The 54,130-nt window shown below is 61.6% G+C and carries 63 protein-coding genes and 1 pseudogene (1 of these 64 cut by a window edge); 23 read left to right on the forward strand and 41 right to left on the reverse strand.

From position 1 onward, the window contains the following. A pseudogene (locus CHB99_RS30730) lies at positions 1-113 on the forward strand (IS110 family transposase); the annotation flags it as partial. 641 nt (positions 114-754) lie between these two features. Here the strand turns inward: CHB99_RS30730 and CHB99_RS26255 are convergent. From CHB99_RS26255 to CHB99_RS26300, 10 genes are read right to left on the reverse strand one after another with little or no spacing between them, the layout of a single operon-like run. Beyond that, positions 755-1,192, reverse strand: a complete 438-nt coding sequence (locus CHB99_RS26255; protein ID WP_052419503.1) for a tail fiber assembly protein — start codon at positions 1,190-1,192, stop codon at positions 755-757. A 12-nt stretch (positions 1,193-1,204) separates the two neighbouring features. Next, positions 1,205-2,434 carry a glycine-rich domain-containing protein gene (locus tag CHB99_RS29990; protein WP_141137344.1) on the reverse strand — a complete coding sequence of 410 codons (1,230 nt, stop codon included), beginning with the start codon at positions 2,432-2,434 and terminating at the stop codon, positions 1,205-1,207. Then, positions 2,434-3,015 carry a phage tail protein gene (locus tag CHB99_RS26265; protein ID WP_042127298.1) on the reverse strand — a complete coding sequence of 194 codons (582 nt, stop codon included), beginning with the start codon at positions 3,013-3,015 and terminating at the stop codon, positions 2,434-2,436. Before CHB99_RS26265 ends, CHB99_RS29990 begins: the two co-directional genes overlap by 1 nt. After that, complete coding sequence (locus CHB99_RS26270; RefSeq protein WP_042127300.1) at positions 3,008-4,129, reverse strand: baseplate assembly protein; 1,122 nt, start codon at positions 4,127-4,129, stop codon at positions 3,008-3,010. Before CHB99_RS26270 ends, CHB99_RS26265 begins: the two co-directional genes overlap by 8 nt. Continuing rightward, on the reverse strand, positions 4,113-4,490 hold the full coding sequence (locus CHB99_RS26275; RefSeq protein ID WP_042127302.1) for a GPW/gp25 family protein: 378 nt from the start codon (positions 4,488-4,490) through the stop codon (positions 4,113-4,115). Before CHB99_RS26275 ends, CHB99_RS26270 begins: the two co-directional genes overlap by 17 nt. A gap of 60 nt (positions 4,491-4,550) precedes the next feature. Beyond that, positions 4,551-5,084 carry a phage baseplate assembly protein V gene (locus CHB99_RS26280; protein ID WP_042127304.1) on the reverse strand — a complete coding sequence of 178 codons (534 nt, stop codon included), beginning with the start codon at positions 5,082-5,084 and terminating at the stop codon, positions 4,551-4,553. Next, on the reverse strand, positions 5,084-6,196 hold the full coding sequence (locus tag CHB99_RS26285; protein ID WP_042127306.1) for a phage late control D family protein: 1,113 nt from the start codon (positions 6,194-6,196) through the stop codon (positions 5,084-5,086). Before CHB99_RS26285 ends, CHB99_RS26280 begins: the two co-directional genes overlap by 1 nt. Continuing rightward, on the reverse strand, positions 6,184-6,390 hold the full coding sequence (locus CHB99_RS26290; protein ID WP_042127308.1) for a tail protein X: 207 nt from the start codon (positions 6,388-6,390) through the stop codon (positions 6,184-6,186). The genes CHB99_RS26285 and CHB99_RS26290 overlap by 13 nt, the downstream gene beginning before the upstream one ends. 2 nt (positions 6,391-6,392) lie before the next feature. Then, complete coding sequence (locus CHB99_RS26295; RefSeq protein ID WP_042127310.1) at positions 6,393-7,277, reverse strand: phage tail protein; 885 nt, start codon at positions 7,275-7,277, stop codon at positions 6,393-6,395. After that, positions 7,277-10,294, reverse strand: coding sequence for a phage tail tape measure protein (locus tag CHB99_RS26300; protein WP_245655637.1), 3,018 nt, complete (start codon positions 10,292-10,294; stop codon positions 7,277-7,279). Before CHB99_RS26300 ends, CHB99_RS26295 begins: the two co-directional genes overlap by 1 nt. Before the next feature lie 19 nt (positions 10,295-10,313). Between CHB99_RS26300 and CHB99_RS26305 the strand changes: the two genes are divergently transcribed. Then, entirely contained in the window at positions 10,314-10,574 is a 261-nt protein-coding gene (locus CHB99_RS26305; protein WP_042127312.1) for a hypothetical protein, read from the forward strand. A 35-nt stretch (positions 10,575-10,609) separates the two neighbouring features. Here CHB99_RS26305 and CHB99_RS26310 read toward each other — a convergent pair whose 3' ends face one another. Then, complete coding sequence (locus CHB99_RS26310; RefSeq protein ID WP_084702843.1) at positions 10,610-10,948, reverse strand: phage tail assembly protein; 339 nt, start codon at positions 10,946-10,948, stop codon at positions 10,610-10,612. A gap of 346 nt (positions 10,949-11,294) precedes the next feature. Between CHB99_RS26310 and CHB99_RS26320 the strand changes: the two genes are divergently transcribed. Next, entirely contained in the window at positions 11,295-11,738 is a 444-nt protein-coding gene (locus CHB99_RS26320; protein WP_042127318.1) for a hypothetical protein, read from the forward strand. Here CHB99_RS26320 and CHB99_RS26325 read toward each other — a convergent pair whose 3' ends face one another. The 23 genes from CHB99_RS26325 to CHB99_RS26435 all read right to left on the reverse strand — a co-directional run bounded on the left by CHB99_RS26325 (position 11,739) and on the right by CHB99_RS26435 (position 26,613). Continuing rightward, entirely contained in the window at positions 11,739-12,263 is a 525-nt protein-coding gene (locus tag CHB99_RS26325) for a phage major tail tube protein (RefSeq protein ID WP_042127320.1), read from the reverse strand. Then, positions 12,263-13,684 (reverse strand): phage tail sheath subtilisin-like domain-containing protein, encoded by a 1,422-nt coding sequence (locus tag CHB99_RS26330; RefSeq protein WP_042127322.1) that lies wholly within the window; start codon positions 13,682-13,684, stop codon positions 12,263-12,265. Before CHB99_RS26330 ends, CHB99_RS26325 begins: the two co-directional genes overlap by 1 nt. Further along, complete coding sequence (locus tag CHB99_RS26335; RefSeq protein ID WP_042127324.1) at positions 13,674-13,907, reverse strand: hypothetical protein; 234 nt, start codon at positions 13,905-13,907, stop codon at positions 13,674-13,676. Before CHB99_RS26335 ends, CHB99_RS26330 begins: the two co-directional genes overlap by 11 nt. After that, on the reverse strand, positions 13,904-14,389 hold the full coding sequence (locus CHB99_RS26340; protein ID WP_042127326.1) for a Gp37 family protein: 486 nt from the start codon (positions 14,387-14,389) through the stop codon (positions 13,904-13,906). Before CHB99_RS26340 ends, CHB99_RS26335 begins: the two co-directional genes overlap by 4 nt. Continuing rightward, positions 14,389-14,820 (reverse strand): gp436 family protein, encoded by a 432-nt coding sequence (locus CHB99_RS26345; protein WP_042127328.1) that lies wholly within the window; start codon positions 14,818-14,820, stop codon positions 14,389-14,391. Before CHB99_RS26345 ends, CHB99_RS26340 begins: the two co-directional genes overlap by 1 nt. 2 nt (positions 14,821-14,822) lie before the next feature. Further along, on the reverse strand, positions 14,823-15,155 hold the full coding sequence (locus CHB99_RS26350; RefSeq protein WP_042127330.1) for a DUF2190 family protein: 333 nt from the start codon (positions 15,153-15,155) through the stop codon (positions 14,823-14,825). Continuing rightward, positions 15,152-15,475 carry a hypothetical protein gene (locus tag CHB99_RS26355; RefSeq protein ID WP_042127332.1) on the reverse strand — a complete coding sequence of 108 codons (324 nt, stop codon included), beginning with the start codon at positions 15,473-15,475 and terminating at the stop codon, positions 15,152-15,154. The genes CHB99_RS26350 and CHB99_RS26355 overlap by 4 nt, the downstream gene beginning before the upstream one ends. An 8-nt stretch (positions 15,476-15,483) precedes the next feature. Further along, positions 15,484-16,407, reverse strand: a complete 924-nt coding sequence (locus CHB99_RS26360) for a major capsid protein (RefSeq protein ID WP_042127334.1) — start codon at positions 16,405-16,407, stop codon at positions 15,484-15,486. Positions 16,408-16,422: 15 nt separating this feature from the next. Further along, the gene (locus CHB99_RS26365; RefSeq protein ID WP_245655638.1) at positions 16,423-17,550 is read right to left on the reverse strand and encodes a peptidase; all 1,128 of its coding nucleotides are present in this window, start codon (positions 17,548-17,550) and stop codon (positions 16,423-16,425) included. Between the two features lie 200 nt (positions 17,551-17,750). Continuing rightward, positions 17,751-18,233: a phage virion morphogenesis protein gene (locus CHB99_RS26370; RefSeq protein WP_042127336.1), complete on the reverse strand. Its 483-nt coding sequence runs from the start codon at positions 18,231-18,233 to the stop codon at positions 17,751-17,753. Continuing rightward, positions 18,230-19,048: a phage head morphogenesis protein gene (locus tag CHB99_RS26375; RefSeq protein ID WP_042127338.1), complete on the reverse strand. Its 819-nt coding sequence runs from the start codon at positions 19,046-19,048 to the stop codon at positions 18,230-18,232. Before CHB99_RS26375 ends, CHB99_RS26370 begins: the two co-directional genes overlap by 4 nt. Positions 19,049-19,050: 2 nt before the next feature. Next, the gene (locus CHB99_RS26380; protein ID WP_042127340.1) at positions 19,051-20,547 is read right to left on the reverse strand and encodes a phage portal protein family protein; all 1,497 of its coding nucleotides are present in this window, start codon (positions 20,545-20,547) and stop codon (positions 19,051-19,053) included. Continuing rightward, on the reverse strand, positions 20,544-22,163 hold the full coding sequence (locus CHB99_RS26385; RefSeq protein ID WP_042127342.1) for a phage protein: 1,620 nt from the start codon (positions 22,161-22,163) through the stop codon (positions 20,544-20,546). Before CHB99_RS26385 ends, CHB99_RS26380 begins: the two co-directional genes overlap by 4 nt. Continuing rightward, positions 22,160-22,711 carry a phage protein Gp27 family protein gene (locus CHB99_RS26390; RefSeq protein ID WP_042127344.1) on the reverse strand — a complete coding sequence of 184 codons (552 nt, stop codon included), beginning with the start codon at positions 22,709-22,711 and terminating at the stop codon, positions 22,160-22,162. Before CHB99_RS26390 ends, CHB99_RS26385 begins: the two co-directional genes overlap by 4 nt. A gap of 1 nt (position 22,712) precedes the next feature. Beyond that, positions 22,713-23,006 carry a VpaChn25_0724 family phage protein gene (locus tag CHB99_RS26395; RefSeq protein WP_042127345.1) on the reverse strand — a complete coding sequence of 98 codons (294 nt, stop codon included), beginning with the start codon at positions 23,004-23,006 and terminating at the stop codon, positions 22,713-22,715. Further along, on the reverse strand, positions 23,003-23,296 hold the full coding sequence (locus CHB99_RS26400) for a DUF2730 family protein (RefSeq protein WP_042127347.1): 294 nt from the start codon (positions 23,294-23,296) through the stop codon (positions 23,003-23,005). Before CHB99_RS26400 ends, CHB99_RS26395 begins: the two co-directional genes overlap by 4 nt. Then, positions 23,293-23,511 (reverse strand): TraR/DksA C4-type zinc finger protein, encoded by a 219-nt coding sequence (locus CHB99_RS26405; RefSeq protein ID WP_042127349.1) that lies wholly within the window; start codon positions 23,509-23,511, stop codon positions 23,293-23,295. The genes CHB99_RS26400 and CHB99_RS26405 overlap by 4 nt, the downstream gene beginning before the upstream one ends. A gap of 6 nt (positions 23,512-23,517) precedes the next feature. Beyond that, positions 23,518-24,129: a hypothetical protein gene (locus CHB99_RS26410; protein WP_042127351.1), complete on the reverse strand. Its 612-nt coding sequence runs from the start codon at positions 24,127-24,129 to the stop codon at positions 23,518-23,520. Positions 24,130-24,252: 123 nt separating this feature from the next. Beyond that, complete coding sequence (locus CHB99_RS26415; protein ID WP_042127353.1) at positions 24,253-24,471, reverse strand: DUF7940 domain-containing protein; 219 nt, start codon at positions 24,469-24,471, stop codon at positions 24,253-24,255. Next, the gene (locus tag CHB99_RS26420; protein WP_042127355.1) at positions 24,462-24,938 is read right to left on the reverse strand and encodes a structural protein; all 477 of its coding nucleotides are present in this window, start codon (positions 24,936-24,938) and stop codon (positions 24,462-24,464) included. Before CHB99_RS26420 ends, CHB99_RS26415 begins: the two co-directional genes overlap by 10 nt. 88 nt (positions 24,939-25,026) lie before the next feature. Beyond that, a complete protein-coding gene (locus CHB99_RS26425; protein WP_042127357.1) occupies positions 25,027-25,554 on the reverse strand; it encodes a hypothetical protein in 528 nt (175 codons plus the stop codon). 16 nt (positions 25,555-25,570) lie between these two features. Further along, positions 25,571-26,191, reverse strand: coding sequence for a hypothetical protein (locus tag CHB99_RS26430; protein ID WP_042127359.1), 621 nt, complete (start codon positions 26,189-26,191; stop codon positions 25,571-25,573). A gap of 2 nt (positions 26,192-26,193) precedes the next feature. Continuing rightward, positions 26,194-26,613 (reverse strand): helix-turn-helix domain-containing protein, encoded by a 420-nt coding sequence (locus CHB99_RS26435; protein WP_084702845.1) that lies wholly within the window; start codon positions 26,611-26,613, stop codon positions 26,194-26,196. Positions 26,614-26,724: 111 nt separating this feature from the next. Between CHB99_RS26435 and CHB99_RS26440 the strand changes: the two genes are divergently transcribed. The 13 genes from CHB99_RS26440 to CHB99_RS26500 all read left to right on the forward strand — a co-directional run bounded on the left by CHB99_RS26440 (position 26,725) and on the right by CHB99_RS26500 (position 35,391). Further along, complete coding sequence (locus CHB99_RS26440) at positions 26,725-26,955, forward strand: DNA-binding protein (protein ID WP_042127361.1); 231 nt, start codon at positions 26,725-26,727, stop codon at positions 26,953-26,955. 373 nt (positions 26,956-27,328) lie between these two features. Continuing rightward, the gene (locus CHB99_RS26445) at positions 27,329-27,808 is read left to right on the forward strand and encodes a hypothetical protein (protein ID WP_042127363.1); all 480 of its coding nucleotides are present in this window, start codon (positions 27,329-27,331) and stop codon (positions 27,806-27,808) included. Beyond that, complete coding sequence (locus tag CHB99_RS26450) at positions 27,805-28,107, forward strand: helix-turn-helix domain-containing protein (RefSeq protein ID WP_042127365.1); 303 nt, start codon at positions 27,805-27,807, stop codon at positions 28,105-28,107. Before CHB99_RS26445 ends, CHB99_RS26450 begins: the two co-directional genes overlap by 4 nt. 10 nt (positions 28,108-28,117) lie before the next feature. After that, positions 28,118-29,041 carry a hypothetical protein gene (locus tag CHB99_RS26455; RefSeq protein WP_042127367.1) on the forward strand — a complete coding sequence of 308 codons (924 nt, stop codon included), beginning with the start codon at positions 28,118-28,120 and terminating at the stop codon, positions 29,039-29,041. A gap of 3 nt (positions 29,042-29,044) precedes the next feature. Next, on the forward strand, positions 29,045-30,826 hold the full coding sequence (locus tag CHB99_RS26460) for a DDE-type integrase/transposase/recombinase (protein WP_042127369.1): 1,782 nt from the start codon (positions 29,045-29,047) through the stop codon (positions 30,824-30,826). After that, complete coding sequence (locus CHB99_RS26465; protein ID WP_042127371.1) at positions 30,826-32,016, forward strand: ExeA family protein; 1,191 nt, start codon at positions 30,826-30,828, stop codon at positions 32,014-32,016. The genes CHB99_RS26460 and CHB99_RS26465 overlap by 1 nt, the downstream gene beginning before the upstream one ends. A 1-nt stretch (position 32,017) precedes the next feature. Continuing rightward, complete coding sequence (locus tag CHB99_RS26470; protein ID WP_170946417.1) at positions 32,018-32,374, forward strand: hypothetical protein; 357 nt, start codon at positions 32,018-32,020, stop codon at positions 32,372-32,374. Then, positions 32,371-32,886, forward strand: coding sequence for a hypothetical protein (locus CHB99_RS26475; protein ID WP_141137345.1), 516 nt, complete (start codon positions 32,371-32,373; stop codon positions 32,884-32,886). Before CHB99_RS26470 ends, CHB99_RS26475 begins: the two co-directional genes overlap by 4 nt. A gap of 153 nt (positions 32,887-33,039) precedes the next feature. Continuing rightward, a complete protein-coding gene (locus CHB99_RS26480; RefSeq protein ID WP_042127374.1) occupies positions 33,040-33,675 on the forward strand; it encodes a DUF3164 family protein in 636 nt (211 codons plus the stop codon). Position 33,676: 1 nt separating this feature from the next. Continuing rightward, positions 33,677-34,366, forward strand: a complete 690-nt coding sequence (locus CHB99_RS26485) for a DUF2786 domain-containing protein (RefSeq protein ID WP_042127376.1) — start codon at positions 33,677-33,679, stop codon at positions 34,364-34,366. Position 34,367: 1 nt separating this feature from the next. Continuing rightward, the gene (locus CHB99_RS26490; RefSeq protein ID WP_042127377.1) at positions 34,368-34,589 is read left to right on the forward strand and encodes a hypothetical protein; all 222 of its coding nucleotides are present in this window, start codon (positions 34,368-34,370) and stop codon (positions 34,587-34,589) included. Next, on the forward strand, positions 34,586-35,035 hold the full coding sequence (locus CHB99_RS26495; RefSeq protein WP_042127379.1) for a gp16 family protein: 450 nt from the start codon (positions 34,586-34,588) through the stop codon (positions 35,033-35,035). Before CHB99_RS26490 ends, CHB99_RS26495 begins: the two co-directional genes overlap by 4 nt. Then, positions 35,032-35,391: a Mor transcription activator family protein gene (locus CHB99_RS26500; RefSeq protein WP_042127380.1), complete on the forward strand. Its 360-nt coding sequence runs from the start codon at positions 35,032-35,034 to the stop codon at positions 35,389-35,391. The genes CHB99_RS26495 and CHB99_RS26500 overlap by 4 nt, the downstream gene beginning before the upstream one ends. A 232-nt stretch (positions 35,392-35,623) precedes the next feature. Here CHB99_RS26500 and CHB99_RS29895 read toward each other — a convergent pair whose 3' ends face one another. Then, on the reverse strand, positions 35,624-35,893 hold the full coding sequence (locus CHB99_RS29895) for a hypothetical protein (protein WP_042127383.1): 270 nt from the start codon (positions 35,891-35,893) through the stop codon (positions 35,624-35,626). A gap of 389 nt (positions 35,894-36,282) precedes the next feature. On the opposite strand from CHB99_RS29895, the gene CHB99_RS26510 reads away from it, so the two are divergent. Next, positions 36,283-37,716, forward strand: coding sequence for a PAAR domain-containing protein (locus CHB99_RS26510; protein ID WP_042127386.1), 1,434 nt, complete (start codon positions 36,283-36,285; stop codon positions 37,714-37,716). A 738-nt stretch (positions 37,717-38,454) separates the two neighbouring features. Here the strand turns inward: CHB99_RS26510 and CHB99_RS26515 are convergent. The 4 genes from CHB99_RS26515 to CHB99_RS26530 all read right to left on the reverse strand — a co-directional run bounded on the left by CHB99_RS26515 (position 38,455) and on the right by CHB99_RS26530 (position 43,871). Then, positions 38,455-39,231, reverse strand: coding sequence for a glucose 1-dehydrogenase (locus CHB99_RS26515; protein WP_042127387.1), 777 nt, complete (start codon positions 39,229-39,231; stop codon positions 38,455-38,457). Beyond that, positions 39,228-40,922 (reverse strand): FAD-binding protein, encoded by a 1,695-nt coding sequence (locus tag CHB99_RS26520; RefSeq protein WP_042127389.1) that lies wholly within the window; start codon positions 40,920-40,922, stop codon positions 39,228-39,230. Before CHB99_RS26520 ends, CHB99_RS26515 begins: the two co-directional genes overlap by 4 nt. Beyond that, a complete protein-coding gene (locus CHB99_RS26525; RefSeq protein ID WP_042127392.1) occupies positions 40,919-42,631 on the reverse strand; it encodes an FAD-binding protein in 1,713 nt (570 codons plus the stop codon). Before CHB99_RS26525 ends, CHB99_RS26520 begins: the two co-directional genes overlap by 4 nt. 568 nt (positions 42,632-43,199) lie before the next feature. Beyond that, positions 43,200-43,871: a DUF3313 domain-containing protein gene (locus CHB99_RS26530; protein ID WP_042129453.1), complete on the reverse strand. Its 672-nt coding sequence runs from the start codon at positions 43,869-43,871 to the stop codon at positions 43,200-43,202. 252 nt (positions 43,872-44,123) lie between these two features. On the opposite strand from CHB99_RS26530, the gene CHB99_RS26535 reads away from it, so the two are divergent. Continuing rightward, the gene (locus CHB99_RS26535; RefSeq protein WP_245655662.1) at positions 44,124-46,763 is read left to right on the forward strand and encodes a patatin-like phospholipase family protein; all 2,640 of its coding nucleotides are present in this window, start codon (positions 44,124-44,126) and stop codon (positions 46,761-46,763) included. Positions 46,764-46,845: 82 nt separating this feature from the next. On the opposite strand, the gene CHB99_RS26540 is transcribed toward CHB99_RS26535, so the two are convergent. Then, positions 46,846-48,141: a serine/threonine transporter gene (locus CHB99_RS26540; protein WP_042129449.1), complete on the reverse strand. Its 1,296-nt coding sequence runs from the start codon at positions 48,139-48,141 to the stop codon at positions 46,846-46,848. Positions 48,142-48,327: 186 nt separating this feature from the next. Next, positions 48,328-49,701 carry an L-serine ammonia-lyase gene (locus CHB99_RS26545; RefSeq protein WP_042129448.1) on the reverse strand — a complete coding sequence of 458 codons (1,374 nt, stop codon included), beginning with the start codon at positions 49,699-49,701 and terminating at the stop codon, positions 48,328-48,330. Between the two features lie 146 nt (positions 49,702-49,847). Here CHB99_RS26545 and CHB99_RS26550 point away from each other — a divergent pair, with 146 nt between their 5' ends. The 5 genes from CHB99_RS26550 to CHB99_RS26570 all read left to right on the forward strand — a co-directional run. After that, positions 49,848-50,765: a LysR substrate-binding domain-containing protein gene (locus tag CHB99_RS26550; protein ID WP_042129446.1), complete on the forward strand. Its 918-nt coding sequence runs from the start codon at positions 49,848-49,850 to the stop codon at positions 50,763-50,765. Positions 50,766-51,030: 265 nt separating this feature from the next. Beyond that, positions 51,031-51,639 carry a biliverdin-producing heme oxygenase gene (locus CHB99_RS26555; protein WP_042129443.1) on the forward strand — a complete coding sequence of 203 codons (609 nt, stop codon included), beginning with the start codon at positions 51,031-51,033 and terminating at the stop codon, positions 51,637-51,639. Between the two features lie 55 nt (positions 51,640-51,694). Beyond that, complete coding sequence (locus tag CHB99_RS26560; protein ID WP_042129440.1) at positions 51,695-52,129, forward strand: YbaN family protein; 435 nt, start codon at positions 51,695-51,697, stop codon at positions 52,127-52,129. A 53-nt stretch (positions 52,130-52,182) separates the two neighbouring features. Beyond that, entirely contained in the window at positions 52,183-53,541 is a 1,359-nt protein-coding gene (locus tag CHB99_RS26565) for a CoA transferase (protein ID WP_042129439.1), read from the forward strand. A gap of 526 nt (positions 53,542-54,067) precedes the next feature. Continuing rightward, on the forward strand, positions 54,068-54,130 hold the start of the coding sequence (locus tag CHB99_RS26570; RefSeq protein WP_042129437.1) for a UDP-glucose dehydrogenase family protein. The gene runs 1,290 nt beyond the window's last position; 63 of the gene's 1,353 nt are visible here — the first part of the coding sequence; it begins with the start codon at positions 54,068-54,070; its stop codon lies beyond the right edge, outside the window.

A 54,130-nucleotide genomic window follows, 5' to 3' on the forward strand; every position in this document is an offset into this window, starting at 1 on the left:
GCTCCAAGAAGGCTGTAGTCGCGTGCATGCGTGTGTTGCTGGTACGTCTGAATGCCATGATGCGAGATGGTGTGTCGTGGAAGGAACATCAACACCAGGCGCCCGCTGCCTGAAAAAGCACCAGGACTGAAATATTGAGCGGGGCTTTCGCCAGCAGCACTGGAAAGCTGTGTTGCTGGCGAAGCTATGTCTGGAGGAATCGTTTTTAAAAAAGTCCTCGAAGACAGTTGCTCCCACAGGGTTTGGCGTCGAGGTAAAACCAGCGACTCGACTCGATCCTTGTGGGAGCTGGCGAAGCCTGCGATGAGGGCTGCGAAGGTGTCATAAAAAGCTACGAAAACCGCGTAATTTCCGTCTTTATTGTAGGCAATTTCCCAAGCATACTCCTGCGCCCTGATAGCGCTTGCGCTCATGGAAACCTGTGCCTAGTCTCCGCCGGTCGTTGCAAATTCAACGACCGGCTTTGACAGGCCGGGATTGCATGAACGCTAGCTACCGTCATGGCGGCTGTGCGTGTGGGCACCTTCGGGTGCGCCAGGACTCTCATGCTCTCTGGTCTGTCAACCCGCGCACAGCTGCCACCCACCTGTTTGACAGCAGGTGTCCTTCGATCCAACCAGAGCATGAGACAACCATGAAAAAAATCGTCCCTGATTGATGCCGAGCGCGAAAAATTCGCGCTCTAACGCGAGATAAATGGCCTGCGAGTTCTTTGCATCACCTGCAACAGAATTCCAGAAGTGAGCCTGGCGTGTTACCCGATGGAGAGTGGTAGGACCGGCCAGGTGATCTGACGGGGAAAACCAGCTTGCTGCTCGATCCGGTTCAACTCCACCCGATACAGCCGCCACTCGCTATAGAGTGCAACCTCGGCGGGGGTCGCGATATCTAGTTCAACAGCATCCTTCAACGGCGCCATTGATTGAGTCGCAGCGCCCATCAACCTGGATACCTCAGCAAGAGCCTGCTGCTTGAGCCCTTCGGTTTCAGCAGTCAGGTCTAGCATCCATTGCCCGTCTACCCATGAGTGATACGGTGATGGCCTCGGTGGACGGAATTGGTGGTCTTGATACGTCCATCCCTCACGCACCTCACCAGCACACTCAATCCATATCAACGCTTCGTGAAACCGTCCTGCCGGGTCATTCGCGGTGACCTCGGCAACCTTTTCTTGCTCAATCCGTGCCCACATCAGTCTGGTCCTCTAGTAATAAATCCTCACGGCCCCGTGGGCACCAGGTGCTCCACCGCCAGAGATACGTCCGCCGCCGCCCATACCTGGTTGCGATGGTCGGGTTGTATCAACACCGGCAGCAGCGCTCTCGCCACCGCCACCGGCGCCGCCATGCAGACCACCTGCAGGAGGCGTGATAGGGCCAGCGCCGATGCCAATGCGATAGTTGATATCTCCACCGGTACCTGTCCCAGGTGCACCCAACGTCGAGTCCACATGCCCTCCAAAACCGCCCGTAGCTGAGCAAAAGGAGCCGAAGCTACTTGCTCCACCTGCCGAGCCTGACGCCTTGTCCGCTGACGCACCATTGCCACCAAGGCCCACTGTGATCATCACCGCGTCTCCAGGTGTGAGTGCGACCAGCTTCATCGCAACGCCACCTCCACCACCACCACTCGCACCTGGCGCAGTGCTGCTCATCGCACCACCGCCTCCGCCGCCATACACTTCAACCCATGCCTTTGATACGCCTGGCGGTACAAGCCAAGAAAACACCCCCGGCGTTTCGTAGACCGCAACACCTCGAAGCGGGAGCTGGGTCGCGAGCTTTCTAGGCGTCACCATCGTGCTGTCGTCGACCCTGGCGTTGACCAGGGCTTGGGTTGCGATTTTTGCAATACCCAATGCTGTTTCGGTGGCTTGGAACAATCGTGAAGCGATAGCCTGAGCCACACGCAGCGCGCTCATCGGCTTGTTGGGGTCTGATCCGGCCTCTGCCTCACCCTGAGTGGCAAACGTCACACCATAGCCCGCAAGAGAGGTAGCTTTATCGGCCTTCTCCCCCGGGTTGAAGTTCCCACTATGAAAAAGGAATCGCCATGCTCCGGGTGCACCGGGGACATTTTTCCGAACAAGGAATTGCTCGCTGCTGACCCCAGCGAGCAAATCGAAGCCGTAGCCGTTTTCGGGGAAGGCCACATGTATGCCAGCGGCGTAATCAATCCCGCCAGGCCGGTCTGTGGTCTGCTCGGTGGTCGAAATAAAACGGGTCACGCCTAGATCGGCGATTTTGCCCACGACCTGCGGCGCAACAACATTCACTCCGCCAGCCGCAAGCTGGTTCTTGAGCCATTGTGTTCGGCTCGCCAACTGTTTGGCCTGCAGGTTGTCGATGCCCTCCGGCCCGCCCAGTACAGGGTCCGAAGTCTCAAGCTGATAGATGCCTGGCGCCCAGTCATATTGTTCCGGTAATGAAGCCATCAGACAGTTCCTCTGGTGTATGTACCGTTGCGACGTGCAACGCCGTTATGCCGGATCGCGACCGCTTGATAGTCGAGCGAAACCAGCCGGCAGCGTGCAGGAGCAACGGAAAGCAGTAGACGCCGCAGCAGTGCGGCCTGGTCGTTGGTGATGACTCGGTCCAGGAACACGCGGTAGCGTGCCCATGCGGATGGGTCGCCGTGTACATGGCTGCCGTTGCGCTTGATCGAGCCATTGTGTGTCTGGTTACCCAGCCCCTCCTGGATCCTTACTTCGCCGAAGCCAAGCAACCGGATGACCTCCCTGACGGCCCAGGGCGTTCCCTTGTATCGATGCAGCATGGCCGAACTCTTGATCAGGTTGCGCCTGGCCTCATCGGACTCGGCCAACAGCCAGGCAGCCTCGTCAATCAGGGAGAACTGATCCGCAAGGACTGGCAGGAGGTTCGGTTTCACCAGATCAACCAGGTAGACGAGCATCGTGTTGATGTCGAGACTGCTGCAGGTCTCGTCGAGCAGCTCGCAGAGCAGAGCAAAACGCTCATCGCCGGCCAGCGCAGTTGGCAACTGTTGGTTAGCCATAGGCTACCCCTGCATCCTCCAGGAGAATCGAACCGCAGTTCGCCCACTCATTGCTCGCCAGCTCGCGCAAGGAAGCAGGAGCCTCCAGCTCCGCACGATAGACGCCGTTCACCTGGAGTAACGCCGTGATCTGTTCCGGGACAAGATCACGGCCGAGGCCGGCCCGACGCTCAACGACATACGCCTCGGCACGAGCCTCGACCGCCTTCATTGCTTCAGCACGATCAGCGTTGTCATAAAAGGTGATACGCGCCTTGATCTGGTAAGGCACCTCGGTAGGTGCAATGGCATGTACGGTGTCGCAAAGGGGCCGCAGCTTCTCACCTGAAACCTGACTCTTGATCTGCTGCAGCAGCTCGGCAGTCGGGAGTCCCGAGGTTGTGAGTGGGAAAAGTGCAACATGGCCGTCAATCTGCCCGTCGTCTGGCCCATGCACAGCTACATCAATGATCGACTGATGCACCGCCAATGCGTGATACCGATACGCTCCCCGGCTTCCTGCATTGCTGAATGCTTCCGGTGCTAGAATGATGCGCTCACGATAGCGCTCGTCGTCCTCGTCCTCGGCGCCGTCTGCGGTTTCAGATGTGTTCGCCGCGAGCAGGCCTGGCAATGGACTGTTGCTGATCACATTGATCTGCCCAACGGCCCAACCGTTGCCTTGGGTACCTGCTGTCAGGCAGGTGGCGGTCACCACGACCTGAAGCTGCCCTGGCGCAATTTGAGCGTCCTGTTCAGTGATAAAGGTCAGCTTCCCATCCTGGGTGCTGACGCGCGTGCCCGCACTGATGATCAGCACAAGGGATCGAGCCGAGGACATGCTGAAGCGAATCTGGCATCGAGCTGGTTGTGCCAGCAAGCGCGGTGTCGCCACCAGTTCACCCAGGTAGTCGAGGATCGGACCGCTTGAAAAACGCACTAGGAGCTGTTCGCCAGCGTGCTGTACGGCCATGTCCAGACGCGATTTGGTGTAAGCGATCAGGTCGATGAAGAGGCGCTCGATCTGCGCCGGATAGAGCGTTTTGCCCGACTTCGATTCATAGCGCGCGATCAATTCGGCTTCAACGGCGGCCGGGTCGATCTTGACGAACTCAGGTTTAGGCAGCTCGCGCATAAGGTACCTCCGTCATCTGGGCGACACCATCAGCCACACGCCACACCACACGCAGCATGATATCCGCGCCGTCGATCTGAACCTGTACCTGGACAACAGATACGCGGGTCTCCCAGCGGCGAATGGCCTCAATCGACTCTCGTACCAGGTACGGTGTGACCTGGTTGGTCGGCCAGTCGATATAGAGGTGCAGGTCGCTACCGAACTCGGGGCGGTGTGAGTCGCTGCCCTTTGGGGTCGTCAGGATGATGCGGATGGCCTGGTCGATGTCGCGCAGACCTTGGACCACCTCGCCGGAGGTGCCGAGGGCGGGTTGCCAATGAGCGGCGGTGATGTCGGTGTAGGGAGTTGGCGTAGTCATGCGCCAATGATGAGAAGGTCGGACATCACCGGCTTTTAATCGGGTTTAAAGAGCACTGTATCAATGAGAGTGGTTGCTTGAGTTCCCACCCACGTCCATGACCTTGCCCGTCGCATTGATATCGCCATTGACCTGCAGATTGCCATCGAGCGTGACCAGAGGGATCTTCAGCGCTGCAGAAGGTGCATTCACGGTCACTGGCATACCAGACTTCAATGTCACGCCTCTACCGCATGTCAGTACCAGGTCCCCGACATTGTCCAGTTCCATTACCCCATCAGCCCGGTTGTAGGTGATAACCGTCCCATCGCTGTATCGCACATAGTCCGTGTCTTGATCCAGCACGGGTGGTGGCTCAGCAGTTGAATAGATGCCCCCCAGATAGACCCCGCCCACACCATCAGCGTCCAACAACACCGCCACCTGTTCGCCCAGCTCCGGCATCAACGGGCGGCGTTTCGTTCCTTGGGAGTTCCGCTGTGGCACATTGAGCCAGTAGCTCTCGACACCGTCCCGGTCATCCAGGCGCACACGGATGCGACACGTCAGATAGTCCACGGCGCTGACCTCACCGTACTCCAGTTCAACGCCCATCAGGCCACGACCTCACGCTGCGGACCGTAGGTTGATAGTGCCAAGTCAGGCTTGACGCCGTCCTTGGCCAAGGAGATCGATGTCGCTGCCACCCGGCATGCTTCCTGGTCTACGGTATAACCGCCATCGCGTGTAATGCGATGATGTGCCGCGGTGATCAAGTAATCACCACCCAGCTTGCCGGCAGCGATCAGCGTCACAACGTTGCCGCTGACCAGCTCAGGCCGTCCCATCGCAGTCCACCCACCGGTGGTTCGCTCACGGTTGGAGCGCGCCAGGTCGGCTTTGGCTTTGGCTTTCGCCACCTCTTCCGATGCAGCCCGCTTCCGTTGTTTCTTTGTGTCAGCACTGGTGGTTGCCTTGCTGGAGCTGCTGGGCACGGCCACGGTTTCGCCGTTCACGATGTCGTAGGAGATCAGCTTTTTCTGTGCTGGCTCCTTGTGTTTGACCGCGACCTTCTGTGGCACGACAGTGATCTGGTCCCGTAACCGAACGTTGGCCAGCTCGGTCAGCGGCAGGCTGGCCACCGGCTTGCCTTTGGCCAGGTCGCTGATGGCGTGAAACACCATGCGTTTACCAGCGACCTTAAACGCATAGTCGTACTCCCCCGCCAGCTCGCGCAGAAATGCCAGGTCAGAGTCCTGCTGGGTCAGCCGGTCCAGCTTGATCGGCTCAATGCGCCCAACAAGCTCCATGCCCTGGCGTGCGGCAATCTGCTTTGCGACGGCATCGAGCGTGGTGTTTTCGTAGGCACGGTGTTCTGTGGTGCGCAGTGCAGACTGGATGCCGGCACCAAGGGCGCGGATGTTGACTGTCGAAGGGGGGGCATTCAGCTCCACCTCGTCGATTTCGAAGTTGCCCAGCGTGCGCAGTGGCTTGCCCTGCCAACCCATCGATAAGGTGAGCAGGTCGCCATGGCCCGGATACCAGGCGTCCGTCCATTTCCCCTCGGTGTCCTCCAGCTCGATGTCCAAGCTGTCGGCCTGGCCGGTGAGGTAATCCGAGTATGTCAGGGATACAAGGTGCCGGCTGATGTCATGGGTGATGTTGCGGTGCTGATAGCTCAGCACGAACCGCGCTTCGGGAACCTGGTTCGGGGTCAACGCATCCACGGTGGGAGATCCTCGGTAATGGGTTGTTGTTCAAGCATTGGGATGGCCAGAGTCAGACCGGCAGGCAGCGCGGCATCCAACGGTACATGCCGATTTGCCTGGACGATGGGCTGGTAGCGATGTGCGTCGCCGTAATAGCGCCAAGCCAAAGTGTCCCAGCGCTCGCCCTCGGTCGTGACGTGGATGAGGAACATGGTCAGGCCTTCCTGGTGATAACTTGCGCAGCCAGTCCGGCCAGGCGAGTCCGGGCGCCATCCATTGTCGTCAGCGCCTGGTCGAGAGAGTCCCGAGACGCCGAAAAGCGCTCGACGATATTGCCGAGATCAACGGGGTTCAGGCTAGAGCGCGCGCCCATGACATTGCCCAGGACCTCTTCACCTACCTTGGCCAGGTCCGCACCGTCCTTCAGCAAGCCCGCTGCTTCGGTCAGTCCCGTCAGCGGCCCAATGACCTGTGCTGTCACACCCAGCAGTTGCGGCACTTGATTGAGCAACATCAAGGCGTTTCCGCTTTTGACTTGGTCGTACAAGTTCTTTCCGGCCTGGAGAATGTTGGCAGCGGTCTTTGCATGACCGATTACCAATTGTGTGGTTGTCGGGGATGGCAAGAATTTCGACAACAGACCGGGCGACCCAGCTGCTGCCGCAGGGGTACCACCCAAGTCCGGACTGACCAGACCTGGTGTTGCCCGCACTTTGCGAATGAAGGCCCCTGTGTATTCACGAAGGCTCAGCTGTACTGTGGACGAACCGAGCTGACCGGTCTCGGTCATCCTGCGGTGAACCAGGTTCAGGTCCGCAATAACTTGGGGGCCGAGGTAGTCACCATTGCCGAGCACCAGGGCGAGCGGTTCGTGGTTCGCCTTCGCCTCGCGCAACGCCTTCCAGCGGGCATCAGGATCTCCGAGCCGAGGGTGCAGTTCGATGCTCAGATTGATTTCGTCCAGCCCTTCACCGACCCACTCCAAGAGAGGCTTTCCTTTTATACGGGCGTGCTGAGCCCACTCGGCAGCGCTGCGCAGCTCCATGCCAACAATGCCGCCTGCGACGGTGAACTCGATGTCGCCCAGGATCGCAAACATCAGACTTCTCCTGTGCCATAACTGCGGCGTCGTTGATCATGTTGAAAGCGCTCCATGAAACGCACGAACTCGTCGTAGCTGCTTCGCAAGGCCTGATCAAACTGCTGGGGCGGCGCGCCTGCGGGCAACGTTATCTTCGGTGAGTAGTGAACGACCATGCTATCTGGACTTCCGGCTTGGGCGCTGCCAGGCCCCCCCATACGGCTTGCAAGAGACACTGCATCAGGGCGTGGCGGTGGGCGCTGCGGTGATTGAGGTGTGATGTCAGCGCGTGGTAACACCTGGTTCTGCACTGCAGGCGACTGGCCTTGGATAGATGTCTCTGGCATCTGGGGCATCATCGATGGCAACAACTTCGCAGATGGCAGCCATTCAGGCACGAACGAGACCTGGTTCTGTACTGCAGGCGACAGGCCTTGGATAGATGTCTCTGACATCTGGGGCATCATCGACGGCAACAGCTTCGCAGATGGTAGCCGTTCAGGCACGAGGGAGACCCGGTTCTGCACTGCAGGCGACAGGCCTTGGATAGACGTCTCTGACATCTGGGGCTTCATCGACGGCAGCAGATTCGGCGATGGCAGCTTTTCACGCGCGAACGAGACCTGTCGCTGAAAGGCCGGCATCACACCAACCACATTAGGCTCAGGCATCAACGGCATCGTTGGTGGCAGAACCTTGGGGGACGCCAGCTCAACAGCGGTAACCCCGGACAGGCCAAGAGCGGCTTGGCGAACAAGTCCAGCCTGCCCAGTGATCCCGATGGCTGCACCCTCGCTGATGTTCGCGCCGTAGCCGATGAACACCCGACTTGGCGACTGGATACCGAGCGTCTCTGTGAACCAGCCCTTGATGGACGTGCCAACACCAACAATCGACTCTTTGGCAGCAGTCAAAGCGTTGCCAATGCCGTTGACCAGGCCTGTGATGATCATGCCGCCGAAGTCACTGAACTTCGCCGGCAACTCGACCCCGAAGTAACTCATGACACCGCTGAACGCACGGTAGAACAACCCGAGGGGTGAGAAGTTCGCGATCAGGCCGACGATGCCGGCGAGGCCCCCGTTGAACCCAGTCTTGATCTCGCTCCACAGGCCGGCGAAGAAGCCTTTGATAGGCGCCCAGTAGCGGTAGATCAGGTAAGCACCGACGGCGATCCCTGTGATCGCCAGGCCGATGGGGTTCATCAACAGCGCGCGGCCAAGCCAAAGGACTGCCTGGCCAGCAAGCTTGAGGCCGAACAACAACGTTCCACCCAGCACTTTGCCCAGAGCCAGAACGCCGCGACCTGCCATCATCAGCGGCGCGCCGAAGGCCATCGCCACACCACGCAGAAACAGCCCGCTGAAGCGCAACACAGTTCCGATTCCCGAAGCAACGCGGGTCAGCCCGGTGATCACGGGCGCGAACTTGCCCATCTGCCAGATGGCGCGCAGGAGCGTCCATTTGGCGGATAGGCTGGTGATGGTGGTTCTCATGGCGACAATGGGAGACAGCACCAGGTTCACGCCGTAGGCCAGGCCGATGAATGCGAGCTTGCCGACCAACAAGCCAGCTACAAGGCCGACAACTCCCTTGATGGCTTCGGGATTTTCGCTGGCCCAGGCTGAGAATGCCTGCATCACAGGGACGACTGCTTTCGTCACGTCAACAAGCGCGGGAATCAACGCACTACCAATGGAGATACCGATGTCGGACAGGTTAATCCTGAGCTGTTTCAGCTGCTCCTTGGGGCTTTCCATGCGTTTTTTCCAGTCAGCATCACCAACCCCCTTGTCGGCATCACTGATGCTTTTTTTTTGTATCTCGTTCAAGTCCTTACGGTTCGCCATAGCAGGCCGAACAAAGGAGAGCACCTGCATATCAGCGAATAGCTCACCGAGCTTGTAGGCTTCGTTTAAACGCTTTAGGGCGGCCTCTCGCTCTGCATCGTCCTTGATGGTCATGGCCTTCTGAAATTCGCCAGCTGCTTTCGGCCCTTTACTTCCAACATATTGAGTGATGATCTCAAGCATCGCTTGGACTGGCGTAAGTCCTTTACCAACGAGGTTCGTCATTGCGCTCTGCAGGTTTATACCTGCCCCTTCAAATGACTTGAGTGTGTCCTTGGCCGTCAATTTGGATAGGAAGTTCTTGAAGTTATTAGCGGCTTCGTCGTTCGTACCAGCACCGCGGCGGGCAATTTGGAGTGAGGCGCCGATTTCAGCAACGGCTCGCTCCCCCGTGATGCCCAATGCTGCGAATTGAGGCGTCAGTTGAGGCAGCCATCTGGCCATGTCGGCGAGTTCGAATTGGCCGCTTTTGCCAGCGGAGGCCAGCATATTCATAGAGCGTTCAAACCCCGCAGCACTAATGCCGAGGTTATCGTTCAGGGCAATCGCGACCGAACCAAGGTCATCCATACTAGCCCGTGTTGCTGTTGCAAACTTCGCCATTAAAGGCGAATAGGCTTCCAGTTCCTTAGCACTCGAAATGCCGCCAGCAATGAGCACAGCAGTACCTTTCGCGACTTCAGTCTGGGTTTGATTCCATTTGAGGGCGGCCCCTCTCATGACATTGCCGAGGCCCTTTTCCTGTGCATCATCGAAGCCGCCTGTGATGGCGATGTCGTTTGTCTGATCTTTGAAGTCGATAGCAGTCCGCATCGACTGTGCTATTGGTGCCCCCAGGGCAACAGCAGTGCCGACTGTTTCCATTGCTTGGCCGCGAAGATCCACGCGAGAATTTTTCAGCGTCTCACCACGCGCAATGCTTATATTCAACTGCTCTTGCTTGAGTTTGAGCTGCTCGATGCTCCGGCCAATCTGGTCGTACTGGCGGCGCATACGCTCAAGTCCAGTACCGCCACGGGCAAGCGCGGCAGAGAGCTCTGTGCCGATGAGTTTCTGCTTTGCCGTCAGGCCATCCGTCGCACGACCGAGCTGTTGCACCGTTGATTTCGCGGTGCCGAACGCGGCATGCAGGCTGCCGGACACCGCCGCGCCGATCTTTAATCCAACCAGGACTTCATTGGCCATAGTTTGCTACGCTGCTGGAATGTTCGAAAAAGTCGCTGTGATCACCGCCAAGACCCTCTATGCACTCGCAATTAGCGCGGGTGTGATCTGGCTCGCCTGGCTTTGCCTGGCTCATCTACCGCTCTGGCTTGCGGTACTGATGTTCTGCGTGGGGCTGCCGGTGCTGGCTCTGGCAGCCACCCCCATTGCGGCAGGTGGTGCCCTGATTGCTGGATTGATTACCGGACTGACTGCCCTTATCGCCGGTTCAGCTGCTCGGCGGCTTCAACGCGGCGATTGATCTCCCGCTCGCACACCTCGCACCACCGCCAGTAGTCATCCATGGTCAGCCTGCGGATCTCCGACGGCTGCATCCTCAGGACCAGGAGCAGCGCGGCGTCCCAGGACAACAGCGATGTCTCCGCCGCCAGCCATTTCGCGAAACACGTCACTCACGACCCGCGAATCTGCGATGTCCAGTTCGCCCAGGTCTTCCACGGTCAAGCCGGTCATTTTGGCGAACAGGAAGTCCTCTTGGGCGACTTCGTCCTTCGAATAAGTGTGTGCGGCTGCCAGGTCTTTGCGCTTGAGGCGTTTTACCGGCAGCGATTCGACGCGGACGCCAACGGCATTAGTGAAGGGAACCTTGAGGGGGATGCTGAGTGGATCGGCCATCTGATGCTCCGGGTTTATCGGTTACTCTGAAAGAGCCTTGAGCATCGCACCTGGTCGTAGTACTGGCTTTTAATCGGGTTTAAAGAGAAAGCCCCGCTGATGCGGGGCTTGGATGGGTTAGCTGGTTCTACAGCAACGACAGCGAGGCGTCTTCTGATAGCGGCCTGTCGCCAGGGACAGGCTCAGTGCCTCCACCAGGATCTCCCTGGGGGTTTCCTCCAAGGTCTTCTCCCAGTAATGTCGCGCACGCATCAGATCGCAATCCCGGCGAACCTGCATATCCACGCAGCTCATGATGTCTTCCATGCTCTGCACACTTTTCTTTTCTTGCCCAGGAGTCAAGGACATGACCGCCTCCAATATCCAACAGTTTGATGAATTCGCCGGCCAGGTGCTTGGCGCGTTGTACGAGAAATTCCCTGTACCTCGTGGCCTCAAGATCAGTGAGTTTGTGATCGACGGTTTTTCGATGAACGATCACTTGGGCATCGAAGTCCCCAACGAAATTGGTCGTTTTTTCGTCGCCAGCGTTGACTGGCTGGCCGACGCGGGTTACCTGAAATTCCAAGCCAAGATTCAAAACGTCGGATACCTGGATGCGATACTCACTGCGAAAGGTCTTGAAGCACTCAAGGCCACGCCCGCCAGCCTCACCACAGGCCCATCCTTGGGCGACCAGCTTGTCGATGCCACAAAGAGCGGGACCAAGAGCATCCTGGGCAGCCTGGCTGGAGAGGTACTGTCGGTCGGATCCCGCCTAGTTACCTCTCACTTCGGTCTGTCCGGCTAATCACGCCTGCCCGATATTCTTCCGATACTTGGCCAACTGATCCACACCCCCGACTTTGAAGATGTTGGCCAGGTAGTCGAGCAACACCACCTCGCTGCCGTTGAGCACCTGTCGAACGTAGATCGAGGAGAACGGCGATTCGAACTTTGTCGGATCGCGCGGCTTGTACGTCCCCAGCTGGTACTCCTTGAACATCACGGTCATCAGCGTGACTAGTGGCTGCTCGTCCACCAGGCCGGCGCTGTTGAAGACCTGGACGTTGGAGCGGAGCTGCAGTTGCACCGTCTTGAACGGCGTGGCGAACCGCTTTGCAGCGTCGTAGTACAAGCTGTTCCAGACGATCTTGCCTTCCAGCTTGTCGATGCCATCCGGCAGCTCGATCAGGCCTACCATGCCCAGGCCCTGGAAGTCGCTCATGACAGTCTTCACCGTGCCGAGGTCAACTTCCTCCACCCGTCCGAAGAAGCTGTTGCCGTCAAGGTAAAGGGATGCGTTGGTGATGCGGTGTGCGCTGTACCCTGCCATTACGAGGCTCCCAGGTTGACCAGGTATTCCCCGGTGATTTCAGTTTCGAAGGTGCCACGTTCGAACGGCAGCGGCACTGTGAGCTTGTAGTTGAACAGGGCGTGTCCCAGTTCCAGCTCGGTCTGTGGGTTGCGTGCAGGGTCATACCAGCATTCACCCCCGATCAGCGCCTGATCACCAATCAACTTGCGCATGAACTGGTTGACGCTCTCGGTGATGCTCTCGATCAGAGCGTCCGTGATCGGCATGTCGACGAACTGGAGCGAGCTGTAGCGGATCGACTCGTCGATGATGTCTTTCGTGCGCCGCACATTTTCGAAGTTGCGCATGTGCGTCACGGTCGGCCATGCCGCCGTGCGGTTGCCCCACAGCCGCAGACCAGTGCCGAACGAATTAAACACCGTGGTGATGCCGTTCTCGTTGAGCAGGTTCACTTCGCTGCTCGGGTCGTCGACTCGGGCAGTCAGGGGACGCTCCAGTCCAATCACGCCCAGCAGCTCCTTATTGGAGCTGCTCCACCAGTAGCCGTTGTCGTTGTCGACTTTCGCCCGTAGGCCGGCGGCGCGGATCGACAGCGGCTGCAAGCGCTCGCCGCTGGCTGCGTCGTAGACCTTGACGTGCGGATAGCACAGGCGTGCACGGTCGCTGCTTGTATTGAAGTTGATCACACCCGCCGGCCCACGTCCCGAGATGACCTGTTGCACGGTAGTGCCGATGGGCGCATCGATGTAGGTGACGCCGCCGACCTTGGTTGCCGAGGCGATCAGCTCGACGCTGACAGCATTGAGAGTGCTGAAGCCCGGCGCGATGAAGATCTTCGGGAAGAAGCCGAACTCGTTGTAGCTGTCCTGGAAGGCGAGCAAACCGCTGCGTTGGCCTGCGACCGACACAGCACCGATGATATCCGCAGGGGTGACCTTGGCGGGGTCGGCATAGGTGTAATCGATCTTTACCTTGCCATTGATTGCGATGCCACCGGTACTGATGCGCCGGACCAGACCGCTGAGCAGATCGGCGCTGTAGTCGGTGCCCAGGACATAGGAGGTGCTACCGTCTTCGGACTTCACAGTCAGGGCCTGCAATGCGCCGTGATCCAGCTGCAGGAGGTCATTGTCAGCGAACTGGCCAGCGACACCAGGAACGCTGGTGCGATGCACAGCGGGATCGAGGACGTTGTAGACCAGGACCGTGCCGGCCCCGAAGTCGTAGATGCCGTCCAGCGCCTCGGGAATGCTGAAGCCCGGCAGGTGACTGCCGAACTGGGCGCCGTCGATGTCGTTGAGCGACAGCGTCAGCTTCTTCACCGGCCCGGTCGGCGCGGTGCCGATCAGCGCGATGACCGCCGACTTGACGACACGGGTCCCGCGAGGTCCGCGCTCGACTTCCGTCGTTTCGATGCCGTGCAGGTAGTTAGCTGCCATTGGCTTGATCTCCTTCGCTCTTCGCGGCAGCGCCTGGCTTCGCAGGTTTTGCAGTGTCAGGCAGAGTCAGGTGCTTCAGCTCCAGCAACACTTTCGTGTAGTCATGGTCGGCAGGCAGATCGACCGCCTGGCCTGGCCATAGCTGTACGTCGAGCAATTCGTTGCCGGTGCGCAGACAGGCTGCACTCTGCGGACCGTTGTAGATATAGCGAGTGAGCTTCATTGAAAGCCCTCCTGTTCGAAGTCCGCGCGGATCAGGAGCGGACTGTTATCTGGTGCCACGACCTGGATCTGGGTTGCACCAGTGGCGATGTCCAGGGCGTACTGCCAGACGCCTTGGGTGTGTCCCAGGAACTGCTCCATCAATGGCTGGCATGCACGGTCGCAGTGTGGTGGGTACCAGCCGGTAAGCACTTCGCGGATGCGGTCCAGGTAACTGGTGACGCCGTCCTTGCCATTGAGCTGGCGGAACACCAGTGTCAGACGGAAGACCAACTGGCGTTCCTGGAAAGCGGCATCGGTTGCATCGGAGTTGTTGAACTTGCTGCGCCCGTATGCCACCAGGATGGCGCCACGGGAGTGGTTAAGGCGGTACTGTCCTGGTGCTTCCGGGAACAGCTCCACCGACAGCTCCCGAGCGAAGTGTTCCTGCAAGCGAGCCAGCAGCGCCTCCTGCAGTACCGTGGTCTGAGTCTTCGGCGCCATCAGTAGCCCCTCCAGACATCATCGCCAAACTGCTGACGACGGGAGCGGACACGGATTTCGCCAGGCTCGGGTGCTGCTTGACCGGTGGGCATGCCCAGGGTGACGACACCATCACGGATGCTTTCCAGCAGCTTGATGGTGTCCTTGCGGCTGTCCTTCACCGCATCAGGCATGGCGCCCTCTGGCCGGCGCTGGTAGAGCCAGTGCCTGGCAAGCAGCACCACGGCATCCCGTAACACGGTTGGCACTGGATCGAGTGGCAGGTCGTAGCGGCCACGCAGGTAGCCGTCCACCAGTTCCTCGGCCTGGCGGATACCGTCCTCGATCACGCCTTCGTCAGGGGCCTCGGCGGTGGGATCATCATTCGAGAGCTGGACCAGCGTCAGCTCTGGGATCGCCCGGCCAATGTCGTTGCGGGTGCAGTAGCGCATGGTCAGATCCCGCGCACGATGCGGATGATTTCGCCTGCCGCCGAGGCAACATCAAGGGCGATGCCGTTGCTTTTTCCGGTGCTCAGTGCGACAGCACGACCTGTAGCATCCGACTCGACTTCGACACCTGCCGTGATCGCCCCGGCGCTGGTGACCAGGCAGATACCCAGGACATCGACGGGGGCGACGTTGCCAGCTTCGGTGTCCACCGCCACCGTCCCCAGGGACTTGGCGCCGGCAGCGCATAGAGCGCCGTCCAGGCCTGCGAAACGGTGACGCGGCAGGTCGACCAGGGCGAGCAGCGAGGTAGTGAGCACAGTTTGTTTGGTCTTCACTGGATACCTTCCTTCGGCTTGATGCAGCCGTTTTTCAGCAGAGGCAACGCCACGGCATCGGCGAGCAGAAGCTCGGCACCTTCGGTGTACAGCTGGCCGTTGAGCAGCACATCACTGCGGGTGGTGACCCGGTAGCCGCGCGTTGCGGGCTCAGGTTCCGGCTCGGGTTCGGGGTCCAGGGGCGCACCGCCGTTGGCCGAGGCTTGCCGATCCTGATCAGTGGTGCCAGTTCCCGGCGCATCAGAGGCCTGGGCAGGTTTCGGCTCCAGATCCTGGACTGCCTCGGGTTTCTGTTCCTGGGGCGTGGATTTCGCAGCCATGGGTCACCTCAGCCGTTGACATCGGAGATCAGGTAGCCAGCATCGGCGCCGACGACCACGGGTTTGTAGATGTCGGTGTTGCGCACGTAGTGGAGCTTGCCGCCCGACGCATCGAAGGTGTCGATCTCGGGCATGCCCTTGCGGCGCAGGGTGTAACCGAAGCTTGGGTCTTCGTAGCTGGCCTGGGTACCGCCTTGCGGCTTGGTCACGTAAGCCAACTGCAGGCTGTCGCTCCAGACATCACCGACGGCGCCGACGTTGGCCAACGCCTCACCGATGTGGATTTCAGGGATGCCGAACAGGGCTTTGAGGTGCTCCAGGGTGATCAGCTTGCGCTCGTTGCTGCCCAGTGCTTCCTGCAGCTTCGGGTGGAACTTGAGCGAGGCATACACAGAGGCGCCCATGGTCATGGTGTTGGGACGGACACCGATACGGCTGCGAATGACTTCTTTGCCACGTTCCACATCCTGGACCGGATCACCACCACCATTGCTCCATTGACTGGAGCCGGCCAGGGTGACCTTGGCGCCAGCCAGGTAGGTGCCGGGGTTTTGTGCGAGCTTGGCGCAGGCGACCTCACGGCGCAGGTCGATGATGTCGACAACACGGCGAGAGGCCCGCACCTCCGCGTCGAACATGGCTTCGCTCTGTTCCCGGTAATCCACCGGATATGCGATGTCATGCTCGCGCAGCACCACGTCCAGTCCGTCAACATCATCCGGGCTCATGATGTTGGACTGCGCCCGCAGCGCTCGCTCTGTGTCGTACAGCTCGAATGCTTCCTTGCCGAACAGCGGAATGACACCTGCTTCCTTGTCCATGAACGCAATTGGGAACAAGGCTTCGCCGATAAATTGGGCGTTGCGGTAGCCCCGCGCCAGGTTGGTCAGTACCGGATCGACGACCCGGAGTTTACTCAAGCGATCTGCCATGGTGGCTCCTGGGGATTAGATGAGTTGGCGGACGGCCGACTCGTAAGGGATGTTTTTCTCGGCGGCCAGCGCCGCCGCACGCTGGTGCAGGTCGAGACGGTCGGGGTCGGTGTTCTTCTCGGAAAACTCCAGGTCGGCCTTGACCGAGCCACCGCCGTGGCGTCCCTTGCTGGCCTTTTCGGCGAAGTCGATCTGCTTTGGCAGGTCGCCGAAAATCGCCTTCAGGCCGGTAGCGACCGGCAGGCGTTCGGTACCTTCGCCGAATTCCAGGGGCTGGTCGCTCGACTCGGCGAAGTCGAGGACGGCGATCAGTGCGGGGGCGTGTTTGGGCAGCAGGCGACCTTCGCTGATCAGGCCCTCTGCGAAGGCGACATGGCCTTTATGGATACCTTCCAGGCGAGATTTTCGGGTCTGCTCTTGGTGCTGATGCACCTGGCCTTTCAGCCGCTCGTTTTCCGCCTGCAGGGCGGCGATCTCTTCGGGCTTCACGATGGATTCCTCGGTGATGGGTGGGGTGGGTTCAGAAAAGGACGGGCGCGGTTCGTGCTCACGCGCAGCCTCGGCGAGGCTGCTGATCTGCCAATCAGGGATGACCTGATCTGCGACTTCCAGGCCGCGTTCGCCAATCAGCCAGTCGCGTAGGCGGCGCCACATCGAGGCGTTGGCTTCGTGACCGAAGTCGCCGAACTCGATGACGCCTTCTTCGCCATCGGCCAGCTCGATGGGGCGTAGGCCTTTTACGGCTGGCGGCTGCGCACCGAGGAAGCCGACATGGCGCAGGTAGTACACGCCGGGGACGGGATTGTTCGCCGAGTCGGGGTGATAGAAAGAAGCAGAGATTTTCTTGTATCGCTTGCCGGCCAATAGCTCGGCGAAAGCCGGATCAACTTCGTGCGGTACAGCCTCCAAGCCGTCAGCACAAATGGCCAGTGACTTGACCCAGCCGCCGGCTGGGGCGTCGTGCTTAGGGTGGCCAAACACCAGCGGCGCTTCGTGCAGGGCTGGGTCATATGCCAGGACAGTTGCCGCTATGTCCGACTCGCTGAAGTTGAAACTGTCACCTGATGCGGCGACGTGCTTGCCAGATTTGAAGATGTGCAGTGGTTTCATGAGCTGCGCGCTGCGTTTGATGACGATGCGCACAGCCTGACCTGCCGATGCCGGCCTGACTTTTAATCGGGTTTAAAGAGTGGCGATGCTGGGGATTGGCTACAGATGAGAAGTGAAGCGCCGGACAGCATACGGACTAGGTTTTATAAAGCCCTGTAAAGCAGCAAACAGCGTTGCAAGGCGATTGCCGGATGAACCGGAGCGCCCGAACAGCTTTGGCGCTCCAGAGGCCGCTACCGGCGAGCGGCCTTTTCCAGGTGAGCAAGTGCGAGATCCAGGATCGACTCTGCGGCCTCGGGTTGCAACTTGCCGTCTTCGTCCATGGGGAGATAGGGCCTCGCCGGGATATCGCCCCACAGGTTCGGGAACTCCTGCTTCTCGCCCCCGAAATGCATCATCGCCGCATACACCTTATTGCTGCCGACCAAGGCGCTGCTGCTATCGGCATGAGTCGTGATCGAGGCAGCCAGTCCGCCTGCGCTAATCTGGAGCATCTGGCCTGGCCAAGTACCTGCGGCCTCGCGGTTCGCTGTGGTGACATCGGATAGCGTCGGCCATGCGTTACCTGATTGGCCTTCGTCTTCCAGGTTCTCTTCAGTGATGCTGGCGAACTCGGCAGCGATACCCCGCATCAATGGTGCCAGCTCACCGACAGCCCACTCGACCCTGGAAAGTGCTCGCTGAATATCCTGGTGATCAAGTTCAAGCGTGATCATGCAGCCCCCTTCGCCTTCAGTACGTCGGCCAGGCCTTCGCCTGGACTATGGTTGAATCCTGGGTCAGTGCGGAACTGGCGGACCTTGCCATCCGATCCGGTAACCCTCACTACGGTGACCTCAGCTGTCCTGATTTCCCCAGTGCGCTTGTTCACTCCCACCTCAACAGTTTCCTGACGCACAGTGTCGGCACTGTATACGAGCGTCAGCTTGCGGCGTTTCATGGCAGCTTCAGAGAGTGCAGTGACGCGGCAGCGGCAGTTGAATCCGTTCGGCGGGTAGATTGCTGACCAGACCGGGTCGTCGTGGCGATACACGACGCCGTTGAGTGCGGCATGGCTTGGCCGTGTCTTGCCGTCCATGATCGCCACATACCGCCAGTAGGGATGCGTTTCGCTCGCGTCCTCCATGGCAGCCTTGCGACCGGCCATGTAAGCGCTCTGCAGGTTGGTCTGGTAGATGGTCTTGAGCCGGTACGGACTGCCCAACTGCACAAGCTCAGCTTCGCCCTGGCTATCGACGATCACTTGCTTACCCCACCAGCCCTGTTTTTCGAGGATCGGCTGCAGCTCAGTCGTGAACTGCTTTAATGTCCGGCCTTCCTTCAGCGCACGCTCAAGGGACTCGCGGATATCCGACAGCAGGTCCAGGCGCATCGCCTTTGCAACAGTGAAAGCTTGGTCGTGAGCAGCATCAAGCATGTCCTGCCAGTCCCAGGTGATCGCATAGCCCTTGCTCTTCAAGTACGTGATCGCGGCAGCAGGCTCAAGGCCGAAGATCGCCTTGAGGTCAACGGGATTGACCGGCTTGGCCATGCTCAGTCCTCCAGGTCAGCCGAGGCGCTCAGGCGGCCCCAGGTGTCGGCGATGAACATCAACCGGGCGAGGTTCTGTTGCAATCCGCTGGTGTCCAGGTCTGGAGCCAGCTCAGCCAGCAATCCCAGCACTTCGGACTCGTCGCGGTCCTGCTGCAGCGCCTCGATCACAGGAAGCAACGCCTGCTCGGCCTGCTGCTGCAGCTCCGTTGCAGCCAGGCCTCCAATAGCCTGGTCGAGTGCGTATTGATCCAGGACCGGGCGAAGGCTCGGGGCTTCGGCAAACTCGGGCTGGGTGACCGGGGCGACTTCAACGATGTCGCCTGGCTGGAGGTTGTAGGTCCTCTGCCAGTAAGCAGCGGTGAACTTCACTCCCGACTCTGTCAGTGACTTGTCCCGCTCTGCCAGGGTCTTGTCGATCTGCTCCTGTTCCCACAGCTCGTAGATCGGGGCGTCAACGTCTTCACCGAAGTTGAGATCGACCACAAGGCGGATCGCAGCGTTGAGCGTTGCGGCGACGATGCTGGCATCCCCGTCACGAATGTCCTCGGTCACATCCAGTCCGGCCATTGCGCTGGCGCGGTTCGAGTTTGCTTCGGTGGTCTGGTTCTGGCCGAGCAGCGCTACGTTGATCTCGCTGCGGCAGTACATCAGCAGTTCGCGATAGACATCGGCACTGCCGGTCTTACCGGCGGCCTCCTTGATCTCGACGCTTGAGTCGTTCGGGATAACAGCAACTGCGTCCTGGACCATCTGCTCCAGGCTGTCCAGCAGGTCGTTGGTTTCCTTTGTCGCCGCACCACGCGGATGCTTGCCGATCAGCCACGGGCTGCCGTATTTCTCGGTGAACTGGACCCAGAACTTCAGCCCGCCCTTCATGAACACCACTGGCCAGAAGCACATCGACAGGTCAGCGAACCCATACGGGTTGTTATAGGTCGCATCCTGCCGGGCGACGATAAAGCGCTGCGGGTCGCACAGCTCGCCCTGGATGCCCGCATCGCGAGCACGGAAGCGCAACTGGTTGTCCTGGTCGTACAGGAACCATTCGGCAGGCTTGCCCAGGAGATCGTCGGGCACAAGGTGCAGGCCGACCGACTTCCACATCAGTTCGACCGGCTGATAGCCGAACAGCGCGGCATCGAGCAGCTCGCGGACAATGCGGTCCAGGTCGAGGTCGGCCAGCCAGCCGCGGACGAAGCGTTCTACCCGCACAGGCGCTTGCCCGCGCTTCAGATCCCGCTCCAGAGCGAGTACTGAGGACTTGCGGCGCCGGATGTTACCGCCCACCAGGGCAGCGCTACGCAGGTCGCGGTAGACCTTGACGTCCTTACCCTGGGCCTTGAGGATCGGGTCCGGGTTGGGCAGGTACATGCCAAGTGCTTGCGCATCGAAGCTGCGGCCACGGCTGGCGATGTGGTCGGTGAGACTCTTGTCGCCCCTTGCCTCAGCGAAAGTGACGAACTCGGTGGGGCTGACCCACAGGCCCTTGCTGCTCATGCGTACCCCTGGAAGATCTGAGATGCCGCGCGACTGCGGCGGGATTTGACTTTGACTGGAGCAGACGCGCTGTCCAGGGTGGAGAAGTTGGCAAGCACACCGGCCCCGGCGAAGTCGCCGTGGCGGTACAGCTCCGGGTCTTTCAAGTCCTGCTGGCGTGCTTTGACGATCATCGGGATACCATCCACGGTTTCGATGGCGCGGATGTCCTGTTGTAACGAGTCGTCCTTGGGCAACGTGATGGTGCCGTCTTCGAACAGGCCAACGAAGCGCGGCATCCAGGCGCCGTACCAGGCACGCGACAACTTCACCTGGTGAATACGCTCATGTCCGAACTCGTCTGCAGTGTCCTCGGCCAGTGTCTCGCCGTTGCCCGAGGCATCCAGGGCCGCGCTGATGAAGTTGGGCAACCCGCGCAGGATGGTGAACAGCACTTGCTGTTGTTGTCGTGTGGGCACCTTGTGCATCTCGACCACGAACGGCACATCGCGGTGGCGCTGTTGGTCAACCGACATTGGGCAGATGATCGAGAAGTCACGGTGGCGGGCGTAGTCCATGCCCAGGTACCAGCGCAGTTCAGGGTCTAGCTGCTTGAGCAACGGCAGCAGATGCGGCTCGATCCAGGTCTCGATATAAGCCTCGCGGCGATAGACCGCCTGCTGGGTGAAACTCTCGTCCAGGGCCAGACGCAAGACCTGTCGGTCAGGACGCATGGCGTCCTCGATCCACACACCCGGTACGCAGACACCGTTGCCGTCTCGCGGGATCGCGTCCAGCTCTTCGCGCATCTGCGCCTTGCGGGGGCCGTAGGCGTTGCGAATGCTCTTGTACCAGGCTTCCTTGCCCTCGGCGGTGGGCTCTTCGCCGCGCATCATGCAACGCCGCTCGTACAGACCATTGGCGACAGCGTCGTCAAAGGTCGCCTTGTAGACCACGGCGGCATCCCCGTAGCGGCCTTCCTGGATGTCCTTGATCATGCCGTTGAAGGCATTGGCTTTGCCGTTGTGAGTGCTGATGATGACGATACGACCGCCCCAGATCAGCAATGCCGTCGCGGCATCGAGCACGGCAGACACATTTCGGTGATAGGCCGCTTCGTCGATAATCACCTTGCCCTGCAGACCGCGCAGGTTCGCAGGGTTGCTCGACAGTGCAACGATCTTGAAGCCGGAGGCATAGCGGATGCGGTAGGCATTGATCTGGCGGGTGTTGCCTGATTCGTCCTGGTCCTCAAACAGAAACTCTTCGATCTCGCTGACACCCGATGCCTGAGCCTCGGCAATGACGCGGGAGAACTTCGCGCAATAGCCGATGAACTCCAGACCCTTTTCCTTGGTGTCACCGACGTAGAACACGTCCATGCCGCCCGCGCTCTTGCGGGACGCGGCGGTAATCACCGAATCTAGGGCTTCGGCGAAGGTGATGCCGGTGCGGCGACCTTTCTCACACAGCTTGATCTGCGCGTCGATGGCCAGCCAATCGGCCTGGTGCGACATCAGCAGGCCTTCGGTGATTGGGTTGTAGCCTTGAGGGATCGATCGAACGGAGTCCGGCAGTTCGTCCCATTCAACGACGCGCACGGTGCTGGTGCTGGGCTTCACCACCGGAGCGCTCATACTTTGACCCCGAGGAACTTCTGCCGCCAGAACAGGGCCTGCTCTTCGTCCATGCCACCGCTGCGGACCTCCTTGTCCAGCTCGGCGGCCTGTTCCTGCAGGAGACGTTCGCGAGCGGCACGTTCGATAAACTGGCGCTCCTTCACGCTGAGGGTCCTGGCTTCCATGGTCGCTTTCGCCGCCCTGGCTAACGTGGCTACCTCCTTGATGGTCACCTCGTCTTTTTCATGGGCGCCCATGGCGGCCTGGTATGTCAGCGTTGAAATGGCCTCAACCAGCAGAGCGCCGGTCTTGTCGCTTGAGTCTTCCCCCAGGGCGCCGACGAAGGCTTCAGCTTGCTCGCGGTGCTGACGAGCCTTCTCCGTGAGTTGTTCGAAGCCGACCTTGAAGCGGCCCAGTGCAGACCGGCTCGGCACTTTCTCGTTGGGGAAGCGGCTGCGTAGATCCTCGATCATCTCGTCGAGGGTCATCCGGTCTTCGCGCAACAGCTTCTGCAGGTATGCCTTGACCACTGGCGGCAGCCGACTGACTGAGGATTTACCCGCCATGTCAGGCTCCCGGACGCTTGATGCCAGGCACACGGGCGCGGCCAGCAGCGATGTCCTGGCCGCGCTCTGTCAGAGTGGCCACCAGAACCGGGCCGATGTCATCCAGGGTGACTGCGCCTTGTTCACCCAGCCAGTGCAGTTCGGTCTTCACCTGGTCGCGGCTGATGCTGTGCCCATAACTGTCCAACGCGGCATTGAGCACAGAGCTGTTGGCACGGTACGCAGGCATTTCAGCGAGCAAACGCAGGATCACAAGGCGCATGTCATGGCGCAGAAATTCGGCGTATTGACTCATGTCTTTTCTCGCAGAAGGTAGTCATTGATCCGGTCCACGGAGCGGGCGATGGCCTGCACGCCCGCCAGTTCAGCACGGACCGCTTTCATGTCGCCGAGCAGCTCGGTGATGGCTGCGTGATCCGGCAGGTGTCGAATGCGTTCTTCCAGGGCCACTATGCGGGTGCGCAGTTCCAGCATTTCTTGGGCACTGGCCGCCTGGCGATTGGTCATCCAGGTGTAGATCCCGATCACCGTGACCACGACCCACTGCACGGTCTGGAAGCCAAAGTCGAGTTCGTTCAGGTTCATCGAATCCCTCGTTTCTGCAGATCTTCCAGGGCGGTCTTGCATTCAACGCAGTGCTCGGTGCCCGGCTCGGCCTGACGGCGATCTTCCGGGATCGCATCGCCGCATTCTTCGCAGCGGTATGCGGATGGTCCCGAACGACGCTGCAGGCCACTGCGGTGCGCCTCCAGCGCGGCCTCGGTGAAGTCGTTGTCTTGCGCTTGATCAGCTACATCCATACGCGGTCAGTCCTTTTGTTCTTCAAGGTCGAGCAAGGCATTGAGCTGCGCCAGGTTGTTGCGAGCCCACAGGCCGTAGTCCTGGGCATGGGCAAGGATGTCGGCGGGAGTGATGCCGCTTTCCAGTAGCTCGGCGTCAGTGCCGGGGGCGTGGCTGGTCGCTGCTTGAGCGCGGCCGGCAGCGGCGGCCGGGGCGGTGGCTGGCACCCCGAGGGCGGCGTTGTAGTCGCGCAGCCAGCCAGCAGTGAACACGCAACGAGGAATTGCCACGGGCTTTGCCGCAGGCGCCGGAAGGTAGACGGTAGTGACATTGGGGATTCGCTCCTGGAGCTGTTCCAGCTCCTTTTGGTGTTGGACCTTCGCCTGCGAGAGCTGGGCTTCCGCGTCGTTGGCGCGGCGCAGCTCGTTCAGCAGGTCATCCAGGTTCTTCTGCCCATTGGCCAGGGCCTGCTCCGCGTATTGCCGTTTCAGATCCGCCAGGTCTGCAGCGCCTGCAGCTGCAGCCTGGCGATCTCCCAGCCCGTACCCGAAAGACCCCGCTGCACCCGCGCTCAGGGCACAGGCGGCAACCGCCCAGGCCAGACCAGTCGGCAGGGAGAAGAAATCAAACGCGGCCATGTTTGCGTCTCCAGCGATTACGGACGCTTCGGGGGCGCCTGGTCGCACAGGTCAACCAGGTGCCAGCGGCGGTGGGTGGGAGACAAAGCCAGGTGAGTGGCAGCGGCAACAGCAGCCGCAGCTTCACGATGGCACGTCCTGGTCGGGTCCTTGTTTCACCAAGCGGGCGAGAAACAGCAGAAGGGCCAGTGCGCTATTGAGCACCGCATAGGCTCGGTCCGAGAGCTGCGCTTCCCACATCGGCAACACGTTGATCTGCAGGAAGCCGAACAGCGCGATCAGTAGGCCGAGCTGGATGCTGTAGAGGCGATAGCAACGGCGCCAGTTGGCGATCAGTTCCATACCGGCTCCCCGTGGTAGGCGTCGGGGACGATGCCGGCCAGTTGCAGACCTTCGTTGATCAGCGCTTCGCCGTACCAGGCGCCGCCAGGGAGTGGGCCGGTACCGTTTTCATGTCCGATGATGCCCTGCACCAGGACCACCATGGTCTTGAAATCGTACACATCGATACGTCCGTCAGGCGAAACGCCCACGCGGTTGGCCACATTGCGGATGTAGCTTTCGGTGTTGTTCTCATTGGGTGGAGCCCAGCGTCCGATGATTGCGCGGATGGTGCGCAGACCATGCTTGTCCTGGTAGGTGATCAAGGTGCGGGCGATGGCCCGGACTCCCCAGCGGGGATCGGTGAACTGAACGAACTCGGCATCGTTCTGGTTCGCCGACATGCCCTGCCAGCGGGTGCCTTTGACGTGGCGGATGTTCCCGGGGTTGTGATTACGGATGCCGCGCGGGGTGGTGATGGATCGCATGACGCCTCCTGCTGGTTGGGCGCCAGGTCGGCGCCGAAACATAATCGGCGGCGTGGGCAGGAAGCGCTTTTAATCGGGTTTAAAGAGATCAGCCGTTGTTCGTTCCCGTGCTGCTCTTGGCACAGTGCGCTGGCTGCGGCAACTCGAAGGTGGTCTTCGTGGCAGGATCATAGTCATAGCTGGTCAGGCATTCGCGCCGCTTCACTTCGTCGTCGGATGCAAGCTCCAGTTTTAGCTGCCCATCTGGGACGTTCAGCTTGTCCAGGCATACCGACTTGCAGGCGAGTTTCTCGACCACAATCGCACTGCGATCATCCTCGATTTCTACAAAACAGTTTTGCCCGCCAGCCTTGTAGCTTTCTGGAACCGTACTGTCCTCTGGGATGTGAAAAACGATGCTGGTTCGAAAATGCTTCTCGACCCGGACGTTATCAAATTGGCTCGCGTAGCGATCCAGCCCAGGGCAAGCCAAACGTGTAGCCGGTAGCGCCTTTCGCACCAGGTCATCCTTGGTCTCTACGGTAAAAACAGACGCTGATGACTGCGACTGCTCTGGGACTTTCTCACCACACCCAGCAATTGCGAGCGTTATCAGAACGGCACTCCATTTCCTCATCACACACTCCCTTTGATTAAAACCAGAACTTTCCTACGATCAGACCAAAGACAAAAAGACCGATAGCATTCGCACGGTAGACCGTCAGGAACTCACGAAGCTCTAACCTTCCTGGTGTTGCTGGAGAAAGCTGGGTCTGGACAGGTACCACCGAGGGCTGCACAACAGGCCTGACGGTGAAGTCCTGAACAAACGCCAGCACAACCTGCAGATCAGCCCGTGCGAAGTTCCCCAGATGGGTGCGTCCGAAGCGTCGATCACAGAAGTTGTTCAGCTCCTTGCGAGCATCCTTTTCATCAGTGGTGCGCAAGATCTTACCGATCAATCGGCGCTTGTCAGCATCTTCCTGGAGATGCTCCAGCCTGCGCTGCATGACAGAGCGAGCCTCGGCGAACCGCTCGGCAGAAATTTCGTTGAGACTGCGCACCCCAAGCTGGGCGTGGACTTGACGCCAGACATCCCGTGGATCATCTCCGAGCTCCTCGCATTTAGCTCGCAGCTCATGCAGTTCTTGTCGTTGCGCTGAAACCAGGCCTCGGGTTTCACGCTTGTCCGCCAAGTGAATGTTGATACCGCCGAAATTGTTGATATCACCTTCGGCCACCTGGCCTACACCGCCATGAAAGTCCTGGCTCATGGTCACTTCTTCCCTTTACTACCACCCACATTCAAAGTCAGACCGGCCTGGTTGACAGAGCCTTCTATGTACTGCCCGACATCCTTGAACTTACGCGGGGAGGTTTCCGGGACCTCCCCGAGCAGAACACGTAGTGCCGCATTTCGAAGTGAAACCGGGCTCTCTCGGTACCGTTGCAACAGCAACATCTCTTCTGCTGGCAATGGGACGCTGGCGCCTTCGCTGCTGTCTCCCAGCAAAACCCAGGCGGGTGAAGCGCCGAACTGCGAGTGCAACGCCAGCAGCGACGATCCGTCAGGTAAAGCGTCGTTCGCTTCCCACCTCGTAATGGTCTTACGGTTTACGCCCAACCGCTCCGCGAAGTCGCCGACTTTCATCTCCCCTCGAAGCTGGGCAATGCGCCGACCTACATCATTGGACATAAAAGCCCCTTGACTTGGGGACATTAAAGTCCCAATAATCACAACACACCAATCAATTGCGCACCACACGACAATTGATTAGCAATCAAGACGCACACAGGACCCACTCCTATGAACGTTCCTTACCCGCTACCTACTCGCAAGCCCTACACCGGTGATCGGGTCCGTGAATTGTTCACGGCAGCAGGCATTTCCATCTCTTCCTGGGCTGAAACCAATGGCTATACACGGCACCAGGTCTATTGCGTAATCGGTGGCCAGTTCAAAGGCGCGAGGGGCAAAAGCCATGAGATCGCGCTGAAACTGGGCATGAAGCTATCCGTCGAGCAACTGGTCGCATGAGGTGCTTGATGGACGTCATTCGCACAATGGGCATTTCCGCAGGGTCCGTAGGAGTCGATGGTCCGTCAGAAGCTGCTCGGCTACTTCATTCAACGTTCTCGCAGTCGATCCCGATGCAAGGTTGTCGGCAGCAATACGGAAATCCGCTTGCAGTGTCTGCTGATCCAGCTGACCTGTGCGCTGTAGTGTTCCGGCCAGGATCAGCACGCATCGAGCCAGACCCTCAATCCGGCCTGCCAATTCTTCGAAATCTCGCACGTCCATCGGTGACCTCGGCTGTCAATTTACAGCAAAAGTTTGCACCCGCTGAAATCATTTTGCCTACCTGCAAAGCGCGGGTTTGTTTGGAAAGGTTTCCTCGGGAGGCCCTCCAATGAGCCGCCGTCGTTGGAAAGCCCTGCGACCAACCTCTCTGCGCCATGCCTTGGAACTGTGTAAAGACTATGCGCGCGAGAACCACGGCAAGGGAGTCGAGCGCATCGCAGATCAGATGGGGCTGGCTGATCACTGGGCACTCTATAAATGGCTGCAAAGCGGCCGTATGCCGGCGAATTTGATCCGACCTTACGAGCAGGCCTGTGGCTGCGATTACGTCACACGCTGGATCGCGGCAAGCGCCGGGCGCCTGACAATCGACATGCCGACCGGGCGTCAGTGCTCAGCGCAGGACATGCAGGCCCTTCAAGAGCTGCTGACTACTGCCGCAGGCAAGTTGCTTGCCTTTTACGCTCAGCGCAGCGATGCCGACGAAACACTGGCGTCGATCCAGGCGGCGATGGAAGGACTGGCATGGCACCAGGGCAACGTCAAGCAAAGCCAACAACCACAACTCGAACTGGAGGGGCAGCTATGAGCCGCACCGTCTCTGCTGCTGCGCGCGTACTGCGCGTGTTCAAGGCCCTCAAGGGCCACACAGTCACCGGGCTGAGCAACACAGAGCTGGCCCAACTGACGGGAGATAGTCCGAGCAACATCACCCGCGCCATGCAGACGCTCATTGAGGAAGGCTTGGCGGTGAAGCTGGACAACGGGCGCTTTGCCCACTCGGTCGGGGCGTTACAGATCGCCCAGGCACACGCGGAACACATGGCCCGACTGCAAGGCCGGATGCAGGAAATCACTCAGCGCATTGCCGCTGGCTCGATGAACTAAGGAGATCGATATGGCGCGCACTAAAGCCTCTACAAGCCAACCTATTGAATTGCCTGCTTTGGATGGAGAGATGCTTACGGCCAATCAGAATGCCGTAGCGACAATGCTTGGCTCCTACAGCGATGAGCGTGATCTGCTGAATCAGCTTCTCGGGCAGGCTCAAATGGCAGAGGCGTTCTCCAAATTTTCCAAGACCGTCTTGATTTCAAAACTGTCTTTTGTAAAAGAAAACAAACTTTATCAACAACTTAGAGGAAAGAGGTGTCAAGACGGTCTTGAGTATTCAGGGACATGGGCGGATTTCTGCAATGTCCTTGGCTGGACACCTGAGCATGCGAACGAAGCGATAGCTAACTTGCGTCAATTTGGCGAAGAAGCCCTTGAATCCATGTCTCGCATGGGCATCGGTTACCGCGAGATGCGTCAGTACCGCCGGCTCCCCGATGACCAGAAAGCTGCCCTGATTGAGGTCGCTCAGACCGGCGACAAAGACGCCTTCGTTGATCTGGCCGAAGAGATCATCGCAAAGCACGCCAAGGAAAAAAAAGAACTGACCCAGCGCCTCGACGACGTGAACGCCGATTATGAGGCTCAATCCGAGGTCATGGCCAAGAAGACCGACGACCTGGACAAGACCAGGCAGGAACTGGAGAAGCTGCGCAAGCGCATCCAGGCACTGCCAGCCAGTGAGGCGGTATCGGAGTTGCGTCTGGAGACCACTGCAGTTGCTTTCGAGGCTGAAGCCAAGATCCGTGGGGCACTGCGCGAAGGGATCTCGAAACTTGCAGAGCTGGGCAGCGCTGAGGGCGATGACCAGCGCGTGTTCGCAGCCGGGCTGATCCGCCAGTTGGAGATCACTTTGGCTGAGGTGCGCAGCGAGTTTCACTTGCCCGCCGAGCTGGACGGTGCTCCCGCTTGGATGGGGCAGGACTGAACCATGACGCCCATCGAGATCCAGCTTCTGAGCCAGATTGCGGAGCGTGCTGCGAAGGCACCGCATGGTCAGCGTACCGCCGTGTACAAAGCCGGTGCGGCAGAGCTGGGCGTATCGGTTCAGACCCTTCAGCGCAAGCTCAAGGAGGTGTCCGTGAGGAATCAGCGCAAGCGCCGTAGCGATGCAGGGAATAGCGCGCTTCCCCTGGAGGAAGCCCGCTTGATTTCCGCCGTGCTCCTGGAGTCCATCCGGGCCAACAACAAGCAGCTCTCGACAATCGAACGTGCCGTCGAACGCCTGCGCAGCAACAACATGATCCTGGCCGGACGGGCTGACGAAACGACTGGCGAGTTCAAGCCCCTCAGCAACGGTGCCATCGCCCGCGCGCTGCGAGCATACAAGCTGCACCCGGAGCAACTACTGCACGACGCACCAGCCGTATCGCTGGCGAGCAAGCATCCAAACCACGTCTGGCAGATCGACGCCTCGATCTCCACGCAGTTCTACCTGGCGGACGATGGCGCTAAAGCCATGGACAAGGCGGAGTTTTATGACGGCAAGCCGGGCAACCTGAAGAAGATCGAGCGCCAGCGCTTGTGGCGGTACGTGGTCACCGACCACACCAGCGGCACACTGTATCTGGAATACGTGCTGGGAGCCGAGTCCGCCGAGAACCTGTGCAACGTGCTGATCAACGCGATGCAGAAGCGCCACGAAGCGGACCCGTTTCACGGGGTGCCTTGGATGCTGATGACCGACCCCGGTGCAGCTATGACAAGCGGGCTATTCCGCAATCTATGCCGCGCGATGAGCATCGAACTGATCATCAACCAGGTCGGCAATGCGCGCGCAAAGGGCCAGGTCGAGCAAGCTCACAACATCGTTGAGCGCGAATTTGAAAGCGCCCTGAAGTTCCAACCCGCAGCCAGCCTGGAGCAGATCAACGAATGGGCTGGGAAGTGGATGCGCTACTACAACGCTACCTCGATCCACACCCGGACTCGTCGCACGCGGTACGGAGTCTGGCAGTTGATCACCACCGACCAGTTGCGCCTTGCGCCGTCTGTTGAGGTCTGCCGTGACCTAGCCGTCAGCACTCCGGAAGAGCGCACGGTCACCAAACTGCTGCGGGTGCCGTTCCGTGGCGCTCAGTTCGATGTTCGCGAGGTGCCAGGTGTAATGGTCGGCGAGAAGTTGCTGATCACCCGCAACTGCTGGCGCGATCAAGACACCGCGATTGCTGTCCTGGTCGGCGAAGACGGTCGAGAGCAGTACCACGTTATCGACCGCATTGGGGCTGACCAATATGGCTTCGCGCAGACCTCGGCAATCATCGGTGAGCAGTACAAGCGGCATGCCGAGACGCCGGCTCAGGTGTCGCGCAAAGTCTTGGAGCAATTGGCGACCGGGACCACCTGTGAGGCGGGTGCTCAAGCAGCACGGAAGGCGAAGGCCGTCCCGTTTGGTGGCCGGATCGATCCGCACAAGCATGTCACCGACACCGTGCTGCCGGCCTACCTGCCGCGTTGCGGGACCAGCCTCGACGTCAATGCGCCCGATATCGAACTCAAGCCATACAGCCACGTTGAGGCCGCCAAGATCCTGCGGCCTCGGCTCGGCGCTCTCTGGTCATCCGAAACCTTCGGGTGGCTGCAACAGCGGTACCCACAAGGAGTACCTCAAGACCAGCTCGATGTCGTCGAGGCAGAGCTGAAACGACCTGTCGAGGTCGCCCGCACGCCGCTGACCCTGACCCTGGTTCGGGCGGCGGCAGGAGGTGAGTGATGTTGAAGTTGAAGCAAGTCCTGATCGATGTCGGCCAGCGTCAGTCGGCCTTGGCCGAGTCGCTCAGGCTGAGTTCGGCGACGGTCGCCCAGTTGGTGAACCACAACCAATGGCCTCGCAGCCTGGATCAGGCCGAGTTGAAAGCTCGGATCGCGGTATTCCTGGGCGCTGCCGGTGTCAACGACGCCGATATCGCCAACGCCTTTGAAGAAGTTGAAAAAGTGGACCTGCCGTGCGCCAACACAGCAGATCCGGCCCTTTCGCAAGAGCCGTCCGGGGAGGACGAACCTATGTTACTGCCAAAGCAAACGCTGCTGCCAACCACTCGCAAGGCCTTCGGCCTGTTCCGCGATCCCTTCGACGAGCTGCAAAGCGCAGCAGATATGTGGGTCAGCCCTGATATCCGTTATGTGCGGGAGGTGATGTATCAGACCGCGCGGCACGGCGGCTTCCTCGCCGTCGAGGGTGAATCCGGGGCGGGCAAAAGCACGCTGCGGCGGGACTTGGTGAACCGCATCAACGAGAACAACGACCCGGTGATCATCATCGAGCCCTATGTCCTGGCCTCGGAAGACAACGACACCAGGGGCAAGACGCTGAAAAGCACCCACATCGCCGAAGCGATGATGGCTGCAGTTGCTCCCCTGGAGAAGCCGAAGAGCAGCCCGGAAGCGCGCTTCGCCCAGTTGCACCGTGCATTGAAAGAATCGCACGCGGCTGGCTATCGGCACTGCCTGGTTATCGAAGAAGCCCATAGCCTGCCGATCCCAACCCTCAAGCATCTCAAGCGCATCCTGGAACTGGAGATCGGCTTCACCAAGCTGGTCAGCATCATCATGATCGGGCAGCCAGAACTGGGGGTGAAGCTGAGCGAGCGCAATGCTGATGTGCGAGAAGTTGTGCAGCGCTGCGAGCGGGTCACCCTGGGGCCGGTGGAAGGCAACCGCCTGGAAGAGTTCCTCACGTTTCGCTTCAAGGGTGCGGGCAAGGCGTTGGCCGAGGTAATCGACGAATCAGGTATCAGCGCCATCGCTGCACGGCTTTCTCAGCCTGTCCGGGCTGGTGGGCGTGAGCAGAAGGTATCGCTGCTGTATCCGCTGGCTATCGGCAACCTGATGACTGCTGCGCTGAACCTCGCGGCGACCCTGGGCGTACCGGTCGTGACCGATGATGTTGTGCGGGGGGTGTGAAATGACCACCACCAACCCGACCAATACTGCTCGGCGGCTACGCCTTGTTCCCAGCGCCTCCATCGAGCAGGCATCGCCGGCCTGCAACACACTGACGCCGGAACTCGCCGAGAAGCTCGCAGCGGTCAATTCAGTGTCGCGCGGCTTGCGTACTGCAGGCGTGCGCATTGAAGCCACTGTCGTCCTCGACCTGACAATTTTCATCAAAGCGGAGAGCGCTGACTCGCTTGCCGTTGCCTTCCGGCAGCAATGGCAAGGCGCCTGTTGGAGAACGGTCGGTAAACAGACGCGGAATACGGTCACCATCGCCGGTGTGCGCGTGGTGTGGTTCACCCCGGTGAGAGAGCAGGATCAATGAGCAACCTTTCTGAACGCTACGACACTCTGGTTATCCGCGGCGCTTCCGGTAAGGAGGTTCCGCGCATGGTTGACGGCGGTGAGGTGGTGTCCTGGTCAGTCGGCCATGCAATTGCCGAAGCGGGGCCGCTGCTGGAGTACATCACCGAGTTGGCCACTGGTGCTATCGGTACGGTCGGCGACATCACCGACGAAGCGCAGCGCGTATTGACTCTGTCGAAGCGCCAGCGCCACAGCGGATGGCTCGACGAGGAACAGGCCGAAGCAGCAGCCGAGCCACAAGAAACCGTCGAAGAACTTCGCGCGGCATTGTTGGCCGAGTGCAATCGCTATAACGATCTGTACATCCAGCACACCAACTTTGTCGCTATCTCCCAGCGTGTTAGCCAGGACCTGGCTGCCATGTGTGAAGCGTATCTCGCCGGAGATGGTGAAACTGCCGCAGCCAAGCTGCGAGGTTTCGCGATGGCATATCAGAAGAACACCCGGCCAGCAGACGGGAAGGTGCATTGATGGCTGACCAACTGCTCAAGTGTAGGCGGTGCCGGTGGGTTGGAGGCTTCACTGAACTCCATCGCCAGCCTCATCCACGCGAGTCCTGGCGTAGCGACAACGTATGTCCGCGCTGCGGATGCAAGACCTTTTCCCCAGTCAAGGAGCCAACTCATGGCTGACAATCAACAAGCTCAGGGCCTGGTAATTCCGACGGGCTTTGTCATGAACGCTGCGGGACACCTGGTACCCGAAAGCCAGGTGCGTGACCACGACAAGCTCCGCGACAGTGTTGCTCGCGATCTCGGCAATACTGCTGAACAACTGAGCAACTCGCTGGCAAGTTTCAAGAAGAAGGCACTGGCGGACATTGCCGACCTCATCGCCATATCCTCGGAGCGCTATGGAGTCAAACTCGGCGGTAAGAAAGGCAACGTCTCAATCGTCACCTACGACGGTGAGTTCAAGATTGAACGGGCGTTTGCGGATCGCATTGTTTTTACCGAAGAAATCCTGGCAGCGCGAGAGCTGATCAACAAATGCATCAGTGCTTGGTCAGAAGGGGCGAACAACCATCTAAGAGTGCTGGTTGATCGAGCGTTCAGAGCAAACAAGCAAGGCCAGCTCATGGTGAAGGATGTGCTCAGCCTGCTGCGTGTAGAAATCGACGATCCAGTGTGGAAGACCGCAATGGATGCGTTGAAGGACTCCATCCAGGTGAACGGCACCGCCGTTTATGTCCGGGTGTACAAGCGGCATGGCAACACTGACCAGTATCTCCCGATCAACCTGACGTTGGCGGGGGTGTGATATGGATCACGATCGTATCCTCGACAAGATCAAGAAATGCTTGGAAATGGCTAAGGGCAAGGGGGCCAACCCAAACGAGGCGGAAATTGCCTTGCGCCAGGCTCACAAGCTCATGGAGGTCTACAACCTGGAGATGGGGGATGTTCTCGCCAGCATGGCTGGGGAAGCCAAGGTCGCTGCCGGGTCGGACGGTGACCCACCGGCCTGGCGGGTGCGCCTCGCTCATGTCTGCGCGGAGGCTTTCGGCTCGCACTTCATCATCAGTGCGCCGTGGTTCGAAGGTGCTTCATTTGTCTACATCGGCTGCGGGGCTTCGCCTGAGCTGGCGGGCTATGCCTATCAGGTCCTGGAGCGCCAGCTTCAGAAGGCGCGGCGGGACTACCTGGCAACGCAGAAACGTTGCAAACGCTCTACAAAGGTCGCTCGCGGTGATGCCTTTGCACACGGCTGGATCGACGCGGTGCTTGCCAAGGTTGAGCAATTCTCAGGAGTCGAGGACAACATTGCCGAGGCGATACAGGCCTATATGGAGAAGAAATACCCGAACCTCGGCACGGCCAAGATGAAACGCCGCAAGCTCAAGGCCCGTGACGAGGTGGCCAGTGACGCCGGGTATGAGGCAGGCCGCTCTGCCCAGTTGCATCATGCAGTTGGCCATCAGCCAGTTGCTCGGCTGACTCAGGGGGTGTGACATGTCGCAAGCGAACCCCTTCATTCCACCGGGCCGGGAGTACGGCGCGATTGATACTGAAAGCCGCCTGCGCGCCCTGGAAGGCTTCAACCTGGAGCAGTGTCGCGCGGCGCTGGCCTTGCCAAATCTGCAGAAAACCGTGGAGAAGAAGCTGGTCAGTCGTGTCCGTCAACTGGAGAAGCTTGCAGTTCCTGTCGCAGGTAACCGGGAGGGCGGCGTATGAGTGCTGCACCGTCCAATGCCAATCGACTGCGCCTGATCAAGCTGATACATGTTGCACGACGCGAACTGCGGATGGATGACGAGACCTATCGCCTGATGCTCTCTGGCATGCCTGCATTGGACGGGGTCACATCGACAGCAGACCTGAGCGTTCCAAACCTGGTGCAGGTTTTGGAACAGCTCAAGCGGAAGGGCTTCAAGGTTCGTCCAAAGAGTGACAGCAAGCGGCCACGGGCGAAGGATGGCCAGTCGAGGAAAATCCGCTCGCTGTGGTTGTCCCTGAGAGATGCTGGTTTGCTCCGGGATGCATCCGAAGAGGCCCTGGTGAACTTCGTCAAAGGTGCTACTGGTGTTGCTGCATTGCAGTGGCTGACCGGCGCTCAGGCTAGCCAGGTCATCGAGCAACTGAAGCAATGGCTGCAGAGAGCCGCACAGGAGGCTGTATGAAAGAGTCGAGCACCGCTGGCGACTTGCTCCAGGCACTCGCTGACCACGTCACCAAGTCAGCGAAAGAAACGCTGCATGTCAGCGACGAGGTCGCCGAAGCCCACGGTGTGGAGGTCGCGATGCAGATGGCTGCGGTCTGGGGTGGGCAGCAGTTGTATATTCCTAAGGGTATCCATCTGCAGGCGTCAAAGCTGCATCAGCAGATCTTCGACGAATGGACAGGACGGAACCACCGCGAGATCGCAATGAAGCACGGGATCTCGCTGGCGTTCGTCTACAAGGTCGTCAAGCGCATGCGGCTGGCTGTGATCGCTCGCAATCAGGGCGATCTCTTCCTCGGCAACATGGGAGAATAAGGGCCGGGGCAGCGATGCCCCACCCTTGCAACCTGTGCAACACTATTGCAATCGCCGTCCCAGCATGGCCCGTCACTTACCGCAGTATCCCGGATTTATCTCGCCCACTCCCTAGGGTTTATCTCAGTCCCTAACACCTGATCCGCCATCCGCTTTACCCCAACACCCCACACCCTCCCGCCTCACTACCGTCCATACCCACTTCGCCTCCTGCGATGGTCACCACCCTCCGCTATTCGCCGTATGTGACGGCGCCGATATCGAAGACGCCCTGGCGCACCTCGCGAGCGCGTTGAGGTCCGCTGTCGAAACCAATGCCCAGATGTGCGACCTGGCAGATCACCGTTATGGCGATCTGCTCTGGGCCACCCAGCAGTCGCTGGAGATTGCTCAGGCGCTGGTGGTGTCGCTGGCGAAGGCCGTTGAGGGACAGAATCTGCGACAGACTTGAATGCGTCGTTGCCCTGACCGACCTCATCGCTGGCAAGCCGGCGATGAGCACAGGTATTTACACCTCTTTTGGCTGCTACAGCGCGGTCGGTGTGGAAGCGGGCTCACCGAATCGTCGGACCACCGCGATTGGGCGCGAAGCGGCCATAAAACCTGAGTTCCGGGTCTGTCAGCCCGACTCGGGACTCAGGTTTTACGACGGCTGCGCCGCCGTTCGCGAGCAAGCTCGCTCCCACAGGGTTAGGCGTCGAGCCACGATACAGATGTGCAATCTGCCCGCCCCTGGAAAGTCTATTCCCATTGTTTCGCCAGAACCGTCCTACAGAATCACAGGAATCGCCCTGCTTACTCCCAAGCTCATTCCAGCAACGATCTGCTCCCTCTCCCCGGGAGGTCTTTCCCGGTGGAACTCTTTCAACAAGAAGACAGGGAAGCAGATAGATGGCGATTGGCTACGTGACTCGCTTGGGTGACAAGACTTCGTGTGGCGGGCAGGTGCTGCAAGGCAATCCCGATTTCCTCATCGACGGCATGCCTCAGGCCCGGCAGGGCGATAGCGTGTCCTGCGGCGTTACCGGAAAGACCTACCAGATCGTCGGTGGCATCCAGGACATCTTCACCGAAGGTGGTCTGGCCGCCGGGAGTCTGGACAGCATCAGTTCCTGCCCCTGCCAGGCCACGTTGCTGCCCGGTTCCTACGGTTTTGCCTATGAATCGGATAGCGGCAGCCCGACATCGAGGTGGCGCGAGCCTGCCATCAGCACCCGGGAAGGAGAGGCAGCAAACGCGTCGCAGCATTCCCTCGCTCCAGAGACGGCCAGCCGCAGTTCGACGCCACGAACTGCGGGGGCAGGCAACCCTTCGCAAGACAGCGGAGAAGCGACGGAACCAGGGTTCTACATCGTTCCCTACAGCATGTCTCGTAGCGCACTGGAGGCGGCGCTGTTCGACAACCCGTCGCTGGAAGCGTTAAGCAAGTTCCGTGTACTCAACCCTAGCCAGGGAACCGTCAAGGGCGGCTCGATGATCATCCTCAGCGACCCGCGCAATCATTCCTGCACCCGCGAGGAAGCGCTGTTGCAGCAGGCTGCGGCAATCGTCAACAAGGCGCTGGAGCCTCTGACCGAGGAAGAGGCGGACTTCATGGCTCGCCATCATGAGGAAATCTCGACGTTCCTTGCTCACACCGCTGCTGCAGTCGGCGTGGGAGAAGCGATGTTTTCGCGCAATCTGAACAACGTGAAAAACAGTATGGAAGCCATGCAGAAACTGCACATCGACTCTTTCGATCGAGACGGAAATTTGAAATCCTCGCAGTTTCGCGCCGAACGCGCGCGCCTGTTTGCTGATCTGAACACCAATCTTTCGCCATTGACGCGCAAGGCGATCGGCTTTCCCGACCACCCCAAACTTAAAACCGCACTGGGATTGTCCACCCGCAGCCTGGTGCATCACTGGAAGAAAGCGGGGACGTCGGGGCCGATTCCGGGGTATGCGACACATATCGAGCGGGTAAGCAGGACGGCGAAGATTCTTAAGTTGGGCGGGTGGGTTGGTACGACAGTCGGTGGTGGGGCGTCCTATGTAAAAGTTCAGCAGGTTTGCTCAGAGGGTAATTCCGAGGCATGCAGAAAGGTGAAGTTCACTGAAACCGGTAGCTTTTTCGGCAGCCTTGCGGGTGGTCTCGGAGGAGGAGCATTCGCTGGTTCGGTCGGTGCCGGTCCATTGTGTGTAGCTATCGGCATGGGCACCGCGACTGTAGGAGGCATCATTTGTGGAATTGTTGTCGTGGGGGCGGGCTCCTATGCAGGCGGTCAATTTGGCTCCTGGAGTGGCGGTGCCATTGGCGAAATTATCTATGAAGAAACCAGGTAAGTTTCTTCATGTTTGCTTTCTTTCTGATTTTCGCAATGTCATGCCTATATGCTTGGCTTTTTACCGCCATTTATTGGGGGTACCGAAAGACCGATGCACTTCTTGTTTACTTGCCGAATTGCACGACGTTGATTAAACGTGCGAATCAACTACGAGGCAGAGGTATTCTGGCAAAAATCCATCTGATAACTGGTATTGCTGTGATCGTGACCTGGCCCAGGCTCATGTCGCGCAGTGAAGTTGTGTCAATGGACGATTTAGAGAAGTTCCCTCGAGTGGAAAAGATGAAACTGGCAATTTACACATGGACACTAGCGGGTTCTTTGACCTTGCTTGCATGCTTGTGGACAGGCTCAAAGCTGACGGAATATTTCCGCTAACCATCGAAGGACGACGCTAGGAAAGCTGCCTTCGACTGCTCTGTTCAGCTTATCTATCTGAACTGTTTCGTATCGCTTGGCGTAGTCCTCTTTCTGGGCTACGCCAGAGTCGAAACGATAAAAGATGCCTTCAAGAGTACACACAGAATCGCGGGTCGCTCACTCGAAGGCCGGCCGCTCACTGAACGGCTGGCCTTCGTTGACATAGCCATATGGGCTATCAAGTTTCCACAATTCGATGTCAAACATGACCCGGCTCCCATAGGGTTTGGCGTCAAGCCAACATTCAGGGAAGCGACGCGAACCTTGTGGGAGCTGACGTTGCCAGCGATGAGGCCGGTACTGACAACCAAACCCTTCAGATACTCATCACCATCTGCCCACTGTCCACCCGCAACTCCACCCCATTCACCGCTCGCGCCTCATCACTGGCGAGAAACAGCACGCTCGCCGCCACATCCTCCGGCCGGCACATGCGGTTCATCGGGTCGCTGTCGATGGTCAGCCGCTCCGGGTCCAGCCCCGCCGGAAAACCACCACTGGTCATGTCGGTCAGCACACCATCCGGATGCAGGCTGTTGCAGCGAATCCGGTATTTGCGCCGCCTGCAGAACGCCGCCACCGAGCGACTCAAGGCCGCCACCGCTCCCTTCGAGGCGCTGTAGGCCAGGTAATCGTCACGCCCGGCCAGGGCGGCGATGGAGGACAGGTTGATGATCGAACCACCACCCTCCTTCATCAGCCCGATCGCCTCGCGACACCCCAGGAACACGCTGTCGGCATTGATCCGCATCAGCTTGTGCCAGTCGTCCAGCGGGGTCTCCTCGATGCTGCCGCTGATCAGGATGCCGGCATTGTTGACCAGGATGTCCAGCCGCCCGTATCGCTCGCGCACTACCTCCACCAAGGCCTGCCAGGCGCGCTCGCTGCTGGCGTCATGGCGTACGAACAGGGTCGTCGCGCCCAGTTCCGCGGCCAGCGCCTCACCCGCCGCTTCATCGATATCGGCGATCACCACCCGCGCGCCTTCACGCACCAGCAGACGTACGCTGGCCCGACCGATGCCACGGGCACCGCCGGTGACGATGGCGACCTTGCCGGCGACCCGGCCCTGTGTGTTGCGTTGCTCAGTCATGACGCGGCCTCGTCGGCAAGTTGTGGTTGGTGGCTGTCCTGCCCTTGCCGCGCCGCGGCCAGGCCGGCACGCCGTCCGGAGAACACGCAGTCGGCCAGGGACAGGCCGCTGATATACAGGTGCGAGGGAATGCCCACGGCGGCGCGCCCCGCGGCATACAGGCCCGGCACCGCGCGCGAGGCGCCGTCGAGCACCGCGCCGCTGTCTTCGTCGACGCGCAGGCCGCCCAGGGTCAACGCGCCCAGCGGGAAGATCGGATTGCCCACGGAAATGTCGCAGGCATAGAACGGCCCCTGCTCCAGCGCCTGGCGCCCACCCCGCGACTTGCCGAACGGATCGCCCGTCTCGCCACGGGCCGCGGCATTGTTGGCCTGCACCGCTTCGCGCAGGGCCTGGGCATTCATCCCGGTGGCCTGCGACAGTTCATCGAGGCTGCGCCCCTTGCGGATGTTGAACAGCATCAGGGCCAGCGCCGGCACGGTCTGGAACCACCAGTAGCCCTTGAACAAGGCCTCGCGCAGGGCCTTGCGGCGCAGCGGCGCATCCAGCACCAGCCAGGCGCGACCGCCCTGTTCTTCCATCAACGGCTGGCCAAGGGTGGCGCCGTAGACTTCCTCGTTGCAGAAGCGCCGGCCCTCGCTGTTGACCACAATGCCCTTGTGCCAGCTGTACGGCGGGTTGATGAAGCGCCAGGCCGAGACCCGCTCCAGACGGTCGCTGGCCGCACCGACGCTGAGCCCCAGACGCAAGCCGCTGCCATCGCAGCCGGTGGCGCCGACCTTGAAGTTGCGGCGGAATTTCGGCGCGTGCAGGCCGATCAGTTCACGGTTGAAGATAAAGCCGCCGGTGCTGAGGATCACCGCCTTGCTCGCCCGCACCAGCATCGGCCGGGCGAAGTCCTTCTCCAGTTGCGCCGCGCGCTGGCGCAGGCCGTCGCAGTAGCCCGGGGCGAAGTTCTGCAGCTTCTCGGCCCGCGCGATCAGTTTCCCGTGCAGGTCGGCCTGCTGGCTGCCTGGCGGCAGGCGCCAGAACTCGGCGCCGATCACCCGGCCCACGGCATCCACCACCAGGCGTCTGGCGGCAGCCTGCAACAGCGGGCGCACCCCGGCGCGCAGGCAGGCCGTCTGCAGATGGCTGTAAAGCACCGCGCCGCACTGGCCCTTGCCGACGGTGCGATGGCCACGCGGCGCCGGTGGGTTGTCGCCACCGTAGAGCGGCACCAGCTCGTTGCCGGAGTAATAAAGGTAGTAACCGTCCTGCGGGTAGGAGGTCTTGCCGCCCGGCGGCACTTCGTGGGAATACGCCGCGCCATGGCGCTCCAGCCATTCCAGGTTGGCCACGCTGTCATTGCAGAAACGGCGCAGGGTCGCGTCGCTGACCACGCCGTGGGTTTCATGCTTGAGGTAATCGAACATCGCTTCGGGGGAGTCGTTGTAGCCGGCGCGTCGCTGCTGACGGGTACCGCCGCCGGCATAGACCACGCCGCCACTCTTGGCGCTGGCGCCACCGCCCTGGAAACGGTCGGCCACCAGCACATCGGCGCCGGCGGCGCGGGCTTCGAGGGCCGCGCAGGCACCGGCCGCGCCCCAGCCGAGCACCAGCACCTCGCAATGGTCATCCCACTGGCGCTGGTGCAAGTCGTCGCTGCGCAGCGGCGGCAGGATCGGCGTCACCGTATCGACACGACTCATGAGGCCTCCCGGGCGAGATGGTTCGCCGCCACGTAGCCAAAGGTCATGGCCGGGCCGAGGGTGCCGCCGGCCCCGGGGTAGCTGGTGCCCATCACCGAGGCCGAGCAGTTGCCGATGGCATACAGGCCCGGGATCGGCGTGCCGTCGTCACGCACCACCTGGGCATGCTCGTTGGTCAGCAGACCGCCCTTGGTGCCGATATCGCCGGCATCCAGGCGCATGGCGTAGAACGGCCCCTTGCGCAGTGGCGCCAGGCAGGGGTTGGGCTTGATGTTGCAATCGCCGTAGTAACGGTCGAAAACGTTGCCGCCACGGGCGAAGTCGGCGTCGACGCCAGTGCGCGCGTAGTCGTTGACCCTGGCCACGGTACTTTCCAGCCCGGCGCCATCCACGCCGATCTGCGCGGCCAGCTCGGCCAGGGTGTCGGCCTTCCAGTACAGGCTGTTCAGCCACTCCTTGCGCAGCCGGCTGTCGGGCATGACCTGAGCCGGCATCAGCGGCCCCATCGCATAGTTGAAGCGGAAATGCGCGTCGAAGATCACCCAGGCCGGCACGCTGCGCCCGCCGCTGTGCTGGTTGTCGCGGTGCATGGCATCGACGAATTCCAGGTACGGCGCGGCTTCGTTGACGAAACGCTGGCCGTTGCCATTGACCACGATGGCACCGGGGAACGCCCGCTCGGCGAAGATGCCACGGGGTTTCTCCTCGCCCGGCACGGCGATGGTCGGCGCCCACCAGGCCCAGTCCATCAGCGCCGTGGCGGCACCCTCGCGCATCCCGGCGAGCAGGGCCGCGCCGGTGTTGTTGCCCGGTGGCGTGGCGCTCCAGGCCATCTGCGTGGGCTTGGGCAGGTACTGCTCGCGCAGCGCCTGGCTCTGTTCGAAACCGCCGGAGGCGAAGATCACACCGTGGCGGGCCTCGATCGCCAGTTCCCGACCGTCACGGATGACCTTGATCCCGGCGACCTTGCCGTCCTGCATCAGCAGCTCGCGAAAATCGGTGTCGAGCCACAGCGGTACATCGCGGTCCATCAGCGAGCGACGCAGGGAAGCGACCAGCGAACTGCCCAGGGCCGCGCGGCGGTCGTACTTGCTCTTGCGCCGCCATTTGAAGTCCAGCTTGTAGCGCAGCATCAGGCCGAGGATCAGCCAGCGCCAGCCGAAACCGCGGGCCATGGCCTTGTGCGCGTGGCGCGCGGTCCAGGCGATGCGGCCCATGAGCAGGGTCGAAGGCGACGGTTTGCGCAGATTGTCCAGTTCCTCGCCAAGCAGGCTGGTGTCGAACAGTTCCGGGTCGAGGGTGCGGCCGCCGGGCAGCGAGCCGGGCAGGTGCGGATAGTAGTCCGGGTACTTCGCCGCCACCGCGTAGCGTACCCGGCTGTTGCGGGTCAGCGCCTCGATCATCTTCGGCGCGTTGTCCAGGTAGGCCTGCAGACGTGCCGGTTCGACGTGTTCACCGGCCGCGGCCTGCAGGTAGCGCAGCGCCAGTTCGGGACTGTCGTTGCCGCCCAGGCGGGTGAAATAGTGGTTGTTGGGAATCCAGATCCCGCCCCCGGAGATGGCCGAGGTGCCGCCGTACTTGTCGCTTTTTTCCACGATCAGGACCCGCAGACCGTGATCGGCGAGAAACACCGCCGAAGTCATCGCGCCCGCGCCGGAGCCGACGACGATCACGTCGTAGCCGGATTGAGACTGAACTTGAGCCGTCATTGTTGTTATGCCATTAGCTGAGGTCAGGAAAGCCGCCGGTCAGGGGGCGGTGGACCTCATCTTCGTGGGGCTGGGCGGGAGGGGGCATCGTCAAAGCGGACTAGGTGGCAGGCCGTGGATTCCATGGCGCGTTTGATGATCTGGCGGGAAACAGCATCAGGGCTGTCAGGTACCTGCCTCGGGGCTTGCAGCGCCCTCCAGATCGAACGCCGCCCGCGCGGCGCATCGCGAGCGCGCTCGCTCCTACATTTTTTGCAACGTGCCATGGCCTGTGAGAGCGGCGTCGCCAGCCTTTGGTGCCTGACGATTCATCGTGGGGAAGCTGTTGGGCTCGACGCGGTACCGTGTCGTACCAACAAGGCGGTCAACCATGGCCTGTCAGGCATAGGCACGTTGCAAAAAATGTAGGAGCGAGCGCGCTCGCGATGCGCCGCGCGGGCGGCGCTCGATCTCACGGGCGCAGCAAGCCCCAAGACTGGCGTCTGACAGCCTTGATGCGGTTCCCGGCAAGCCCTCAAAGATGTGTAGATACCCACGCAGCGATGAGGCCATCAAGAACAACAGAGAACTATTTCTTCTTCAGGTTCAGATAGGACTGATGCAGATCGGAAGCCCAGCCATCGATCACCGCCTTCACATCATCCGGTTTCATCACCTGGCTGCTGTTCTCCAGCGGCTTGCCGGTGCCCTTGCGTACCACCTGGGCCAGCACCTTGTTGTTGCCGCCGTCGATGAACACCGCTTCTGTGGCGATATCGGTTTCCTGGTCGCGGATCCCCGACGCCGTGCTCACCGCCGCGGCCACCAGGGCCACCGGGATCACTTCATAGGGCTTGAGCCCCTCGGTCTTGCTGCTCACCGCGGTGATCGCCGGACGCACCACGATCACCCCCGGCCCGGGGGCGCTGGCCAGCGGCAGGGATTTGCCCAGCTCACGCTTGAGCGCCTGGTCGTAATAGCTGGTGATCCCCTGCAGCGTGCTCTGCGGAATCTGCGCCGTGGCCTGGGGCTTGGGATACAGCTGACTCGGTTCGATGTAGACGCTGCGATAGGCGTCAGGCTTGAGTTGCGGATCGATCCAGCGCATCACCGGCGCCCCGGACGGCGATCGGGCCTCCTTGAGCCGGCTGTAGTCCTTGAGAAAACCCGAGTACTCGTCCGGTTTGCTGACGCCGCTGGAGCAGCCAGCGAGCAGCAACGAGGTCAGGCAGAGCGATCCCATCATCAGTGCGACTTTCATAAGTCCTCCCCTTATGGAAAACACCGCTGACTGCAGGCCAGCGGGTTAGGTATAGCCCAGCTTTCGCCCGTTGCCGGGGACAAGCACCACGCCGCGCCCGGGAAAGCTTTGCGCACAGGGTTTTCGCCCCTCGCCCAGCGCAGTAGCAAGTGGCCACAACCCTGCTCTACACTCGCTCGCCATGGACCCACCTCCCCCCACAGCGAAAGGCGGAACATGGACAGGGAAGAAGCCGTTTCACCCGAGCAACGCATGCAATTCGACGCCGAACAGGCGCGCCTCGACGAACGCCAGCGCCTCCTGCAACTGCCCGCCAGCGGCCGCGGGCGCTGGGCCCTGGCCTTGTCCGGCGGCGGTATCCGCAGCGCCACCTTCTGCCTGGGCGTACTCCAGGCCCTGGCCCGCGCCCGGGCGCCGGGCGCGCTGCCGGCTGGCGACGACCGCCAGGCGACGCTGGGCAAGCGCCTGTTGCCACGCTTCGACTACCTCTCGACGGTCAGCGGCGGAGGCTATATAGGGTCGTTCTTCGGCAGCCTGTTCCTCCCCGGACGCCTGCGCGGGCGAGAAGACACCGGCACCCTCGGCGAAGGCGACGCCCGTGCCGGCGACCAGGCCCGGATCGAAGCGGCGCGGGATGCCTACGACACGCTCGATTACGAACCGCCGGGGCGCATCCACACCGGCGACGACTACCGCCAGCAGCCGGTGGGCGCCGCGCCGCTGGCCTGGCTGCGGGAAAACGGCCGCTACCTGACCCCGGGCGGTGCCGGCGATCTCTTCTATGTCCTCGGCCTGTCGCTGCGCAACCTGTTCGCGGTGCATATGGTCATCGGCATGCCGCTGCTGTTCACCCTCGCCCTCGCCGTCCTGGCGCAGTTGCTGATCGGCGCCAGCCCGCTCTGTGCGGCGGGCGGCATGCTCAGCGCCGCACCCCTGCTGTGCGCGTCGCTCTGGTGGCTGCCGGGAGCCCTGCTGCTGTGCGCGGTGCTGCCGTTGATGCTGGCGTTCTGGATGGTCTATCGCCGAAACCACAGCGACGACTCGCTGCATCCCTTCAACCTGGCCACCGGGCTGTACGTGCTCTCTGGCCTGGTGACGCTCGCCCTCGGCCTGTTCGCACCGGACATCGACACCAGCCTGCGCGTGCTGCTGGTCCTCTTCGCGCTGGTGTGCGCGCTGGGCCTGGTCTACTGCCTGTGGCTGTGCCTTTACCTGAGGCGCGGGCGCAAGGACCCGGACAAGGTCCTGACGCGGCAGAACAGCGTGGGCACCTATCGGGTCCTGGTCACCCGGCGCCTGGCCTCGGCCATCGTCGCCACCCTGGTCAGCATGTTCTTCGCCCTGATTCCATGGCTGAGCGAATGGCTCTTCCTGCGCGTCGAACAGGGACCGCTGCTGTCCGGGGCCGCCGTGCTGCCGCTGTTGATGGCCCTGGTGCGTCAGGTCTCGCTGTCCAACGACGACAAGGCCACACCGGGCTGGCTGAGCAAGCTGCCGATCGGCCTGATCGCCGGCGTCGTCGGTGCGGCGATCTTCCTGCTGGTCGCGCTGTTCTGGGGATTGCTGGCGCAGTACGTGCGCTTCGGCAGCGACGCCCTGGACGATTCCCAGGGCTGGCTGCGCCTGACCGCGCTGGTCGTGCTGGCGGCGCTGTGCAGCCTGGGCTCGGGCGGGTTCATCGGTTTCCTCAACCTGTCCTCGTGGCAGGCGTTCTACCGCGCGCGCCTGGCCCGTGCCTACCTGGGCGCCTCCAATGGCCTGCGTTTCTCCGGCAGCAGCCGCAAGATGCGCAAGCGCCTGCTGAGCGTCGCCGAAACCCTGCCGGGAGACGACGTCGGCATCGAGGACTACTACGCCAGCAACGGCTGCGCGCCGCTGCACCTGATCAACGTCACCCTCAACCAGACCGTCGACCCGGCCGAACAACTGGTCCAGCGCGACCGCAAAGGCAAGCCGCTGTGCCTGGCGCCGTCCGGGGCCGAGGGCATGGCCAGCGTCAGCTACCTGCTCGACGGCGAACCGCGCCAGCGCACGCCGCAGCCTGAGCGCGGCGAGATGTACCAGCCACTGACCCTGGCGCACTGGGTCGCCACCTCGGGCGCGGCGGTGTCCACCGGCCTTGGCCGGCAGACCAGCCTCGGGACCTCGCTGGCCCTGGGCCTGACCAACATGCGCCTGGGCACCTGGTGGCCCGCCGATTTCCTGCGCGACGGCGAATGCCCCGGTGGCCTGCGCAGCAGCCGCGACAGCCTGGGCGAGCGCACCCTGACCACCCAGCACTACCTGTTCCAGGAACTGACCGCGCGCTTCCATGGCTTGAATCGCGACTTCCAGTACCTGTCCGACGGCGGCCACTTCGAAAACACCGCGACCTACGAACTGCTGCGCGAAGGCCGCAACATCGAACTGATCGTGACCTGTGACTGCGGGGCCGACCCGACCTACCAGTTCAACGACCTGGCCAACCTGATCCGCCTGGCGCGGATCGACCAGGCCCTGGAGATCAGCGAGGATGCCGGGGTGTTCGAGGACGCGGTGCTGGCGCCGTATTTCGGGCGGATCGCGGACTTCGCCGTGGATGCCGAGGCGCGTCGACGGGCGGATTACCGGCGCTGCGCGATCCTGCTCAATGTCCGCAACAAGGACGGCGAGCTGACCGCGCGGATCCTGGTGCTCAAGCCGAACCTGATCGCCGGCCTGCCGCTGGACCTGGTCAACTACGCCAGCGCGCATCCGACCTTCCCCAACGAGAGCACGGCGAACCAGTTCTTCGACGAGGCGCAGTTCGAAAGCTACCGGCAGTTGGGGTTGCAGATCGGCGGGCGCTTGTTCGGGGAGGGGAAAGAGGCTTCGCCGGTGGCGGATGCGCTCTGGAAATACCTGGCCCCGTAGGCGCGAGGCGTGCCCGCGAAGGACCGCATGGCAGTTCTTCGCGGGCAAGCCGCGCTCCTACGGGATCATGCCAATGACAGGGTCAGGCAATCACCGACCAGGCAATCGCCGACAGGGTGATCAAGCCCACCGCCACCACGAACACATTCGACAGCTTGCCGGAATACTTGCGCAGCGACGGCACCTTGTTGATCGCGTACATCGGCATCAGGAACAGCAGGCAGGCGATCACCGGCCCGCCCAGCGACTCGATGATGCTCAGGATGCTCGGATTGAGGGTGGCGACGATCCAGCAGGTCAGCACCATGAACGCCGCGGTGGCCCGTTCCAGGCCTTTGGCCGACATCGACTTGCCGCGGCCGCGCAGGCTCTTGACGATCAGGCCCTGGAAGCCTTCACTGGCGCCGACGTAGTGACCGAGGAACGATTTGGTGATCGCCACCAGGGCGATCAGCGGCGCGACGAAGGCGATCACCGGGGTCTGGAAGTGGTTGGCCAGGTACGACAGGATCGAGATGTTCTGCGCCTTGGCCGCCGCCAGGTCAGCCGGCGACAGCGCCAGCACGCAACTGAAGCAGAAGAACATCACGGTCAGCACCATCATCAGGTGCGACACCGCGAGGATGCGTCCGCTCTTCTGCTCGGCACGCTCGCCGTACTGCTTCTTCTGCGCCACGGCGAAGGCCGAGATGATCGGCGAGTGGTTGAACGAGAACACCATCACCGGAATCGCCAGCCACAGGGTCTTGAGCAGCAGGTCCGGGGCCATGCCTTCGCTCGCCTGGGCGAAGAAGGCGGCGTTCCAGTTGGGGATCAGCCCCAGGGCGAGCAGCAGCAACGCCGCGACGAACGGATAGACCAGCACGCTCATGACCCGCACGATGATGCCCTGGCCGCAGCGCACCACGATCATCAGGCCGCAGATCAGCAGCAGCGAAAGCAGCGCCCGCGGCGGTGGGGTGATGTGCAGCTGGTGTTCGAGGAAATTGCCCAGGGTGTTGGTCAGCGCCACGCTGTACACCAGCAGGATCGGGAAGATGGCGAAGAAATACAGGAGCGTGATCAGCTTGCCGGCGCCGGCGCCGAAGTGCTCCTCGACCACTTCGGTGATGTCCTCGTTGCCGCCCTTGCGCCCGGACAGGACGAAGCGGGTCAGGCCGCGGTGGGCGAAGAAGGTCATGGGGAATGCCAGCAACGCCAGGATCAGCAACGGCCAGAAGCCGCCGACGCCGGCGTTGATCGGCAGGAACAGCACGCCGGCGCCGATGGCGGTGCCGTACAGGCCGAGGGTCCAGGTGGTGTCGTGACGGCTCCAGCCGGTGCTGGCGGGCACGGTCGATTCGACACGCAGGTTCGTGGTGCTTTGTACATCAGTCATCGATAACGCCTTGTAATTGTTCTTGTTGCTCATGAATAACCAGGGTGACAGTGCATAGCACTGGGGCCGCTTTGCGGCCCTTCGCGAGCAAGCTCGCTCCCACAGGACGGCGTGAACGTTGTGGGAGCGAGCTTGCTCGCGAAGGGCTGCAAAGCAGCCCCGTGTGGCGCTACAGACCGTCTACCTTCAACACTCGACGAAAGCGACGGCCAGTCCGCCGCGGGAAGTCTCCTTGTAGTTCTCGTGCATGTCGGCGCCGGTGTCGCGCATGGTGCGGATCACCCGGTCCAGGGAAATGAAATGCTCGCCATCGCCGCGCAAGGCCATCTGCACGGCATTGATCGCCTTCACCGCGGCGATCGCATTGCGTTCGATGCAGGGCACCTGGACCAGGCCACCGACCGGGTCGCAGGTCAGCCCGAGGTTGTGCTCCAGGGCGATTTCCGCGGCGTTTTCCAGTTGTGGCGGGGTTGCGCCGAGTACGTCGGCCAGGCCCGCCGCGGCCATGGCGCAGGCCGAGCCGACCTCGCCCTGGCAGCCGACCTCGGCGCCGGAGATCGAAGCGTTCTTCTTGCACAGGATGCCCACCGAGGCGGCGGCGAGGAGGAAGTCGACCACATCGTCGTCACAGGCTTCGGGGTTGAACTTCATGTAGTAATGCAGCACCGCCGGGATGATCCCCGCGGCACCATTGGTCGGCGCGGTGACCATGCGCCCGCCGGCGGCGTTCTCTTCGTTGACCGCCAGGGCGAACAGGTTGACCCACTCCATGGCGCTCAAGGTCGAGCCGATCACGTTGGGCTTGCCCAGTTCCTGCAGGCTGCGGTGCAGTTTCGCCGCGCGGCGCTTGACCTTGAGGCCACCGGGCAGGATGCCTTCGTTGCTCAGGCCGTTGGCCACGCATTCGCGCATCACCGCCCAGAGTTGCAGCAGGCCGGCGCGTATCTCGGCTTCTTCGCGCCAGGCCAGTTCGTTGGCCATCATCAGCTGACTGACCCGCAGGCCATGGCGCTTGCACAGCGCGAGCAGTTCCTCGGCGCTGGAGAATTCATAAGGCAGTTGCACCGTCTGCAGCGCACCGCCCGCGCCGATTTCGCCGGCCTCGACGATGAAGCCGCCACCCACCGAGTAATAGGTCTGCTGCAGCAGCAGGCCGCCCTCGCCGCTGGCTTCCAGGGTCATGGCATTGGGGTGATAGGGCAGGCTCTCGTCGAGCAGCAGCAGGTCTTGCCGGCAGTCGAAGGCAATCGCCTGGCTGCCGCCGAGCACCAGCACAGAGGTGCTTTCCAGTTGCTCGATCCGTGGGCCGATGCACTGCGGGTCGATGCGGTCCGGCCATTCGCCCATCAGCCCCAGCAGGCAGGCGCGATCGGTGGCATGGCCGACGCCGGTGGCCGACAGCGAACCGTACAGGCGGACTTCGACCCGTTTCACCGCGCCGAGCAGATCCTGCGTGCGCAAGGCTTCGACGAAGGTCGCCGCGGCGCGCATCGGGCCGACGGTATGGGAGCTGGACGGGCCGATGCCGATTTTGAACAGGTCGAAAACACTGATAGCCATGCTAATGCCTCCGTTACCCAATGGCGTGAGCCATTGCGGTGCACGGTGAAAAAATTGAGGGTTGTCACGAAGTTGGAGGATACTGCCGCATGAATTTTCCTACGACCAACGAAACTTTCTAAGCAAGGCTTTAGCAGGGCTAAACGATGAGACGACAAATGAACGGCCAGATGTATGTCTGGCTGCACGTGTTTTCCTGTGCGGCGCGGCACCTGTCGTTCACCCGCTGCGCCGAGGAACTGCATATCACGCCCGGTGCGGTGAGCCAGCAGATTCGCCAGTTGGAGGAGCGCCTGGGCTTTCGCCTGTTCCTGCGCCGTGCCCGGGGTGTCGAGCTGAGCGCCGAGGGCCAGCGCCTGGCCCTGACCGTGCATGAGGCCTATGGCAGCATCGATGCCGAACTGCGCCGCCTCGACGCCGGGGAAATCCGCGGCACCCTGCGCCTGCGCTCGATCCCCTCGTTCCTCGCCAAATGGCTGACGCCGCGTTTGCCACGCCTGCAGCAGCGCTTTCCCGACATCCAGTTGCGCCTGGTCGCCGAGGACAGCAACCAGGCCCTGCACGAGGGCGATTTCGACCTGGCCATCGACCTCAACGACGGCAGCTATCCGGGCATGCACTCGACCCCTCTGCTGGACGAGGAGATCTTCCCGGTCTGCTCCCCCGCCCTGCTCCGCGGCCGCCCGCCGCTGCATGGCCCGAACGACCTGGTGCACTACCCGCTGCTGCACGACATCACCGCCTGGCGCGGTAGCTCGGAGTACGCGGAGTGGGAGTTCTACCTCAAGGCCATCGGCGCCGAGGGCCTGGACGTGCGGCGCGGGCACACCTTCAACCGCAACCACCTGACCATCGAGGCGGCGATCGCCGGGATCGGCGTGGCGATCGCCCGGCGCACCCTGCTCAACGACGAGCTGGAGCGCGGCACCCTGATCGTGCCGTTCGGCGCACCGGTGCCGAACCACAAGCGCTATGTCCTGCTGTACAGCGCCGGAACCCTGGCGCATCCGAGTGCGCGGGCGGTGCATGACTGGTTGGTGGAAGAGGCACAGGCCTTTGGCTGACTGCGCGGGCCGACCGTGAGCCTGTGGGAGCGAGCTTGCTCGCGAACGGCGGCGCAGCCGTCGCAAAACCTGAATCCCGAGCATTCCTGACCCACGCTGGCGGAGGGTTCCGGGGCTGCTGCGCAGCCCTTCGCGAGCAAGCTCGCTCCCACAGGCCGGGACAGACGACCCAAGAATATCTGGCACCCATGTGAGGTTTTTTTACTGTCGCCCGTCATCTTGCACGTCTAGTTACAAGGCCCGTCCCAAACGCAAGGAATTCCCAATGACAGCCAACACCGAACGCGCCAGCCTGCGCTCGCAGCGCCTGAATCAGATCACCCATGCGCCGCACAGCGAGCTGGACGCCCTGGTCAAGTCCCACGCGCCTTTCGAAACCCGTGAAAACTTCGCCCGCTTCGTCGTCGCCCAGTACCTGTTCCAGAACGAGCTCAAGGCCCTCTACACCGACCCGCGACTGATCGCCATCGTCCCCGACCTGGCCGAGCGCTGCCGCGCCGAGCAGGCCCGCCTGGACCTCGCCGACCTCGACACCGCGGTCCCCGCCGATTACCCGGGCGCGCTGGGGAACCCGAGCATCGGCCAGGCCATGGGCTGGATCTTCGTGTCCGAGGGCTCCAAGCTCGGCGCCGCGTTCCTGATCAAGCGCGCCGTGGCCCTGGACCTGAACGAGAACTTCGGCGCCCGCCACCTCGGTGAACCGGCCGGCGGACGTGCCGAAGGCTGGAAGCAGTTCACCCGGATTCTCGACAGCCTGGAGCTCAGCGCCGAAGAGGACGCCGCCGCCGAACAGGGCGCGGTCGCGGCCTTCGAGCGCTTCACCGAGCTGCTCAAGCACGCTTACGCCACTGCGCCCAAAGCCGAACTGGCCTGATCGCGCTCCGGCCGTCATGATGACGGCCGGATTTCTCCGTGCAGTCGATATGCCCATGACCCGACCCTCTCCCTCGAAGCTTTCCCGCGTGCTCTACGGCCTGCTGGCCTACCTGAGCCTGGGCATCGGTCTGGTGGCGATCGTCGTGCCCGGCCTGCCGACCACCGAATTCATCCTGCTCGCGGCCTGGGCCGCGACCCGCAGTTCGCCGCGCCTCAGCGCCTGGCTGGAAAACCACCGCCTGTTCGGCCCGATCCTGCGCAACTGGCGCAACGGCAAGGTGATCCAGCGCCGGGCCAAGGTCAGCGCCACCATCAGCATGCTGCTCTGCGCCAGCCTGATGCTGCTGTTCCTCGAACACCGCTGGCCGGTGTGGCTGGCCATCACCGGCATGACCCTGGGCAACCTGTGGATCTGGTCGCGCCCCGAGTCCCTGCCGCCAGAGTGCGCCTCAGCCGCGGCCAGGCGAACCGACCCGTCGGGAATTTGACCGGCGCGCGCTGAATGACTTCACTTGTCCCCTTCGATCCCAGGAGGACAACGATGCTGAACATGCTCGGCGCCATCGCCCATGACCTCGCCCTGCCGCCTCCCGCCGCGGGCGCGGTACGCTTTGCCGCCGCGGGCAATCTGCCCGCGGCGTTCGCCGTCACGGAAATGGCCGGGGTCAGTGTCGCCGCCGCCGGCCTGGCCATTGCCGCACTGATCGAGCAAGAAGCCGGCGAATGTCGCCGCGTGCTGCTGGATCGCCGTCTCGCCGCGCTCTGGTTCGCCTCCAGCCTGCGCCCGCAAGGCTGGCAGACACCGCCGCCGTGGGACCCGATCGCCGGCGACTACCAGACCCGCGACGGCTGGATCCGCCTGCACACCAATGCCCCGCATCACCGCGCCGTCGCCGAACAGGTCCTCGGCCCCGCCGCCGATCGCCAGGGCATGGCGCGGCGGGTGCTGGCGTGGTCCGGCGAGGCGCTGGAGCAGTCCATCGTCGAAGCGGGAGGTTGCGCGGCGCGGATGCGCAGTTGGCAGCAGTGGTCGGATCACCCCCAGGGGCTGGCGGTGAACGCCGAGCCATTGATCCGCCGCCAGACTTTCGACGCCGATGGTTCACGGACCTGGTCGGGGACCCCGGAGCGACCGTTGCACGGCGTGCGGGTACTGGACCTGACGCGGGTTCTCGCAGGCCCCGTCGCCACCCGCCTGCTGGCCGGCTTCGGCGCCGATGTGCTGCGCATCGACCCGCCGGGCTGGGAGGAACCGGGCGTGGTCGCGGAGGTGACGCTGGGCAAGCGCTGCGCGCGCCTGGACCTGCGCGATGGCGGGCAGCGCAAGCTGTTCGAACACTTGCTGACCCAGGCCGACATCCTCGTCCATGGCTATCGCGCCGATGCCCTGGAGCGCCTGGGTTATGGCGACGAGCAGCGCCGCGCGCTGAATCCGGCGCTGGTCGACATCAGCCTGAACGCCTACGGCTGGAGCGGCCCCTGGCGTCTGCGCCGGGGGTTCGACAGCCTGGTGCAGATGAGCACCGGCATCGCCCATGCCGGCATGCGCTGGCAGCAGGCCAGTCGTCCGGTGCCCCTGCCGGTGCAGGCGCTGGACCATGCCACCGGGTACCTGATGGCGGCCGCGGCGATTCGCGGCCTGGCCGAGCGCCTGGCCACGGGTCATGGCGGCATGGCCCGCCTGTCGCTGGCGCGCACGGCGAAATGGCTGGTGGAACAGGGCACGGTGGCCGACGACCTGCCGCTGGCCGGGGAAACCCCGCTGGACCTGGCCTGCGCGCGGGAACAGACCCCATGGGGGCCGGCGCAGCGCTTGAAGGTGCCGCTTCAGGTGCTGGGGGCGCCGTTGCAGTGGGAGCGCGGGGCCTGCGAGCTGGGTTCGATGCAACCCTGCTGGTGAATGTCAGGGCCTCATCGCTGCATAGGTATCGACACAACTTTGACGGCCTGGCGAGGCGCCAGCGCTTGCGCGCGCCCGCCGATCGCACGGTGGAAACAGACCGGCAGCAGGCTCTTGAGGCATGCACACAAGGCATGGCTCAACCTTCGATAGCCGAGAACTTTCGAAAGGTAGCTAGCTTGCAAGCAACTTTCCAGCTATCGCCTGCCAATTTAATGGCGGAATTTTGGCGTCGACAATTAAGTATTAACACCAAAGAAAGCGTTGCTAAATTATTGCGAATCATTCTGCAGAACCCTTGTACGACGTGGCTTACGACCGTTCATCGCGAAACTTTTCGGCGATTTGCCAGTATGTTTTTCCGCTAAGGTGCGGATTGCCAACGAGTTGATGGCTAAACGCTTTGTTTATCGGGCACTGTAAGTTCAACGAAACATGCCATTGGATTGACACTTTTTCCCCAGCCTGCGCTATACCGAAAACACATCGCTGTTACACCCCCATTACGCCATACGAGGCAGCCGGGATGGACGTAAGTGTTTTCGGTACTGGTTATGTAGGGCTCGTACAAGCGGCCGCCCTGGCCGAT

It is taken from the genome of Pseudomonas japonica, from assembly GCF_900188455.1.
In the GTDB taxonomy this organism is placed as follows: domain Bacteria; phylum Pseudomonadota; class Gammaproteobacteria; order Pseudomonadales; family Pseudomonadaceae; genus Aquipseudomonas; species Aquipseudomonas japonica.

Coding starts and splice junctions, on each gene's coding strand:
- CHB99_RS26330 (WP_042127322.1), bottom strand. CDS start 13,684: ATGGCAGCTAACTACCTGCACGGCATCGAAACGACGGAAGTCGAGCGC.
- CHB99_RS26560 (WP_042129440.1), top strand. CDS start 51,695: ATGACCCGACCCTCTCCCTCGAAGCTTTCCCGCGTGCTCTACGGCCTG.
- CHB99_RS26455 (WP_042127367.1), top strand. CDS start 28,118: ATGGCGCGCACTAAAGCCTCTACAAGCCAACCTATTGAATTGCCTGCT.
- CHB99_RS26295 (WP_042127310.1), bottom strand. CDS start 7,277: ATGTTTGCGATCCTGGGCGACATCGAGTTCACCGTCGCAGGCGGCATT.
- CHB99_RS26360 (WP_042127334.1), bottom strand. CDS start 16,407: ATGGCAGATCGCTTGAGTAAACTCCGGGTCGTCGATCCGGTACTGACC.
- CHB99_RS26370 (WP_042127336.1), bottom strand. CDS start 18,233: ATGATCACGCTTGAACTTGATCACCAGGATATTCAGCGAGCACTTTCC.
- CHB99_RS26335 (WP_042127324.1), bottom strand. CDS start 13,907: ATGAAGCTCACTCGCTATATCTACAACGGTCCGCAGAGTGCAGCCTGT.
- CHB99_RS26400 (WP_042127347.1), bottom strand. CDS start 23,296: ATGAACCTGAACGAACTCGACTTTGGCTTCCAGACCGTGCAGTGGGTC.
- CHB99_RS26445 (WP_042127363.1), top strand. CDS start 27,329: ATGAGCCGCCGTCGTTGGAAAGCCCTGCGACCAACCTCTCTGCGCCAT.
- CHB99_RS26435 (WP_084702845.1), bottom strand. CDS start 26,613: ATGTCCAATGATGTAGGTCGGCGCATTGCCCAGCTTCGAGGGGAGATG.
- CHB99_RS26420 (WP_042127355.1), bottom strand. CDS start 24,938: ATGCGATCCATCACCACCCCGCGCGGCATCCGTAATCACAACCCCGGG.
- CHB99_RS26375 (WP_042127338.1), bottom strand. CDS start 19,048: ATGGCCAAGCCGGTCAATCCCGTTGACCTCAAGGCGATCTTCGGCCTT.
- CHB99_RS26540 (WP_042129449.1), bottom strand. CDS start 48,141: ATGACTGATGTACAAAGCACCACGAACCTGCGTGTCGAATCGACCGTG.
- CHB99_RS26555 (WP_042129443.1), top strand. CDS start 51,031: ATGACAGCCAACACCGAACGCGCCAGCCTGCGCTCGCAGCGCCTGAAT.
- CHB99_RS26385 (WP_042127342.1), bottom strand. CDS start 22,163: ATGAGCGCTCCGGTGGTGAAGCCCAGCACCAGCACCGTGCGCGTCGTT.
- CHB99_RS26565 (WP_042129439.1), top strand. CDS start 52,183: ATGCTGAACATGCTCGGCGCCATCGCCCATGACCTCGCCCTGCCGCCT.
- CHB99_RS26390 (WP_042127344.1), bottom strand. CDS start 22,711: ATGGCGGGTAAATCCTCAGTCAGTCGGCTGCCGCCAGTGGTCAAGGCA.
- CHB99_RS26475 (WP_141137345.1), top strand. CDS start 32,371: ATGAGCAACCTTTCTGAACGCTACGACACTCTGGTTATCCGCGGCGCT.
- CHB99_RS26515 (WP_042127387.1), bottom strand. CDS start 39,231: ATGACTGAGCAACGCAACACACAGGGCCGGGTCGCCGGCAAGGTCGCC.
- CHB99_RS26550 (WP_042129446.1), top strand. CDS start 49,848: ATGAGACGACAAATGAACGGCCAGATGTATGTCTGGCTGCACGTGTTT.
- CHB99_RS26410 (WP_042127351.1), bottom strand. CDS start 24,129: ATGGCCGCGTTTGATTTCTTCTCCCTGCCGACTGGTCTGGCCTGGGCG.
- CHB99_RS26255 (WP_052419503.1), bottom strand. CDS start 1,192: ATGTGGGCACGGATTGAGCAAGAAAAGGTTGCCGAGGTCACCGCGAAT.
- CHB99_RS26325 (WP_042127320.1), bottom strand. CDS start 12,263: ATGGCAGGGTACAGCGCACACCGCATCACCAACGCATCCCTTTACCTT.
- CHB99_RS26460 (WP_042127369.1), top strand. CDS start 29,045: ATGACGCCCATCGAGATCCAGCTTCTGAGCCAGATTGCGGAGCGTGCT.
- CHB99_RS29990 (WP_141137344.1), bottom strand. CDS start 2,434: ATGGCTTCATTACCGGAACAATATGACTGGGCGCCAGGCATCTATCAG.
- CHB99_RS26355 (WP_042127332.1), bottom strand. CDS start 15,475: ATGGCTGCGAAATCCACGCCCCAGGAACAGAAACCCGAGGCAGTCCAG.
- CHB99_RS26440 (WP_042127361.1), top strand. CDS start 26,725: ATGAACGTTCCTTACCCGCTACCTACTCGCAAGCCCTACACCGGTGAT.
- CHB99_RS26275 (WP_042127302.1), bottom strand. CDS start 4,490: ATGACTACGCCAACTCCCTACACCGACATCACCGCCGCTCATTGGCAA.
- CHB99_RS26380 (WP_042127340.1), bottom strand. CDS start 20,547: ATGAGCAGCAAGGGCCTGTGGGTCAGCCCCACCGAGTTCGTCACTTTC.
- CHB99_RS26525 (WP_042127392.1), bottom strand. CDS start 42,631: ATGACGGCTCAAGTTCAGTCTCAATCCGGCTACGACGTGATCGTCGTC.
- CHB99_RS26535 (WP_245655662.1), top strand. CDS start 44,124: ATGCAATTCGACGCCGAACAGGCGCGCCTCGACGAACGCCAGCGCCTC.
- CHB99_RS26320 (WP_042127318.1), top strand. CDS start 11,295: ATGACCGCCTCCAATATCCAACAGTTTGATGAATTCGCCGGCCAGGTG.
- CHB99_RS26300 (WP_245655637.1), bottom strand. CDS start 10,294: ATGGCCAATGAAGTCCTGGTTGGATTAAAGATCGGCGCGGCGGTGTCC.
- CHB99_RS26485 (WP_042127376.1), top strand. CDS start 33,677: ATGGATCACGATCGTATCCTCGACAAGATCAAGAAATGCTTGGAAATG.
- CHB99_RS26310 (WP_084702843.1), bottom strand. CDS start 10,948: ATGGCCGATCCACTCAGCATCCCCCTCAAGGTTCCCTTCACTAATGCC.
- CHB99_RS26520 (WP_042127389.1), bottom strand. CDS start 40,922: ATGAGTCGTGTCGATACGGTGACGCCGATCCTGCCGCCGCTGCGCAGC.
- CHB99_RS26270 (WP_042127300.1), bottom strand. CDS start 4,129: ATGCGCGAGCTGCCTAAACCTGAGTTCGTCAAGATCGACCCGGCCGCC.
- CHB99_RS26480 (WP_042127374.1), top strand. CDS start 33,040: ATGGCTGACAATCAACAAGCTCAGGGCCTGGTAATTCCGACGGGCTTT.
- CHB99_RS26450 (WP_042127365.1), top strand. CDS start 27,805: ATGAGCCGCACCGTCTCTGCTGCTGCGCGCGTACTGCGCGTGTTCAAG.
- CHB99_RS26430 (WP_042127359.1), bottom strand. CDS start 26,191: ATGAGCCAGGACTTTCATGGCGGTGTAGGCCAGGTGGCCGAAGGTGAT.
- CHB99_RS26340 (WP_042127326.1), bottom strand. CDS start 14,389: ATGGCGCCGAAGACTCAGACCACGGTACTGCAGGAGGCGCTGCTGGCT.
- CHB99_RS26530 (WP_042129453.1), bottom strand. CDS start 43,871: ATGAAAGTCGCACTGATGATGGGATCGCTCTGCCTGACCTCGTTGCTG.
- CHB99_RS26290 (WP_042127308.1), bottom strand. CDS start 6,390: ATGTTCCTCATCCACGTCACGACCGAGGGCGAGCGCTGGGACACTTTG.
- CHB99_RS26305 (WP_042127312.1), top strand. CDS start 10,314: ATGTTCGAAAAAGTCGCTGTGATCACCGCCAAGACCCTCTATGCACTC.
- CHB99_RS26510 (WP_042127386.1), top strand. CDS start 36,283: ATGGCGATTGGCTACGTGACTCGCTTGGGTGACAAGACTTCGTGTGGC.
- CHB99_RS26395 (WP_042127345.1), bottom strand. CDS start 23,006: ATGAGTCAATACGCCGAATTTCTGCGCCATGACATGCGCCTTGTGATC.
- CHB99_RS26495 (WP_042127379.1), top strand. CDS start 34,586: ATGAGTGCTGCACCGTCCAATGCCAATCGACTGCGCCTGATCAAGCTG.
- CHB99_RS26545 (WP_042129448.1), bottom strand. CDS start 49,701: ATGGCTATCAGTGTTTTCGACCTGTTCAAAATCGGCATCGGCCCGTCC.
- CHB99_RS26470 (WP_170946417.1), top strand. CDS start 32,018: ATGACCACCACCAACCCGACCAATACTGCTCGGCGGCTACGCCTTGTT.
- CHB99_RS26415 (WP_042127353.1), bottom strand. CDS start 24,471: ATGGAACTGATCGCCAACTGGCGCCGTTGCTATCGCCTCTACAGCATC.
- CHB99_RS26465 (WP_042127371.1), top strand. CDS start 30,826: ATGTTGAAGTTGAAGCAAGTCCTGATCGATGTCGGCCAGCGTCAGTCG.
- CHB99_RS26280 (WP_042127304.1), bottom strand. CDS start 5,084: ATGGGCGTTGAACTGGAGTACGGTGAGGTCAGCGCCGTGGACTATCTG.
- CHB99_RS26500 (WP_042127380.1), top strand. CDS start 35,032: ATGAAAGAGTCGAGCACCGCTGGCGACTTGCTCCAGGCACTCGCTGAC.
- CHB99_RS26425 (WP_042127357.1), bottom strand. CDS start 25,554: ATGAGGAAATGGAGTGCCGTTCTGATAACGCTCGCAATTGCTGGGTGT.
- CHB99_RS26405 (WP_042127349.1), bottom strand. CDS start 23,511: ATGGATGTAGCTGATCAAGCGCAAGACAACGACTTCACCGAGGCCGCG.
- CHB99_RS26490 (WP_042127377.1), top strand. CDS start 34,368: ATGTCGCAAGCGAACCCCTTCATTCCACCGGGCCGGGAGTACGGCGCG.
- CHB99_RS26265 (WP_042127298.1), bottom strand. CDS start 3,015: ATGGCTAACCAACAGTTGCCAACTGCGCTGGCCGGCGATGAGCGTTTT.
- CHB99_RS26345 (WP_042127328.1), bottom strand. CDS start 14,820: ATGCGCTACTGCACCCGCAACGACATTGGCCGGGCGATCCCAGAGCTG.